Source organism: Micrococcus sp. EWR3.9.1 (genome assembly GCF_052615555.1).
The window spans coordinates 56,204-112,627 of sequence record NZ_JBQXFD010000005.1; the positions used below are offsets into that span (position 1 = coordinate 56,204).

General features: G+C 74.4%; 49 protein-coding genes (2 of these 49 only partly in view). 21 read left to right on the plus strand and 28 right to left on the minus strand.

The features are described 5' to 3' along the window. The 3 genes in view from ACUJ8O_RS04810 to ACUJ8O_RS04820 are tightly spaced (each overlapping or abutting the next) and all read right to left on the minus strand, a layout consistent with a single transcriptional unit that may run on beyond the window. Window positions 1-2,603, minus strand: the 5' portion of a protein-coding gene (locus tag ACUJ8O_RS04810) for an ATP-dependent helicase (RefSeq protein WP_371506655.1). It extends 928 nt beyond the left edge of the window; the window shows 2,603 of its 3,531 coding nt (coding positions 1-2,603); its start codon is at window positions 2,601-2,603; its stop codon lies beyond the left edge, outside the window. Beyond that, entirely contained in the window at window positions 2,591-6,031 is a 3,441-nt protein-coding gene (locus ACUJ8O_RS04815) for an ATP-dependent helicase (protein WP_445373195.1), read from the minus strand. The genes ACUJ8O_RS04810 and ACUJ8O_RS04815 overlap by 13 nt, the downstream gene beginning before the upstream one ends. Beyond that, a complete protein-coding gene (locus ACUJ8O_RS04820; protein WP_036314337.1) occupies window positions 6,028-6,438 on the minus strand; it encodes an MGMT family protein in 411 nt (136 codons plus the stop codon). Before ACUJ8O_RS04820 ends, ACUJ8O_RS04815 begins: the two co-directional genes overlap by 4 nt. Window positions 6,439-6,482: 44 nt before the next feature. Here ACUJ8O_RS04820 and ACUJ8O_RS04825 point away from each other — a divergent pair, with 44 nt between their 5' ends. Then, window positions 6,483-7,169, plus strand: coding sequence for an exonuclease domain-containing protein (locus tag ACUJ8O_RS04825; RefSeq protein WP_206451135.1), 687 nt, complete (start codon window positions 6,483-6,485; stop codon window positions 7,167-7,169). 28 nt (window positions 7,170-7,197) lie between these two features. Here ACUJ8O_RS04825 and hemL read toward each other — a convergent pair whose 3' ends face one another. Both hemL and hemB read right to left on the minus strand, forming a co-directional pair. Then, complete coding sequence (hemL, locus tag ACUJ8O_RS04830; RefSeq protein WP_115166077.1) at window positions 7,198-8,523, minus strand: glutamate-1-semialdehyde 2,1-aminomutase; 1,326 nt, start codon at window positions 8,521-8,523, stop codon at window positions 7,198-7,200. Next, window positions 8,520-9,506: a porphobilinogen synthase gene (gene hemB / locus ACUJ8O_RS04835; protein WP_036381100.1), complete on the minus strand. Its 987-nt coding sequence runs from the start codon at window positions 9,504-9,506 to the stop codon at window positions 8,520-8,522. The genes hemL and hemB overlap by 4 nt, the downstream gene beginning before the upstream one ends. Window positions 9,507-9,612: 106 nt before the next feature. On the opposite strand from hemB, the gene brnQ reads away from it, so the two are divergent. The 3 genes from brnQ (at window position 9,613) to ACUJ8O_RS04850 (ending at window position 12,463) form a co-directional block, all read left to right on the plus strand. After that, on the plus strand, window positions 9,613-11,007 hold the full coding sequence (gene brnQ, locus ACUJ8O_RS04840; protein WP_445373196.1) for a branched-chain amino acid transport system II carrier protein: 1,395 nt from the start codon (window positions 9,613-9,615) through the stop codon (window positions 11,005-11,007). A gap of 10 nt (window positions 11,008-11,017) precedes the next feature. Further along, window positions 11,018-12,082 carry an NYN domain-containing protein gene (locus ACUJ8O_RS04845; RefSeq protein WP_166437543.1) on the plus strand — a complete coding sequence of 355 codons (1,065 nt, stop codon included), beginning with the start codon at window positions 11,018-11,020 and terminating at the stop codon, window positions 12,080-12,082. Window positions 12,083-12,181: 99 nt separating this feature from the next. Then, complete coding sequence (locus ACUJ8O_RS04850; RefSeq protein WP_445373197.1) at window positions 12,182-12,463, plus strand: hypothetical protein; 282 nt, start codon at window positions 12,182-12,184, stop codon at window positions 12,461-12,463. Window positions 12,464-12,490: 27 nt separating this feature from the next. On the opposite strand, the gene ACUJ8O_RS04855 is transcribed toward ACUJ8O_RS04850, so the two are convergent. From ACUJ8O_RS04855 to hemE, 6 genes are read right to left on the minus strand one after another with little or no spacing between them, the layout of a single operon-like run. Next, window positions 12,491-13,330: a uroporphyrinogen-III synthase gene (locus tag ACUJ8O_RS04855; RefSeq protein ID WP_377680795.1), complete on the minus strand. Its 840-nt coding sequence runs from the start codon at window positions 13,328-13,330 to the stop codon at window positions 12,491-12,493. Between the two features lies 1 nt (window position 13,331). Beyond that, window positions 13,332-14,465, minus strand: a complete 1,134-nt coding sequence (hemC, locus tag ACUJ8O_RS04860; RefSeq protein ID WP_445373198.1) for a hydroxymethylbilane synthase — start codon at window positions 14,463-14,465, stop codon at window positions 13,332-13,334. A gap of 4 nt (window positions 14,466-14,469) precedes the next feature. Continuing rightward, window positions 14,470-15,819 (minus strand): ferrochelatase, encoded by a 1,350-nt coding sequence (locus tag ACUJ8O_RS04865; protein ID WP_445373199.1) that lies wholly within the window; start codon window positions 15,817-15,819, stop codon window positions 14,470-14,472. Then, window positions 15,819-16,535, minus strand: coding sequence for a hydrogen peroxide-dependent heme synthase (hemQ, locus tag ACUJ8O_RS04870; protein ID WP_036314319.1), 717 nt, complete (start codon window positions 16,533-16,535; stop codon window positions 15,819-15,821). The genes ACUJ8O_RS04865 and hemQ overlap by 1 nt, the downstream gene beginning before the upstream one ends. A gap of 50 nt (window positions 16,536-16,585) precedes the next feature. Then, on the minus strand, window positions 16,586-18,094 hold the full coding sequence (locus tag ACUJ8O_RS04875) for a protoporphyrinogen/coproporphyrinogen oxidase (protein WP_445373200.1): 1,509 nt from the start codon (window positions 18,092-18,094) through the stop codon (window positions 16,586-16,588). After that, a complete protein-coding gene (gene hemE / locus ACUJ8O_RS04880; RefSeq protein WP_036314314.1) occupies window positions 18,091-19,314 on the minus strand; it encodes a uroporphyrinogen decarboxylase in 1,224 nt (407 codons plus the stop codon). Before hemE ends, ACUJ8O_RS04875 begins: the two co-directional genes overlap by 4 nt. 136 nt (window positions 19,315-19,450) lie before the next feature. On the opposite strand from hemE, the gene ACUJ8O_RS04885 reads away from it, so the two are divergent. The 5 genes from ACUJ8O_RS04885 (at window position 19,451) to ACUJ8O_RS04905 (ending at window position 25,505) form a co-directional block, all read left to right on the plus strand. Further along, complete coding sequence (locus ACUJ8O_RS04885; protein ID WP_145950528.1) at window positions 19,451-20,803, plus strand: glutamyl-tRNA reductase; 1,353 nt, start codon at window positions 19,451-19,453, stop codon at window positions 20,801-20,803. Between the two features lie 25 nt (window positions 20,804-20,828). Continuing rightward, window positions 20,829-21,485: a TetR/AcrR family transcriptional regulator gene (locus tag ACUJ8O_RS04890; protein ID WP_036381116.1), complete on the plus strand. Its 657-nt coding sequence runs from the start codon at window positions 20,829-20,831 to the stop codon at window positions 21,483-21,485. A 120-nt stretch (window positions 21,486-21,605) separates the two neighbouring features. Further along, window positions 21,606-21,830 carry a DUF3107 domain-containing protein gene (locus tag ACUJ8O_RS04895; RefSeq protein WP_036339227.1) on the plus strand — a complete coding sequence of 75 codons (225 nt, stop codon included), beginning with the start codon at window positions 21,606-21,608 and terminating at the stop codon, window positions 21,828-21,830. A 70-nt stretch (window positions 21,831-21,900) separates the two neighbouring features. Then, window positions 21,901-23,466 carry an RNB domain-containing ribonuclease gene (locus tag ACUJ8O_RS04900; protein WP_036381119.1) on the plus strand — a complete coding sequence of 522 codons (1,566 nt, stop codon included), beginning with the start codon at window positions 21,901-21,903 and terminating at the stop codon, window positions 23,464-23,466. Window positions 23,467-23,717: 251 nt separating this feature from the next. After that, window positions 23,718-25,505, plus strand: coding sequence for a DEAD/DEAH box helicase (locus ACUJ8O_RS04905; RefSeq protein ID WP_371506660.1), 1,788 nt, complete (start codon window positions 23,718-23,720; stop codon window positions 25,503-25,505). 117 nt (window positions 25,506-25,622) lie between these two features. On the opposite strand, the gene ACUJ8O_RS04910 is transcribed toward ACUJ8O_RS04905, so the two are convergent. Further along, window positions 25,623-26,483, minus strand: a complete 861-nt coding sequence (locus ACUJ8O_RS04910; RefSeq protein WP_078025600.1) for a PHP domain-containing protein — start codon at window positions 26,481-26,483, stop codon at window positions 25,623-25,625. Window positions 26,484-26,547: 64 nt separating this feature from the next. Between ACUJ8O_RS04910 and ACUJ8O_RS04915 the strand changes: the two genes are divergently transcribed. Further along, the gene (locus ACUJ8O_RS04915) at window positions 26,548-28,146 is read left to right on the plus strand and encodes an aminopeptidase P family protein (protein WP_158184372.1); all 1,599 of its coding nucleotides are present in this window, start codon (window positions 26,548-26,550) and stop codon (window positions 28,144-28,146) included. A 33-nt stretch (window positions 28,147-28,179) separates the two neighbouring features. Further along, window positions 28,180-29,985 carry a pyruvate kinase gene (locus ACUJ8O_RS04920; protein WP_445373201.1) on the plus strand — a complete coding sequence of 602 codons (1,806 nt, stop codon included), beginning with the start codon at window positions 28,180-28,182 and terminating at the stop codon, window positions 29,983-29,985. A 6-nt stretch (window positions 29,986-29,991) separates the two neighbouring features. On the opposite strand, the gene ACUJ8O_RS04925 is transcribed toward ACUJ8O_RS04920, so the two are convergent. Continuing rightward, on the minus strand, window positions 29,992-30,768 hold the full coding sequence (locus ACUJ8O_RS04925; protein ID WP_036339215.1) for a general stress protein: 777 nt from the start codon (window positions 30,766-30,768) through the stop codon (window positions 29,992-29,994). A 92-nt stretch (window positions 30,769-30,860) separates the two neighbouring features. Here ACUJ8O_RS04925 and ACUJ8O_RS04930 point away from each other — a divergent pair, with 92 nt between their 5' ends. The 3 genes from ACUJ8O_RS04930 to ACUJ8O_RS04940 are packed head-to-tail and all read left to right on the plus strand — an operon-like array spanning window position 30,861 to window position 34,094. Continuing rightward, a complete protein-coding gene (locus tag ACUJ8O_RS04930; protein WP_036339212.1) occupies window positions 30,861-32,129 on the plus strand; it encodes a magnesium transporter MgtE N-terminal domain-containing protein in 1,269 nt (422 codons plus the stop codon). 40 nt (window positions 32,130-32,169) lie between these two features. Next, the gene (locus ACUJ8O_RS04935) at window positions 32,170-32,949 is read left to right on the plus strand and encodes a DUF1003 domain-containing protein (protein WP_063189568.1); all 780 of its coding nucleotides are present in this window, start codon (window positions 32,170-32,172) and stop codon (window positions 32,947-32,949) included. Further along, window positions 32,946-34,094: an Mrp/NBP35 family ATP-binding protein gene (locus ACUJ8O_RS04940; protein ID WP_060973497.1), complete on the plus strand. Its 1,149-nt coding sequence runs from the start codon at window positions 32,946-32,948 to the stop codon at window positions 34,092-34,094. Before ACUJ8O_RS04935 ends, ACUJ8O_RS04940 begins: the two co-directional genes overlap by 4 nt. 39 nt (window positions 34,095-34,133) lie before the next feature. Here ACUJ8O_RS04940 and ACUJ8O_RS04945 read toward each other — a convergent pair whose 3' ends face one another. Beyond that, entirely contained in the window at window positions 34,134-34,745 is a 612-nt protein-coding gene (locus ACUJ8O_RS04945; protein WP_069941887.1) for a preprotein translocase subunit TatA, read from the minus strand. Window positions 34,746-34,805: 60 nt separating this feature from the next. Next, window positions 34,806-35,678, minus strand: coding sequence for an anti-sigma factor family protein (locus ACUJ8O_RS04950; RefSeq protein ID WP_216886070.1), 873 nt, complete (start codon window positions 35,676-35,678; stop codon window positions 34,806-34,808). Window positions 35,679-35,874: 196 nt separating this feature from the next. On the opposite strand from ACUJ8O_RS04950, the gene ACUJ8O_RS04955 reads away from it, so the two are divergent. Then, window positions 35,875-36,525 carry an O-methyltransferase gene (locus ACUJ8O_RS04955; protein WP_036339203.1) on the plus strand — a complete coding sequence of 217 codons (651 nt, stop codon included), beginning with the start codon at window positions 35,875-35,877 and terminating at the stop codon, window positions 36,523-36,525. Window positions 36,526-36,603: 78 nt separating this feature from the next. On the opposite strand, the gene ACUJ8O_RS04960 is transcribed toward ACUJ8O_RS04955, so the two are convergent. From ACUJ8O_RS04960 to ACUJ8O_RS04970, 3 genes are all read right to left on the minus strand, one after another. Further along, window positions 36,604-36,774 (minus strand): DUF3117 domain-containing protein, encoded by a 171-nt coding sequence (locus ACUJ8O_RS04960; protein ID WP_002855133.1) that lies wholly within the window; start codon window positions 36,772-36,774, stop codon window positions 36,604-36,606. A gap of 180 nt (window positions 36,775-36,954) precedes the next feature. Continuing rightward, a complete protein-coding gene (locus ACUJ8O_RS04965; protein WP_069941895.1) occupies window positions 36,955-37,299 on the minus strand; it encodes a cell division protein DivIVA in 345 nt (114 codons plus the stop codon). Continuing rightward, window positions 37,296-38,099 carry an LOG family protein gene (locus tag ACUJ8O_RS04970; protein ID WP_069941890.1) on the minus strand — a complete coding sequence of 268 codons (804 nt, stop codon included), beginning with the start codon at window positions 38,097-38,099 and terminating at the stop codon, window positions 37,296-37,298. Before ACUJ8O_RS04970 ends, ACUJ8O_RS04965 begins: the two co-directional genes overlap by 4 nt. A 178-nt stretch (window positions 38,100-38,277) precedes the next feature. Between ACUJ8O_RS04970 and ACUJ8O_RS04975 the strand changes: the two genes are divergently transcribed. From ACUJ8O_RS04975 to ACUJ8O_RS04990, 4 genes are all read left to right on the plus strand, one after another. Then, complete coding sequence (locus ACUJ8O_RS04975) at window positions 38,278-39,012, plus strand: amino acid ABC transporter ATP-binding protein (RefSeq protein ID WP_129866787.1); 735 nt, start codon at window positions 38,278-38,280, stop codon at window positions 39,010-39,012. A 48-nt stretch (window positions 39,013-39,060) separates the two neighbouring features. Further along, a complete protein-coding gene (locus ACUJ8O_RS04980; protein ID WP_060973724.1) occupies window positions 39,061-39,954 on the plus strand; it encodes a glutamate ABC transporter substrate-binding protein in 894 nt (297 codons plus the stop codon). A gap of 105 nt (window positions 39,955-40,059) precedes the next feature. After that, entirely contained in the window at window positions 40,060-40,740 is a 681-nt protein-coding gene (locus tag ACUJ8O_RS04985; protein ID WP_207476229.1) for an amino acid ABC transporter permease, read from the plus strand. Beyond that, window positions 40,737-41,624: an amino acid ABC transporter permease gene (locus ACUJ8O_RS04990; protein ID WP_069941891.1), complete on the plus strand. Its 888-nt coding sequence runs from the start codon at window positions 40,737-40,739 to the stop codon at window positions 41,622-41,624. Before ACUJ8O_RS04985 ends, ACUJ8O_RS04990 begins: the two co-directional genes overlap by 4 nt. 61 nt (window positions 41,625-41,685) lie before the next feature. Here the strand turns inward: ACUJ8O_RS04990 and dapE are convergent, their stop codons facing one another. After that, a complete protein-coding gene (gene dapE / locus ACUJ8O_RS04995; protein WP_371506662.1) occupies window positions 41,686-42,822 on the minus strand; it encodes a succinyl-diaminopimelate desuccinylase in 1,137 nt (378 codons plus the stop codon). A gap of 69 nt (window positions 42,823-42,891) precedes the next feature. Between dapE and dapD the strand changes: the two genes are divergently transcribed. Both dapD and ACUJ8O_RS05005 read left to right on the plus strand, forming a co-directional pair. After that, window positions 42,892-43,857: a 2,3,4,5-tetrahydropyridine-2,6-dicarboxylate N-succinyltransferase gene (gene dapD, locus ACUJ8O_RS05000; protein ID WP_371506663.1), complete on the plus strand. Its 966-nt coding sequence runs from the start codon at window positions 42,892-42,894 to the stop codon at window positions 43,855-43,857. 255 nt (window positions 43,858-44,112) lie between these two features. After that, a complete protein-coding gene (locus tag ACUJ8O_RS05005; protein ID WP_095347503.1) occupies window positions 44,113-45,120 on the plus strand; it encodes a DUF559 domain-containing protein in 1,008 nt (335 codons plus the stop codon). 110 nt (window positions 45,121-45,230) lie between these two features. On the opposite strand, the gene ACUJ8O_RS05010 is transcribed toward ACUJ8O_RS05005, so the two are convergent. The 9 genes from ACUJ8O_RS05010 to ACUJ8O_RS05050 all read right to left on the minus strand — a co-directional run. Continuing rightward, window positions 45,231-46,517, minus strand: coding sequence for a citrate synthase (locus tag ACUJ8O_RS05010; protein WP_095347502.1), 1,287 nt, complete (start codon window positions 46,515-46,517; stop codon window positions 45,231-45,233). 148 nt (window positions 46,518-46,665) lie between these two features. After that, window positions 46,666-47,817, minus strand: a complete 1,152-nt coding sequence (gene dapC / locus ACUJ8O_RS05015) for a succinyldiaminopimelate transaminase (RefSeq protein WP_127435468.1) — start codon at window positions 47,815-47,817, stop codon at window positions 46,666-46,668. A gap of 5 nt (window positions 47,818-47,822) precedes the next feature. After that, a complete protein-coding gene (gene fdxA / locus ACUJ8O_RS05020) occupies window positions 47,823-48,149 on the minus strand; it encodes a ferredoxin (RefSeq protein WP_036316465.1) in 327 nt (108 codons plus the stop codon). After that, the gene (locus ACUJ8O_RS05025; protein WP_036316464.1) at window positions 48,146-48,712 is read right to left on the minus strand and encodes a hypothetical protein; all 567 of its coding nucleotides are present in this window, start codon (window positions 48,710-48,712) and stop codon (window positions 48,146-48,148) included. Before ACUJ8O_RS05025 ends, fdxA begins: the two co-directional genes overlap by 4 nt. Beyond that, window positions 48,705-50,615: a translational GTPase TypA gene (gene typA / locus ACUJ8O_RS05030; protein ID WP_036339171.1), complete on the minus strand. Its 1,911-nt coding sequence runs from the start codon at window positions 50,613-50,615 to the stop codon at window positions 48,705-48,707. The genes ACUJ8O_RS05025 and typA overlap by 8 nt, the downstream gene beginning before the upstream one ends. Window positions 50,616-50,729: 114 nt before the next feature. Beyond that, a complete protein-coding gene (locus ACUJ8O_RS05035; RefSeq protein WP_445373202.1) occupies window positions 50,730-52,610 on the minus strand; it encodes an ABC transporter ATP-binding protein in 1,881 nt (626 codons plus the stop codon). Continuing rightward, window positions 52,607-53,797, minus strand: a complete 1,191-nt coding sequence (locus tag ACUJ8O_RS05040; protein ID WP_445373212.1) for an ABC transporter permease — start codon at window positions 53,795-53,797, stop codon at window positions 52,607-52,609. Before ACUJ8O_RS05040 ends, ACUJ8O_RS05035 begins: the two co-directional genes overlap by 4 nt. Before the next feature lie 5 nt (window positions 53,798-53,802). Next, complete coding sequence (locus ACUJ8O_RS05045; RefSeq protein WP_036339165.1) at window positions 53,803-55,323, minus strand: ABC transporter permease; 1,521 nt, start codon at window positions 55,321-55,323, stop codon at window positions 53,803-53,805. A 151-nt stretch (window positions 55,324-55,474) separates the two neighbouring features. Then, on the minus strand, window positions 55,475-56,424 hold the 3' portion of the coding sequence (locus tag ACUJ8O_RS05050; protein ID WP_036339161.1) for an ABC transporter family substrate-binding protein. Its footprint extends 913 nt past the window's final position; 950 of the gene's 1,863 nt are visible here — the last part of the coding sequence; the start codon falls outside the window, past its right edge; its stop codon occupies window positions 55,475-55,477.

Genomic DNA, 56,424 nt, shown 5'->3' on the forward strand with positions numbered 1-56,424 from the left:
GCGGGGGCGGGGCCGAGCGCGACGCCGGGCACCTCCCCCGCCAGACCGGCCACCTCCTCGAGGAAGGCCGAGGCCGGCAGGGGCTCCTTGTTGACTCCCTTGAACAGGGAGGTGCTCAGCCACAGGGCGGATCGCGCGCGCGTGTACGCGACGTAGGCCAGGCGCCGCTCCTCGCGCTCGGCGTGGGCGGCCACGGCCACGGCATAGGGGTCCGGGTTGCCCTCCTGGGCCGCCTTGGAGCTGTACTTGGTGCCGGCCGACTGGACCCAGTCCCGCTGGTCCTGGGCCCACGAGCCGTCCCACTGCGGCAGCGACGCGCGGTCCCCGCGCAGGGGCCACGGCAGCGCGCCGGCCCCGGGGCTGGTCCAGCGGTCCGCCCGCGTGGACGGGAACGTGCCCTCCTGCAGGCCGGGGACCGCGACGACGTCCCACTCGAGCCCCTTCGAGGCGTGCGCGGTGAGCACCTGGACCAGGCCGGGGGTGGGTTCGGCGTTCTCGACGCCGAGGCCGTCCTCGTGCTCGAGGACGGACTCCGTCCAGGCCAGGAACGCCGTCAGGTCCGTCGCCGTGGTGCCGGCGCCGAAGTCGCGGGCCGCGTCCTGGAACGCGTTCAAGTGCCGCCGGGCCGCGGCCGCGGAGACGCCGGGCCGCAGGGCCACCTCGACGTCCAACCCCGTCTCACGGATCACCTCCGCGATGAGGTCGGCCGGGTCCTCCCCGGTGCGCGTGGAGAGCCGGCGCAGCTCGGCGTTGACGGCCCTCAGCCGGGCCAGGCCCTCGGGTGAGAAGCCGCGGCCGCGGGAGCCGACCCAGTCCGTCCCCTCCCCGGGCAGGGAGTCGAGGGCCTCCAGCAGGGCGGCGGCGTCGGCGTCCTCCTCGGGGCTCACGTCCCGGTCCGGGGCCGCGTCCGGGGCAGCCCCGGCGGGGTCCTCCCGCCCACCGGCGGCCCGCTGGGCCCGCAGCCGCGAGACGAACCGGGCGCGCTCCTGGAGCACCTCGAGGTCGGCCACACCGATGCGCCAGCGCGGGCCGGTGAGCAGGCGGACGAGCTGGTCGCTGCGCGTGGGGTCGGCCAGCACGTGGAGGACGGCGAGCACCTCGGCGACCTCCGGCAGCGCCAGCAGCCCGGAGAGCCCGAGCACCTCGTAGGGCAGGCCGGCGGCGTCGAGCGCGTCCAGCACGGGGCCGAACTGGGCGCGGGTGCGGCACAGGACGGCGCGGCTCGGGGTGGTCCCCCCAGGCCCGGACCCGGTGAGGGCGCCGAGGCGGGCGACGACGTCGGCGGCCTCCTCCTCCGCGGTGACGAACCGGTCCACCCGGACGACGCCCTCCCCCGCGCCCGGTCGGGGTCGCAGGGTGCGCACCTCCACCGGCGCGCCGCCCGCCGCGGCGGCGTGGGCGTTCAGCGGCGCGGCGACGGCGTTGGCGACCGCCAGGATCGACTCCTCGTTGCGCCACGCGATCGTCAGGTGCGAGACGTCCGCGTTCACACGCCGCGGGGCGCCGCCGGGACCGGTCTCCAGCCGGGGGAAGGCGTGCGGGAAGGCGAAGAGCTGTCCGGCGGAGGCGCCGCGGAAGCCGTAGATCGACTGGTGGGGGTCGCCCACCGCGGTGACGCAGTGCCCCAGCCCGGGCGCGTCGTCCTCGGGGCCGCGCGGGCCGAACAGCCCGGCGAAGATCCGCATCTGGGCGTGGGAGGTGTCCTGGAACTCGTCCAGCAGCACCACGGGGAACCGCGCGCGCTCCTGCTCGCCGGCCGCCGGCACCTCGACGGCGATGCGCGCCGCGTGGCGCAGCAGGTCGCCGAAGTCCATGACGTCCTGCTCGCGCTTGACCTCGTCGTAGCGGGCCACGAGGTCCGCCATGAGGGCGCGGTCCGCCAGGCCGGTCAGGAACTCCTGGATCTCCTTCGAGGGGGTCTTGGCGCGCGGGGGCAGCGGCAGGGCGCTCCCCTGCTCGGCCAGCCGGGCCAGGAACCCGCGCACCTCGTCCGCGGTCACCAGGTGCTCGGCCATGTCCCCGGCCAGCCGCAGGGCCTGTGTGATGAGCCGGGACGGGGCCACGCCGAGGGCGTCCGCGACCACCGGATGCGAACGCACCACGGCGCCCATGAGCCGGTGGGCGTCCGCGCCCCCCAGCAGCCGCGCCTCCGGTTCCACGCCGATCCGCAGGCCGTGGTCCCTGACGAGCGCGCCCGCGTAGGAGTGGTACGTGGACACCGAGGCGCGGCCCAGGTCCTCGGGCTCCCCGTCGAAGCCGGGGATCTCGAGGCCGGAGCGCAGCAGGGCGTCCACGCGCCCGTTGATCCGCTCGGCGAGCTCACCGGCCGCCTTCCGGGTGAACGTGACGCCGAGGACCTCGTCCGGGCGCACGAGCCCGTTGGCCACGAGCCACACCACGCGGTCGGCCATGGTGGCGGTCTTGCCGGATCCGGCGCCGGCCAGCACCAGGCGCGGAGTGAGCGGGGCGGTGACCACCTCGGCCTGCTCCTGCGTGGGCGGGGGCAGCCGCAGCCGCGCCGCGATGTCCTCCGGGGAGTGGACCGCGTCCTCGACGCGCGGACGATCGGTCGGGGCGGCGGGATCGCCGGTCAGCGGGGCCATTCGGTGACCTGCCTTCCTTCGGAGCAGAGCGGACAGACGGAGGGCAGCGCGCACCGACGGGCGCCGGCCTCGTGGAGGGCGAGGAAGCGCGGCCCCGTGGTGCGGCGGGCCGCCGTGAACACCTGCTCGAGCGCCCAGGTGTCCTCGTCCTCGAGGGCCGGCTGGTCCTGCACCTTGGTCTTCTGGGTGCCGGCGCCGAGCTGGACGAGGGCCGCGCCGGCCGGCGTCGTGGGCCGCTCCAGCCCGGCGAGCGCGGCGCGCAGGGCGGGGTCGGTGGCGGGGTCGTCCCGGACCTGCTCCAGACCACCGGCGCGGACGGCCACCTGGTAGGCGGCCAGCTGGGGCTGGCGCGCCATCTCCGCACCGGTGGGCGCGCTGCGGCCGGTCTTGAGGTCGGCGATGAAGGGTCGGCCCTGCGCGTCCGCCTCGAGCCGGTCCACGACGCCGGTGATCCGGACGGTGGTCCCGCCCCAGGTCAGGTCCGCGAGGAGCCGCACCTCCTGGGCCACGGGCCGACGCCCGGCCGCCCGGGCGATGCTCCAGTAGCCGATGTAGGCGTCCACCAGGCCGCGGGCCCGGTCGTGCTCGATCTCCGTGATCCAGCCCTCCGGCAGGCCGAGTTCGGGCAGGCGGCGCTCCAGTTCGGCACGCACGTCCTCGGGCATGCCCTCGGGATGGTGCTCGGCCACCGAGTGCACGAGCGTGCCCACGGACTGGGCGAGGGTTCCGCCCGCGTTCGCGCCGACGTGGTACAGCACCCAGTCCAGCGGATTGCGCAGGGCCGTCTCCACGCGGGAGGGCGAGAGCGCGACGACCTCGTGCTTCGGGTCGACGAGCGCAGCCTCGGTGGACAGCGGCAGCAGGCCCCACCAGCGTCGGGGGTCCGCGACGGTCACGCCGTCCTCGGCGAGGGCCGCCAGGCCGGCGGCCGCCGCCGCCCGGGGTGTCGCCCCGTCGGCCGCGTCCGCCTCGTCCCCGGCCTCCAGGACGCGGCGCAGCCGGCCGACGAGCGCGGGCGCCGTGATCGGGTCGGGGACCGCGGTGAGCCGCCGGACGCCGGCGGCGTCACGCGCCTCGGCGGGCAGCCGTTCGGGCGGGTCCACCAGGTCGAGGAAGTCGGAGGGTCCCTCATCCGGCGCGCGTACGGCCGTGGCGACCACCTGACGCCGTGCCCGGGAGACCGCGGCCGCGAGCATGCGCAGCTCGTCCTGACGCACCTCGCGCAGCCGGGTGCGGTGGTCCGTGGGCCACGGGGCGTCCGCGGGCAGGGTCACGAGGTCCACGAGGTCGGTGGCGCCGAGCAGCTGGCCGCGCAGCCGGGTGTTCGGCCACACGCCCTCCTGCAGGCCCACGACGATCACCGTGTCCCACTCCTGGCCGGCCGCCGCGGCGGGGGTGCGCACATGCACGGCGTCGCCGGACTCGGCCCGGCGGGCCAGGGTGTCCACGGGCAGGTCCTGGGACTCCATGTAGACGGCGAACGACTCGGGCGAGGCGCCCGGGAACTGGTCCACGAAGCGCTCGGCCACCTTGAACAGGGCGACGACGGCGTCGAGGTCCGCGTCCGCACGGCGGGACTCGCGGCGCTCGTTCGCGTGCTCGGCGGGCCGCAGCGCGAGCGAACGCCACCGCTCGGCCCGACCGGAGGCGGACCACAGCGCCCACAGCACGGTCTCGGGCGAGGCCGAGGGGGCGCGGGCGGCCTCCAGGCCGTCCCGGAGCATCCAGTGGACGCGGCGCAGGGCGCGGTGCCGCTCGTGCTCGGGGCCGGCCAGGCTCGGGTCCAGGAGGGCCGCGGCGAGCAGCGCGTCCGAGGTGCGCCGGCCGCCCCGGCCCCGCTCGGCGGCCAGCAGGTCCTGGCGCAGCCGCCGCACGTGCAGCGCGCTGGCCATCCCGTACCGGCCGGTGAGCAGTCCCACGACCTCGTCCGGGTCGAGCACGTCCTCGACCCGGGCCTCCGGATCCTCCGCGAGCGCCCCCGCCGCGTCCAGGAGGGTGAGCAGGGGCGCGACGGCGGGCTCCTCCTTCAGCACGAGCCCGGCGGCGTCCCGCAGCACGGGGACGCCCTCGGCCTCCAGGTGACGGGCGAGCGCGGCCACACGGGAGCCCGAGCGGGCGACCACAAGGATCCGGTCCAGGGGCACCCCGTCCTCGTGGTGGACCCGCAGCACCCGTTCGAGGACGAGCTGGTCCTCGTGGGCGCGGGTGGGCACGACGTGCGCCCGGACGGCGCCGTCGCCGTCCGCCGGGACGGTCTCGGTGCGGGTCCGTTCGACGCCGGCGGTGCGCTGGCGGACCCGGCGGGCCACGCGGAGGTAGGCGTCCTGGACCTCGGCGCGCATGCGGTGCCCGCGCATCAGCACCCGGACGCGTCCGTCCGGGGACGCGGGCGGGGCGGCCCCCGGCACGGGATCGGGGTCGAGGACCTCGGGGTACCGGGCGAGGAGGTCGGGCCGGGCGCCGCGGAAGCCCTCCACGGTGGTGTCCGGTGACGCGGTGAGCAGCACGTCCCGCCCGCGGCCGAGCACGCTGAGCAGGTCGTGCACGGCGGGGGTGGCCTCGTGGAGGTCCTCGACCACGAGCACGGCCAGGCGGTCCCGCTCCTCCGCCACGAACGCCTGCGCCGCGGCGTCGCGCTCCGGGTCCTCCGGATGCCGCTCGGTGAGCACGCGGACGGCGGCGGACAGCAGCCCGGCGGCGTCGAACGCCTCGGCCATGCCCAGGTCGATCCGGTCCCGGTAGTCCTGCAGCAGCACGGCCGCGGCCTCCCACTCGGGGCGCCCGTGGGCGGTGCCGAGCTCCTGCAGGCGGCCCGGCTCGAGGCCGAGCTCGCTCATGCGGTCCACGAGCTCGCGGACCTCACGGCGGAATCCCCTCGCCTCCACGGCGGGGGCGACGTCGTCCGGCCAGTCCGGCGCGGCGGCGAGGCCGGCGGCGTAGCCCTCGAGCAGCTCGGCGATCACCGTGTCCTGCTCGGCACCGGTGAGCAGCCGGGGGGCGACCTCCAGATGCCTCAGCGGTCCCGTGACGCGGGCACGGCGCAGCAGGTCGAACGCGTAGGAGGACCAGGTCCGCACGGGGGTGACGGCGCGGGTGCCCCGACCGGCGGCGGCGAGCCGGCGGGTCAGCGCGTCACGCAGCCGCGCCGCCACATCCCGGCTCGGGGCCAGCAGCAGGAGGGACTCGGGGTCCAGCCCCGCCTCGATCCGGCGGGCCGCGTACTCGACCGCCACGGTGGTGCGCCCCGTGCCGGGGGCGCCCAGCACGAGCACGGCGCCGTGCCCGGGGGCGAGCGAGGCGATCGCCTCCTGCTCGTCCGTGAGCGTGATCCGGTCCTCGGGCGCGGCGGCCGTGCGCACCAGCCGAGCGGCCCGTTCCGGCGCCGCCGCGTCGTCGTCGAAGGGGTCCACCCCGTGTTCCCTGGTCATGGCCTCATCCTCGCACCGGGCCCGGACACGATACGGTCGGCGATCGCACGGATCGCCCGCGCGGCGCCGTCGTCGGGCTCCCAGCGGGCCCGGGGCAGGTCCACGCGCCCGGCCGGGGTGCGGGGCATGGCCTCGCGTTCGTGCTCGACGGCGGCCCGCGCGGCCAGCTCCGGAGGCAGCGAGCCGTCGGCCCGGACCACGCGCCACCAGGGCGTGCCGGGGCTCGATTCGGCCATCGCCCGGCCGGCCTGCCGCGGACCGCCGACCCCCAGCAGGCCGGCCAGCCCCCCGTAGCTGACGGCGCGTCCGGGCGGGACCAGACGGGCGAGCGCCTCGAGCCCCTCGCCGAGGGTGAGCGGTCCGTCGTCGCGGTGGCGGGCGCCGGGGAGCACAGGGTGATCGGTCACGACCCCATCCTGTCGTGTCCGCCGGTCCGGGTAGCGTGAGGCGCGTGACTTGGCATGAGAGCATCCGCGCCGGCTTCGACCTCGAGACCACCGGACGTGATCCGCGCACCGCGCTGATCGTGACCGCCACCCTGGTGATGGTGGACGAGCACGGCCGCGCCGCGTCGTCGGCCGAGTGGCTCGTGGACCCGGGCGTGCCCATCCCGGCCGAGGCGGCCGAGGTCCACGGCGTCACCACGGAGCGGGCCCAGGCGGAGGGCATGCCCGCCGCGCAGGGCGTCACGGAGATCACCGAGACCCTGCGGGACCTGTTCGCCGCGGGCATCCCCGTGGTGGCCTTCAACGGCGTGTACGACTTCACGGTGATGGACCGGGAGGCGCGCCGCCACGGGCTGACGCCGCTCGAGGCCCGCCCCGTGATCGACCCGTTCGTGCTGGACAAGCAGGTGGACCGGTTCCGCAAGGGCAAGCGCACGCTCTCCGCGGTGTCCGAGCACTACGGGGTGACCCTGGAGAACGCGCACACCTCCGCGGCGGACGCCCTCGCCGCCGTCCAGGTGGCCGACGCCCTGGCCGCCCGGTACGAGCAGCTGCGCGTCGCGCCGGCGGACCTGCACGAGCGGCAGGTCCGCTGGAAGGCCGAGCAGGCGCAGAGCTTCGAGCAGTACCTGCGACGCAAGGACCCGCAGGCCACCGTCTCGCGCCACTGGCCGGTCGAGGCCGAGCGCTGAGCGCCCGGCCCCGACCCGCACCCGGGTCTCAGCCCTGGGGCGTCGCCGCCGCGGCCGCCTTCGCCGCGGCCGGCAGCGCGTCGAGCACCCGGGTGACCGCCGCGTCGTCGTGGGCGGCGGAGACGAACCAGGCCTCGAACACGGACGGCGGCAGGTACACGCCGGAGGCCAGCATCGACTGGAAGAACGGGGCGTAGCGGAAGACCTCCTGGCCCTGGGCGTCCCGGTAGTCCCGCACGCCGGTGCCGGAGGTGCCGAACGCCAGCGAGAACAGGGTGCCGGCCCGCTGGATCGAGTGGTCCACGCCCTCGGCGTCGAGCGCGGCCACGAGGCCCTCACGCACGGCGTCCGAGGCGCGCGCCACGGCCGCGTACACGGCCTCGTCGGCGCGGGAGAGCGTGGCGTGGCCGGCGGCCATGGCCACCGGGTTCCCGGAGAGGGTGCCGGCCTGGTACACGGGGCCGAGCGGGGCCAGGTGGTCCATGATCTCGGCGGAGCCGCCGAGGGCGGCCGCGGGCATGCCGCCGCCGATCACCTTGCCGAAGCACCAGATGTCCGGGGTCCAGCCCTCGGGCTGTCCGGACAGGCCCCAGCCGCCCGTGGCGGTGGCGCGGAAGCCGGTGAGCACCTCGTCCCAGATCAGCAGCGCGCCGTGGCGGCGGGTGATCTCGCGCAGGAACGCGTTGAAGCCCTCGGCGGGCTCCACGACGCCCATGTTGCAGGGCACGGCCTCCGTGATGAGCGCGGCGATGCGCTCACCGTGCTCGGCGAACACGGCCTCGACGGCGGCGCGGTCGTTGTAGTCCACCACGAGGGTCTCGGAGGCGGCGGCCTCGGTGACGCCCGCGGAGCCGGGCAGGGCGGCGGTCGCCACGCCCGAGCCGGCCGCGGCCAGCAGGCCGTCCGAGTGGCCGTGGTAGCAGCCGGCGAACTTCACGATCAGGTTGCGGCCGGTCACGCCGCGGGCCAGGCGCAGGGCCGTCATGGTGGCCTCGGTGCCGGTGGACACGAAGCGCACGCGCTCGACCGGGACCTTGGAGGCGATCAGCTCGGCCAGCGCGGTCTCCTCCAGCGTGGAGGTGCCGAAGCCGAGGCCGCGGTCCACGGCGGCGTGCACGGCCTCGACGACCTCGGGGTGCTGGTGGCCCAGCAGCATGGGGCCCCACGAGCAGACCAGGTCCACGTACTCGTTGCCCTCGACGTCGGTCAGGTACGGGCCGCGTGCGCCGGCCATGAACCGGGGCGTGCCGCCCACCGAGCCGAAGGCGCGCACGGGTGAGTCGACGCCGCCGGGGATGACGGCCTGGGCCGCGGCGAAGGCGGCGGCGTTGGTGGTCGGCTGGGACGCGGTCACAGGGACCCCTCCTTCATCCAGCGGCCGAGCTCGGCCGCCCAGTAGGTGAGCACGGAGTCGGCGCCGGCGCGCCGGATGGAGAGCACGGACTCGACGATCGAGGCCTTCCGGTCGATCCAGCCGTGCGCGGCGGCGGCCTCGATCATCGCGTACTCCCCCGAGATCTGGTACGCGGAGACGGGCACGTCCGCCATGTCCGCCACGTCGCGCACGATGTCCAGGTAGCTCATCGCGGGCTTGACCATCACCATGTCCGCGCCCTCCTCGAGGTCGAGGGCGACCTCGAGCAGGGCCTCGCTCCGGTTGGCGGCGTCCATCTGGTAGGTCTTGCGGTCGCCCGTGAGCTGGGAGTCGACGGCGTCGCGGAACGGCCCGTAGAACGCCGAGGAGTACTTCGCGGCGTAGGCGAGGATCGCGGTCTCGTGGTGGCCGGCGCCCTCGAGGGCCTCCCGGATCACGCGGACCTGGCCGTCCATCATCCCGGAGGGGCCGAGCACGTCCGCACCGGCCTCGGCCTGCGCGACGCCCATCCGGGCGTAGATCTCCAGCGTCGCGTCGTTGTCCACGGTGCCCTCGGCGGTGAGCACGCCGCAGTGGCCGTGGTCGGTGAACTCGTCCAGGCACAGGTCGGACATCACGACGAGCCCGTCCCCCACCTCCGCCTTCACGTCCCGGATGGCCCGGTTCAGGACGCCGTCCGGGTCCAGGGCGGCGCTGCCGACGGCGTCGCGCGTGGTCGGCACGCCGAACAGCATGATGCCGCCCAGGCCCAGCTCGGCGGCCTCGGCCGCGGCGGCCTTGAGCGAGTCCGCGGTGTGCTGCACGACGCCCGGCATCGAGGCGATCGGCACGGGCTCGGCGGCGCCCTCCTTGATGAAGGCCGGCAGGATCAGCTCGGCGGGGTGCAGGCGCGTCTCAGCGACGAGGCGGCGCATCGCGGCGGACCGGCGCAGACGCCGGGGACGGTGCAGCGGGAAGGACATACGGGGTCACACGCTCCTGGTTCGGGGACCCGTCCAGTCTAGGCGCGGAGGCTGACCGCGCGCCGGGTACAGTCATGGCGCCCCGTCCGCCGTCGAGAGGCCCGTGATGCCCCCGCGCCTGCGCCCCGGTCAGACCCTGCTGCTGGCCTCGCTCGTCTTCGGCCTGTTCTTCGGCGCGGGCAACCTGATCTTCCCCGCCGGCCTGGGCCGGGATGCGGGCGCCGCGGTCACGCCGGCCACGCTCGGCTTCCTCGTCACGGCGGTGGGGCTGCCGGTCCTGGGCATCGTCGCCTCGGCGGTGACGGGGGCGCGCTCGGTCCGTGAGATGACGGCGCCCGTCTCCCGGCGCTTCGCCGTGGCGTTCACGTGCCTGCTGTACCTGACGATCGGCCCCCTCTTCGCCATCCCCCGCACCGCCACGGTGTCCTATGAGATCGGTGTCGCGCCCCTGGCGGGCGACGGCGGCCTGCGGCTGCTCGGCTTCACGGCGGCGTTCTTCGCGGTCGCCGCGGTCGCGGCGTTCCGTCCGGGCCGGCTCATGGAGTGGGTGGGGCGGTACCTGACCCCGGCGTTCCTGGTCCTGCTCGGCGCTCTGGTGGCGGCCGCCGTCGTGGCCCCGATGAGCACGGGCGCCCTGCCCTCGCCGACCCCCGCCTACGCCGACGGGGCGCTCGTGCGGGGCCTGCTGGACGGCTACGCCACGATGGACGCGCTCGCCTCGCTCGCCTTCGCGGTCGTGATCGTCGACGCCGCCCGGCGCCTGGGCGTGACGGGCCCGCGCCGCATGGCGGTGGAGCTGGGCAAGGCGGGGCTGGTCGGCGGCGCGGCGATGGCGGTGGTCTACGCCTCGCTGGCGTACGTCGGCGCCACGAGCCACGGCGCGTTCGCGCAGGCCACGAACGGCGGCGACGTCCTCGCCCGCAGCGCGAGCCACTTCTTCGGCACGGCGGGCGCGTACCTCATCGCGGCCATCGTCTTCGTCGCGTGCCTGAAGACCTGCATCGGACTGATCGTGGCGTGCGCCGAGATGTTCGCGGAGATGTTCCCCGGGTCCTACCGGCTGTGGGCGGGCCTCTTCCTCGTGGCGTCCTTCGCACTCGCCAACCTGGGCCTGGAGGCGATCATCGCCTGGTCCGTCCCGGTGCTGATGTTCCTCTACCCGATCGCCGTCGTCGTCATCCTGCTCGGCCTCGCCTGGGCCTGGGTGCGGGACCGCCCGGCGGTGGCCCGCTGGGTGGTCGCCTGCACGGGGCTCGCCGCCTTCTTCGACCTGCTGGGCGCCCTGCCGGAGGCGCTCGCGACGACGCCGCCCGTCACCGCCCTGACGGGCCTGGCCGGCCGGGTGCTGCCCGGCTACGCGGTCGGCTTCGGCTGGGTGGTCCCGGCGCTCGTCGGGCTGGTCGTCGGCACGGTGGCCGCCGCCTCGCGGACCCGCCCGCGCCGGGGCGAGCGGGAGGCGACCCCGGTCACCGCCGGCCACGGGCGCACCGCCGCCGACTAGGGTGGGACACATGCCCGAACCCACCCCCGCATCCCTGCGCATCGCCGTCCTGATGGACAGCGACAACGTCTCCCCCAAGTTCGCCCCCCTGATCCTCGAGGAGCTCGCCACCTACGGCACCCCCACGATCAAGCGCGCGTACGGCGACTGGACCACGACCAACCTCAACGGCTGGAAGAAGGCGCTGAACCACCACGCGATCCAGCCGGTCCAGCAGTTCGCCTACACCGTGGGCAAGAACTCCTCGGACTCCGCGCTCATCATCGACGCGATGGACCTGCTCTGGATGGGCAACGTGGACGCGTTCGCCCTCGTCTCCTCCGACTCCGACTTCACGCGCCTGGCCACCCGCCTGCGCGAGGGCGGCAAGCGCGTGATCGGCCTGGGCGCCCGCAAGACCCCCGCCTCCCTGCGCAACGCCGTGGACCAGTTCATCTACCTCGAGCTGCTCGGCACCGCCACGGACCACGACGTCGACGACGACGAGACCGGCGAGGACACCCCCGCCAAGGAGGAGAACGCCAAGGCGTCCGAGGGCTCCGGCCGCTCGGGGTCCCGCCGCGGCGGTCGAGGCCGCGGCCGCGGGTCCAAGACCACCGACGCCGCCGACACCCCCGAGGCCACGGACGCGGACGCCGAGGCCCCCGCTGCCGACGAGGCGCCCGCCGGGGACGCCGCCGCCGGCAAGGACGGGAAGGCCGCGGAGGCGAAGTCCGGGGCCGGTCGGCGGGGCCGCCGTGCGTCGTCGTCGGACGTCACCGAGGACCCGACCCCGCCCGAGGTGCCGGTCGAGGCCGAGCCCGAGCACGACGAGGCCGACGCCGCCCCGCGCATCGACCTGCAGGCCGCGCTCACCAAGGCCGTCAACGCCACGAGCACCGACGACGGCTGGGCCACGCTGTCCCTGATCGGCCAGCACCTGAGCCGCACCCACGTGGACTTCGACCCGCGCGACTTCGGGCACTCCAAGCTCTCCACCCTCGTGGAGGACCAGCCGTACCTGCGCACCCGCACCGAGGGCCGCACCATGGAGGTCTCGCTGGTCCGCCGCCGCAGCCGCCGCGCCGAGGGCTGAGCGGCACGGCCCGTCGTCCCCCGCGGCCGGCGGGCCGGTCAACCGGCCGTTCACCCGCCGGCCACCCGCCCACCACGCCCGCCCGGTAGGCTCCCCGCCATGGGGAACACTCTGGGCTTCCTGCGCGGCGTCGACCGCCTGCACGCCTTCTACACGGAGAACGTGCGCATGCTCGCGCACGCGTACGACCTGACGGACGAGGAGGCCTCGGAGCTGCTCGCCAACACGGGCTTCACCAACGTCTCGGTCGCCATCCTGCGCGGCCCGCGGGTGGACATCATGGCCGCCGCCACCGGCGTGCCGCAGGACGAGGAGCACGACGCCGGCCCGGCGCCGTCGGAGGACGACGCGCCCGACCCGGACGGCGACCGCCCCGACTGAGCCTCGCCTCGCGTGCGGCCGGGCGGCTCAGGCCGCAGCGCGCAGCACGGCCAGCACTCCGGCCGCGTCCGGCGTGGGGGCCGTCCCGAGCAGGGGCAGACCCCGCCGCGCGCACGTGTCACGGGTCGGCGCGCCGATCGCCACGAGCCGCACCCGCTTGCCCACCAGTGGCGTCAGACCCGCGGCCACGAACTCCTCCGCCGCGGAGGAGCTGGTGAGCACCACGGCGGTCCCCGCCGCGACCGCGGCCAGCCGCGCGGGCGTCACGACGTCCCCCCGGCCCTCGTCCGCCGCCCCGTCGAGCAGTCGCCTGCCGGCCTGCGCCGGATACGGCACCGTCCGGTAGGCGAGCCCGGTCCGCACGTCCCAGCCCGCCGCGCGCAGGCCGTCGGCGAGGCGGGGCCGGGCCCGATCGGACTGGGGCAGCCACGCGCGGGCGCCGCGGGGATGCAGGGCGGAGAGCCCGGCGATCAGGCCCTCGGCGGAGCGGTCCTCGGGCGGCAGCCACGGCGCCTCGTCGCAGCCCGCCTCGGTCAGCACCCGTGCCGTGCCCGGTCCGGTGACCGCGATCCGCGCGCCCGCCGGGACATGACCGTCCCAGCCGACGGCCCTGAGCGCGCGCACGGTGTTGGGGCTCGTCACCACGAGCCAGCGGGGCCCGTCCGAGCGCACCGGCCCGACCGCATCGCCGTCGGCACCCGCCCAGTCCGCGAGCAGCGCGCGCAGCGGGCCGTCGTCGTCGGGCAGCGCGAAGTCGGTCAGCGGCAGGAAGCCGACCCGCAGCCGCCGCCCCGCCACCTCGGTGCCGGCGAGACCGGCCTCGAGGTCGCCGGCCTGGGCCGGCTGGCGGGTGAGCAGGACGCGCATCTCAGGCCGGGTCGTCGGGGCGCGGGGCGCCGTCGCCCCGGTCCACCCCGCGCACCGTGCCGGGCAGCAGGTCGGCGCCCTCGGCCACGAACTGCTCGGCCACGTGCACGCCGAGTGCCTCCGCGGCCACGAACAGGGTGTCCTCGAGCCACTCGTCGGCGGCCGCCGGGTCGCCGGCCACGTCGGCCGGCACCGGGTCGAGCTGCACGGACGAGGTCCGGCGCAGCACGCGCGAGCCGTCGAGGGCGGCCACCATCGCGGTCATCTCGATGCGCGGCGCGCCGGCCTCGCCGTCGCTCACGCGGGCCACGGCCCCGATCGGCGCGGCACAGCCGGCCTCGAGGCGACGCAGCAGGGCCCGCTCGGCGGTGACCGCCACGTGGGTGTCCCGATCGTCGACCAGCTCGAGGGCGGCGTGCAGCCTCCCGACCGGCGCCTCGGGGTCCAGGAGCGCCCGGCCGAGGAAGGACTCGTCCTCGGCCCGGATCTCCACGGCCAGGGCACCCTGCCCGGGGGCGGGCACCATGACCTCCGGGTCGATCCGCTCGGTGATCACGTGGTCCAGCCCGAGCCGGTCGAGCCCGGCGCAGGCCAGGATCACGGCGTCGAGGTCACCGCGGGGCGAACCCGCGGCGGCCGGGGCGTGGTCGTCGTGCTGCTCCAGCCCGGGCACGCGGGCCAGGCGGGTCTGCACGTTGCCGCGGATGTCCACGAGCTCCAGATCCGGGCGCAGGGCCTTGAGCTGGGCCACGCGGCGCGGAGAGCCCGTGCCCACCCGGGCGCCCTCGGGCAGGGTCGCTAGGGTGAGGCCGTCGCGGGCGCACAGGGCGTCCCGCAGGTCGGCCCGGGCCGGCACCGCGGCGATCTCGAGGGTCTCCGGCTGGGCGGCCGGCAGGTCCTTGAGCGAGTGCACGGCCGCGTCCACGGCGCCGTCGAGCACGGCGGCCCGCAGCGCCGAGGCGAACACGCCGGTGCCGCCCAGCGAGGCCAGCGAGCCGGTGGTGACGTCGCCCTCGGTGCGGATCACCACCAGCTCGTGGGCCAGGCCGGAGCGCTCCGTGAGCGCCTCGGCCACGTGGCTGGTCTGCGTGGTCGCCAGGGCGGAGCCCCGGGTGCCGATGCGCAGGGGGGTCACGGTCTCAGGCCTCCTCGGCGGGGGCCGCGGCGCCCGCCTCGTGCTCGGCCAGCCCGCGCACGGCGGCGTCGACCGCGGACGTCGTCGGCCGCACCGAGCCGTCCCGCATCACCTTGACGCAGCAGTCCGGCCGACACACGTCGTACCAGGCCGGGAAGCAGCCGGCCGCGGCGCGGCCCTCGCGCCGGCCCAGCCGCTCCTCCACGATGTCCACGAGCCCGGCCACGAACCGCGGGTCGGTGCCCGGCGTGGGGCTGCGACGGAACCCCACACCCAGCCCCTCGGCGGTCTCCTTGGCCTCGGTGTCGAGGTCCCAGACCACCTCCATGTGGTCCGAGACGAAGCCCAGCGGCACGACGACGAAGCCCGCCACGGCACGCCCCTGCGCGTCCGTCTCGGCACCCTCGCCCGCGAGGTGCTCCATCGCGTCGTTGATGTCCGGCTCGAGCCACGGCACCGAGGGCGGGCCGGAACGCGACTGGTACACGAGCGACCACGGCACGTCCGCGGCCTCGGGCACGCCGGCGAGGATCTCGCGGGCCACGTCGAGGTGCTGCGCCGAGTACACGTCCGCACCCTCATCGCCCGGCTCCGCCCCCGCCTGCGCGCGCAGGTCGGCGGCGAGGCCGCGCGGGCCGGCGGCGGCGGCGTCGGAGGTGGGGATCGAGTGGGTCGCGAAGAGCACGTGGATCCGCGCGTCGTCCCCCAGCTCCGCGCGCAGCGAGGCCAGGTCCGCGCGCAGGCCGTCCCGGAACGGCTCGATGAAGCCGGGGTGGTTGAAGTACTGGCGCGTCTTGTCCAGGTCCACCTTCCCGGTCAGGCCGGTCTGCTCCAGGGCCATGCCCATGTCCTCGCGGTACTGGCGGCACGAGGAGTAGCAGGAGTACGCGGATGTGGTGACCGTCAGGATGCGGCGGTGCCCGTCGGCGTGCATCCGCGCGAGGGTGTCCGGGAAGTAGGGCTCCCAGTTGCGGTTGCCCCAGTACACGGGCAGGTCCAGGCCGCGGGCGGCCAGCTCGGCCTCGATGGCCGCCTTCAGCGCGCGGTTCTGCGCGTTGATGGGGCTGACGCCGCCGTTGGCGCGGTAGTGGGTGGCGACCTCCTCGAGGCGCTCGTCCGGGATGCCGCGCCCGCGCGTGACGTTGCGCAGGAACGGGATCACGTCGTCCTGGCCCTCGGGCCCGCCGAAGGAGGCGAGCAGCAGGGCGTCGTAGTCCTTGGGGGCCATCACGCCGCACACGTCGTAGTCGACGCCGGCGGCGGCCTTCTCGGGCGTCCGGAGGGCCGGGGCGACGCCGGCGTCCGGGCCGGTGTGGACGGGCGCGTCGGCGCGGGGCTCGGGGGCGGCGGTCATCAGGCCAGCACCTCCGCGATCTCGGCGGTCTCCAGACGGCGTCCGGTGTAGAACGGCACCTCGCTGCGCACGTGCAGGCGGGTCTCGTTGTTGCGCAGGTGGCGCATCATGTCCACCAGGTCCGTCAGCTCGTCCGCCTCGAGGCCCAGCAGCCACTCCCAGTCGTTCAGGCCGAACGCGCTGGTGGTGTTCGCCCACACCTGCGGGAAGTCCTGGCCGAGCTGGCCGTGCTCGCGGAGCATGCGGGCCCGCTCCTTCGGGTCCAGCAGGTACCAGTCGTACGAGCGCACGAACGGGTAGAAGCACAGCCACTTCAGGGCCTTGCGGCCCATGGCGAAGGCGGGGACGTGGTCCTTGTTGAACTCGGCCATGCGATCTGCGCCCATGGCCGAGAGCACCATCGTGGTGCCCTCGAGCAGACGGGTGCGGCGCAGCTCGCGGATGGCGGCCTGCAGGTCCTCGGGCACCTGGCCGTACATCCACACCATGACGTCGCCGGCCTCGCGCATGCCCGAGACGTCGTAGACGCCGCGCACGGTCACGCCGGTCTGGGCCACCCGCGCGACGGCCTCGTCGAACTCCTTGGCGGCCTTCTTCGCGTCGCGGCCCTCCAGTCCCAGCCAGCCTGGCTCGCCCTGCGGGCGGGCGAACACGGTGTAGGTGGTGAACCAGTCCTTGCCGGCCTCGGCAGGGGTGGTGGTGCTGTCCTTGGTCATGGTCCTCTTCCTTGGGATCCGATTGCGTCAGGGGTGGTCTGGGGGCGAGGTCAGCCGGCGGGCGGTGCGTCGGCGCCGAGGGTGCGGTCCACGCCGGCGACGACGGCGGCCAGCCCGGTGCCGTGCACCCAGCTGCCCACGAGGTCGAGGCCGGGCACGTCCCGTGCCCAGTCGATCAGCGTGTCCGCCTTCGCGCGGTCGGGGCCGGCCTGCGGCGGGATGGAGCGGCGCCAGCGGGTGACGGTGCGGGCGACGACGTCCTCCTCCGCCAGCGGCACCCCGGTGAGAGTCGCCGTGTCCACGAGCGCCTGCGCGAGCAGCTCCTCGTCCGCGCTGCGGTGGCCCAGGGCCTCGGGCCCACCGCCCTGGCGGCCGTAGGACAGGCGCAGCACATGGCGGTGGGGGTGACGGGCGACGCCGTCCTCCTGCGGCCGCGCGACGACCTCGCGCAGCCACGCCCACTTGGCGGTGGCGTGGGTCAGGGCCTTGGCGGCCACGTCCGTCCCGGCGCCGACCAGCACTCCGGTGCCGCGTGGCGCGTCGTCCAGGCCCGCGGCCTCGACGACGAGCGTGGCCAGCGCGATGCCCTCGCCGAGGGCGGGGCCGGCGTCGGGGTCCAGGGCCTCGGCCGAGAGCGGGGCCAGCAGGTCCCAGGCGGTGACGCCGTCCACGGCCAGCACGACGCGGTCCACGTCGAGCCCGCGGACGACCTCGTCGTCCCGGTCCGAGATCTGGGCCCACCAGCCGCCGGTGGCGGGCACGCGGGACAGGGCGGCCACCCGGACACCGCGCAGGACGGTGGCCCCGTCCTCGCGCAGCGCCTCGACGAGCCGGCCGGTGAGGCGGACCATGCCGCCGTCCAGACCGGCCACGAGCGAGCCGGGGGTCCCGGTGGACCGCAGCGCAGCGACGCCCGCGGCCAGCCCGCCGTGCTCCACGGCGGCGGCGAGCAGGCCGGGGGCCACGCGCTCCAGCTCGACGACCGCGGGGTCGGCCGAGTGGACTCCGGCGACGACGGGGGCCACGAGGCGGTCGAGCACCTCGTCGCCGAGGCGGTCGGCCACGACCTGCGCGACGGTCACCGGTTCACCGGCCGCGAGCGCGGCGGCCCAGCGATCCATGGGGGCCTCGGCGTCTTGCCGGGCGCGCTCCAGGCCGGCCGGCGTGAGGGCGGCGGCGAGGTCCTCGGCGTCGAGGTCGCCGGGGATGCCGACGATGCCGAGACGCGGGGCACGCACGGGGCCGGCGGGACCGTGCAGCCACGAGCCGAGGGGCTCGGGCGCGACGATCGTCTCGCCCAGCCCGAGCTCCTCCACGAGCGCGCGCACGGCGGCGCCGCGGACGGCGAACGACTCGGCGCCGCCGTCGAGTTCGAGGGTCTGGGTCTCGGGGGCCCCGGTCTCGCCGTGCGAGGGGACGTCGAGGAAGCGCGGGGAGACCGCGCCCCCGAGCACGGAGGTGGCCTCGGCGAGGGTCACGTCCCAGCCCGCCGCGGACAGTCGGTGGGCCGCGACGAGGCCGGCGATGCCGCCGCCGACCACGAGCGCCGTGCCGCTCATGCGCGCTCCTCCCGCTCGGCGGTCTCGGCCCCCGGTGCCGGGTCCTGGCCCTCCCGCTCCGGCACGGGCAGGGAGTGGATCAGCTCGACCACGCGGGTCAGCACGGCCGCGTCCGTCTCCGGCGGCACGCCGTGGGCGAGGTTGACGACGTGACCGGGCGCGACGGCGCCGGAGGCGACGACGTCGCGCACGTGGGCCTCGAGGACCTCCCACGGGGCGGCGAGCAGGGCCGGGTCGATGTTGCCCTGCAGGGGCACGGCGCCGCGTCCGTCGGGGCCGGGGTTCGCGCTGAGCCGGCGGTGCGCCTCGGCGAGCGTGAGGCGGTGGTCCACGCCGACGGCGGTCGCGCCCGCGTCACGCATGTGGTGCAGGAACTCTCCGGTGCCCGTGCCGAAGTGCAGGAGCGGGGCGCCGTCGGGGACGCCGGGCCCGGCGAGGTCGGCGACATGGGCGAGGGCCGCCGTCGAGTGCGGCTGCACGTGCTCGAGGTAGTCGTCCGCCGAGAGCGAACCGGCCCACGAGTCGAACAGCTGCGCGGCGGAGGCGCCGGACTCGAGCTGGGCGCGCAGGAACTGGCCGGACACGGTGGCCGCCCAGCCGGCCAGGGCGGCCCAGGTCTCGGGGTCGGCGTGCATCATGCGCCGCGGGCCGAAGTGGTCGCGGGAGGGACGGCCCTCCACCATGTACGCCGCCAGCGTGAAGGGGGCGCCGGCGAAGCCGATCAGGGGGCGCGGGCCCAGCTCGGCGACGGTGGCCGCGACGGCCTCGCGGATGACGTCCAGGGCGGCGTCCTCGAGGACGGGCAGCGCGGCGACGTCGTCGGCGGTGCGGACGGCCTGGCCGAGCACGGGGCCCACGCCGGGCTGGATCTCCACGTCCACGCCCGCCAGGCGCAGGGGGACTACGATGTCCGAGAAGAAGATCGCCGCGTCGACGTCGTGGCGGCGCACCGGCTGCATCGTGATCTCCCGGACCAGGTCCGGCATGAGGCAGGAGTCGAGCATCCCGATCCCCTCGCGCACCCGGCGGTACTCGGGCAGCGAACGGCCGGCCTGCCGCATGAACCACACGGGGTGGCGGTCGGGGCGCTGGCCGCGCAGCGCGCGAAGGAGCGGGCTGGCCACGGTCGAGCGTGACGGATCCTCGGTGCGCAGCGGGTGCTCGGCGGGCAGTGCCGGGACGGCCGCGGGGGTCTCGGGGGTCTGGGACAGGGCGGACATGCCCCCAGTGTCCCACCGGTCGTGTCGCGGTGGCACATCTGCGTCCTCCGTGAGCGTCGTCACACTGGCCGACGGCACCCGGGTCAGGTCCGCCTTCCCGGACGGGCGGGGCGGTCGGGGCTAGACTTGGCCCGCTGTGACTGTCTTCTCTCTCGTCGCCTCCCACCATGACCTGGACCTGGACACGGTCGCCCGCCTCAGCGCCGGCGCGACCGGGGTCGGGCCCGCCCTGCCCGGCAGCGGTGCGGCGGGCGCCGTCGTGCTGGCCACGTGCAACCGCGTGGAGATCTACGCCGAGGCCGACGGGGCCGGCGTCGAGGCCGCTCGCGCGGGGCTGCTGTCCGCCGTCGCCGCCTCCACCTCCCTGCCCGACGAGGACGTGCACGCCGCGTTCCGCACACTCGACGCCGACGCCACGGCCCGTCACCTCTTCGAGGTCGGCGCCGGACTGGACTCCGCCGTGGTGGGCGAGCGCGAGATCGCCGGTCAGGTCCGGCGCGCCCTGACGGCGGCCCAGGAGGCCGGCACCGCCTCGGGTCCGCTCGTCCGCCTCTTCGAGTCCGCCACGCGCACGGCCAAGGACGTCGGCTCCCGCACGGCGCTCGGCGCGGCCGGCCGCTCGGTCGTCTCCGTCGCCCTGGACCTCGCGGAGGAGCTGCGCGGTCTCACCGACGCCGCGGCCCAGCGCGACTTCTGGGCCGGGGCCACCATCCTGCTGATCGGCACGGGCGCCTACGCCGGCACCACGCTCGCGCAGCTGGCGGACCGGGGCGCGACCACCGTCGGCGTGCACTCGGCCTCGGGCCGCGCGGAGCAGTTCGTCGCGGACCGCGGCGGCTGGGCCCTCGCGCTCGGCGGCGAGGCCGTGGCCGGCGCCGTCGCCGAGGCGGACGTGATCATCGGCTCCTCCGGCGGCGAACGCCAGATCAGCCCCGAGCGCCTCCAGGAGCTGCGCAAGGGCGGACGGCGTCCGCTCACGGTGGTCGACCTGGCCCTCTCGCGCGACTTCGACCCGGCGGTCGCGGACCTGCCGGACGTCGATCTCATCACCCTCGAGTCGGTGCGGCTGGCCGCACCCGAGCAGGCCGAGGTCGCCGTCGCGGAGGCCCGCGCGCTCGTGGACGACGCCGTCGAGGAGTACCGCGCCGCGCAGCGTGGCCGCAGTGCCGACGCGGCGATCAAGGCCCTGCGCCGCCACACCCTCGGTGTGCTCGACCGGGAGCTCGAGCGCGTGCGCGCCCGCCACGGCTGCACGGCGGCCGCCGAGGAGGTGGAGTTCGCCCTGCGCCGCATGGTGAACCAGCTCCTGCACGAGCCCAGCGTGCGCGCCAAGCGGCTCGCCGCCGAGGGCCGGCTCGACCGCTATGAGGACGCCCTCGAGGCGGTCTTCGGGATCGAGGCCCCCGGCCGCCCCGCCCCCGCCGTGGGCACGGTCGAGGCGGTCTGTCCCGCGCACGAGGACGAGGGCGGCGCCGCGCGCATCGCGTGAGCCCGCCCCGCGCCAGGAGGACCCCGTGACCGACCACCCCGCCGCCACCGCGCCCGACGAGCCCGGGCGAGGCCGCCGTCTGCCCCGGCAGGAGCGTCGTCGCCAGCTGCTGGACTGCGCCCGCGCGGTCTTCGCCGCCGAGCGGTACGCGGGGGCTTCCATGGAGCAGATCGCCGAGCGGGCCGAGGTCTCCAAGCCGGTCCTCTACCAGCACTTCCCCAGCAAGCACGAGCTCTTCCTCGAGCTGTTGGACGCCGAGGTCGCGAGCCTGCGCGCGCTCCTCGAGGCGGCGATGGACACCCGTCGGGGCAACCGTGCACGGGTGCGGGCCACCGTGGCCGCCGTGTTCGAGTACATGGCCTCCCCCGAGCGGACCCACCGCCTCATCTTCGACTCCGGCATCGACGGGGACCCGGAGGTGCGCACGCGCAGCGAGGCCGTCCACCGGCTGCTCTCCTCCGAGGTCGCGCGCACCATCCGCGCGGACACCACCGTGGCCGAGGCCGAGGCCGAGGTGCTCTCCCGCGGACTCGTCGGCTACCTCCTGGGCGCCGCCCGTCACTGGGCGGACCGGCTCGACGCCGACGCCCGCCCCGCCGCGGCTGAGATGGCCCGCACGGTGGACGACCTCATCTGGCGCGGCCTCACCTCGTTGCCCTCCGCGGACGACGCCCCGCGCTGACCCGGCCGTCCGGCCCGTTTCGCCCGCGGGTGAACCTCGTGGGCGCCCGCCCACCTCACCGAGCGGTCCCGTAGGCTGACGGCGGACCGCACAGGACGCGACGAAGAGAAGAGGTTCCCCATGGAGATCCGCATCGGTGTGCAGCACGTCGGCCGCGAGGTCGTCATCGACAGCGAGCAGTCGGCGGACGAGGTCCGCTCCCTCGTGGACGCCGCCGTCGCCGACGGCACCCCGCTGGTCCTGACGGACGCCAAGGGCCGCCAGGTGGTCGTCCCCGGTGACCGCATCGGCTTCGTGGAGATCGGCGCGAAGAAGTCGGGCCCGCTCGGGTTCGCCGCCTCCTGACCCGCCCCGCACGCCCCGGTGATCCGCCGGGGCGTACGTCGTCTCGGCCCCCTTGCCCAGGAGCATCGCCATGTCCTCCCACGCCCTCGGCCTCCGCGGCCCTGCCGACCCGACCCTGCTCGAGCGCCTCGCCGCCCTGCGGACGGAGCTCGAGCTACCGCCGGCCTTCCCCGCCCCCGTCCTGGCCGAGGCGGAGGCGGCCGCGCGTGAGGTGCACGCGGGCCTGACCGGGAGCCCGGACCACGCGGACCGCACGGCCCTGCCGTTCGTCACCGTGGACCCCGCCGGCGCCACGGACCTGGACCAGGCCCTGCTCCTGACCCCCTCCGACGACGACGGCATCCTGGTCCGCTACGCGATCGCGGACGTGCCCGCCTTCGTGGCACCGGGCGGCGCCGTGGACGCCGAGGCCCACCGCCGCGGCCAGACCGTCTACCTGCCCGACGGCCGGGTCCCCCTGCACCCGGAGGTGTTGAGCGAGGACGCCGCCTCCCTGCTGCCGGACCGGGACCGACCGGCGTTCGTGTGGACGTTCCTGCTGGACGCCGCGGGCGCCGTCGTCGAGACCGGCCTCGAACGCGCCCGCGTCCGCTCCCGGGCGCAGCTGACGTACGGGCAGGTGCAGGCCTTCCTCGACGCACAGCCGGGGGCGCAGGCGCCGACGACGCCGCGTCCCGGGGTCACCGACGCGGACCGGGCCGCCGCCGAGGGGTGGCCGGCCGAGGTGCGCGACTCGCTGGCGCTGCTGCCGGAGGTGGGCCGACGGCGGGCCGCGCAGGAGGCCGCCCGCGGCGGCGCCTCCCTGAACCTGCCGGACCAGGAGGTCCGTGTCACCGAGGACGGGGCGCACGAGCTCGTGCACCGGGCGCCGCTGCCGGCGGAGGAGCACAACGCCCAGCTCTCCCTGCTGACCGGCATGGCCGCGGCCGAGCTGATGCTGGCCGCCGGGGTCGGGATCCTGCGCACGATGCCGGCGCCGGACGCCGAGGCCGTCGCCGCCTTCCGAGAGCGCACACGCGCCCTGGGCGCCCCGTGGGACGAGGGCCAGGACTACGGCGCCTACCTGCGTTCCCTCGACCCCGCCGACGCGCGGCACCTGGCGGTGCTGCACGCGGCGACCGGGCTGTTCCGCGGCGCCGGGTACACGGCCTTCGACGCGCAGGCCGAGGACCCGGCCCTGCGCACACCGCCGGATGAACCGGCCCAGGCCGCGCTCGCCGCCCCCTACGCCCACGCCACCGCTCCTCTGCGCCGGCTCGTGGACCGCTTCGTCCTGGCCCTGTGCCACGCCCACGCCTCCGGCGCCCCCGCCCCCGCGTGGGTCCGCAGCGCCCTGCCCGAGCTGCCCGCCCTCATGGCGGACTCGTCGCGCCGGGCCTCGGCCGCGAGCCGGACAGCGGCGGACCTCGTGGAGGCGGCGGCGCTCGAGTCTCGCGTCGGCGCGGAGCTCGAGGGGATCGCGGTGCGCGAGGCGAAGGACGGCACGGAGGTGTGGCTGCTCGACCCGGCCGTGAGCCTGCGGGTGCCGGGCAGCGTCCCGGCGGGCACCCGGGTGCGCGTGCGGATCGAGGGCGTGGACCGCGCCTCGGGTGCGATCACGGCCGCGGGGGTAGACTGGTCGCACAGCTCACGCTGACCCAGGATGACCGGTCGCTCTCTGATCACCCTGACCCGCCGCCCGCGCCCCTGACGCCCGGGACGGCACCATGACCTGCCGGATCCGGCACGGCCCGCCTCGCACGGCGCGCCCAGCCCGGTTCCACGGGGCGCCGCCCGTCGGCCGCTCCGCGTGCTTGCCTCGCGATCGGCTTCCGCTTGAACCGCGCGCACGGCGGAGCCGGGCCTTCCGCCCGCCGTGACGACGCCCGACCAGGAACGCGAGTCGCCATGACCCAGAACTCCGAGCACACCCCCGCCCCCGCCGACGTCGACCCGACGGTCGCGGAGATCGCGGAGGACATCGTCACCGAGGACGCCGCCCCCGTGGCCCCCGAGCAGACCTTCGCCGACTTCGGGGTGCACCCCAAGATCGTCGAGGCCCTGGAGGCCAAGGGCATCGTCCACCCCTTCCCCATCCAGGCCATGACCCTGCCGGTCGCCCTCGGCGGCCACGACATCATCGGCCAGGCCAAGACCGGCACCGGCAAGACCCTCGGCTTCGGCATCCCCGCGCTGCAGCGCGCCATCGGCCCGGGTGAGCCCGGTTGGGACGGCCTCGAGGCCAAGGGCACCGCGGGCGCCCCGCAGGCCCTGATCGTCGCCCCGACGCGCGAGCTCGCCGTCCAGGTGGCCGGCGACCTCACGGCCGCCGCGGCCTGGCGCCCCCTGCGCATCGCCACCATCTACGGCGGCCGCGCCTACGAGCCGCAGATCGAGGAGCTGCAGCGCGGCGTCGAGATCGTCGTCGGCACCCCCGGCCGCCTCATCGACCTGATGCGCCAGCGCCACCTGCGCCTGGACCTGGTGAACACCGTGGTGCTGGACGAGGCCGACGAGATGCTGGACCTCGGCTTCCTCCCGGACGTCGAGACCCTGCTCGCCGCCGTCCCGGCCGTGCGCCAGACCATGCTGTTCTCGGCCACCATGCCGGGTCCCGTGGTCGCGATGGCGCGCCGTTACATGACGCAGCCCACCCACATCCGCGCGGCGGACCCGGAGGACGAGGGCCTGACGAAGAAGGACATCCGTCAGCTCGTCTACCGCGCCCACCACATGGACAAGGACGAGCTCGTGGCTCGCGCCCTGCAGGCGGAGGGCCGCGGCCGGACCATCATCTTCACGCGCACCAAGCGCACGGCAGCCCGCGTGGCGGACGAGTTGACGGCGCGCGGCTTCGCGGCCGGCGCGCTGCACGGCGACCTCGGCCAGGGCGCCCGTGAGCAGGCGCTGCGCGCGTTCCGCAACGGCAAGGTGGACATCCTCGTGGCCACCGACGTCGCGGCGCGCGGCATCGACGTCGACGACGTCACCCACGTGTTCAACTTCCAGGCGCCGGAGGACGAGAAGACCTACGTGCACCGTGTGGGCCGCACGGGCCGCGCCGGCAACAAGGGCGTGGCGGTGACCCTCGTGGACTGGGAGGACATGCCGCGCTGGTCCCTGATCGACAAGGCGCTCGGCCTCGGCCAGCCCGAGCCGGTGGAGACCTACTCCTCCTCCCCGCACCTGTTCTCCGACCTCGACATCCCGAAGGGCACGAAGGGCCGCCTGCCCCAGGCCAAGCGCGTGCTCGAGGGCCTCGAGGGCGAGACGCTCGAGGACCTGGGCGGACCCGAGGCGAAGCAGCGCGACGGCGGCCGCGGACGGGGTCGCGAGGGCGGCCGGTCCCGCGACGGCGAGCGCGGCGGCCGGGGCCAGGGCGGCCGCTCCGGCGAGGGCCGAGACGCGGCGCGGGGCGGGAGCCGCGGCGAGCGCTCCGAGCGCTCGGGCCGCAGGCGTGGTGAGGCACCCGCCGAGCAGCGCGCCGAGGGCCGGGGCCGTGGTCGCGGCGAGGGCCGCGAGCGCACCGCCTCACGCCCCGAGACCCCCGCGGCCCGGACGCCGGAGCCGGTGGCCGGCGTCGAGCTCACGGAGGCCCGCCGGGCCGAGCGCGCCGAGGCCCGGGCCGAGGCCCGTCGTCGCCGGGGCGGCCGCACCCGCACGCGCCGCCGCAACGGTGAGGTCGTGGACGGCTGACCGTCCCTCCCGGGCCCCGGGAATCTTCTGCGCGAATGACCCTTCTGACCGCCTGCGCGGCGGCTGGAAGGGTCATTCGCGCAACCGATCCTCCGCCGTCGCCCGGGCTGTCCGGGCTCAGCCGCGGATGATCGCCGTGCCGGTACCCTGCCGCTCGATCTCGGCGAGCACCTCCGCGCCCGTGGTGTGCTCGCCGATCGGATTCGGCTTGCCGGTGCCGTGGTAGTCGGACGAGCCGGTGACGAACAGCCCGTGCCGGTCCGCGAACGCGCGCAGCCAGGTGCGTTCCTCCGCCGGGTTGTCCCGGTGCTCGACCTCGACCCCCGCCAGTCCGGCCTCGGCCATCTGCTCGAACACCTCGTCGCCCACCACGCGGCCCCGCATGCGCGCCCGGGGATGCGCGAACACCGGCACCCCGCCGGCGGCCCGGATGAGCGCGACCGCCTCGGCCGGGTCCGGGGCGAAGTGCGGCACGTAGTACTTGGACCGGCCGGCGAGGATCTCCCGGAACGCCGCGGAGCGGTCCGGGACGGCCCCGATCGTCACGAGGGCGTCGGCCAGGTGGGGCCGGCCGATCGTCGCGTTCTCCGCCGCGTGCTCCTGGACCAGCTCCCACGTGATCGAGAAGTCCGCGCCCAGGCGCCGCACCATCTCCTGCGCCCGGGTCAGCCGCGCGTCGCGAGCCCGGCCGACTTCCCGCAGCAGGGCGGGGTCCTCGGGGTCGTGCAGGTAGCTGAGCACGTGCACGCTCACGCCGTCCGCGGAGGTGCAGGACATCTCCATGCCGGGCACGAGCGTCAGCCCGGTCTCCCGCGCGGCCTGGGCGGCCTCGGCCCAGCCGGCGGTCGTGTCGTGGTCGGTGAGCGCGAGGCCGTCCAGCCCGGCCCGCGCCGCCGCACGCACCACGTCGGCCGGCGGCTCGGTGCCGTCGGACTCGGTCGAGTGCGTGTGGAGGTCGTAGCGGGCCATGGCGGCCATGGTACCGAGACCCGCGCGCGGCGGCCCCGACCTGCCCGCGCCCACCGGTGCCATGATGGAGGGCATGACCGATGCCGCACAGCACCCCGCCCAGACCACCCCCGACCAGCCCGCCGCCACCCCCGAGGCGGGCGCCGACGGCACCGGCGCGGTGAACCCCCAGCCGCTGGCCGAGCGCGTCGACAACCGCTCGCAGCGCCCCGCCTCGAACGCCTTCCGCGACTTCATGGCCTCCGACTGGGCGCCCTCGTCGCAGGCCCTGCCCGACCCCGACGCCTCGGCCCCGTACGCCGCCCGGCGGCGGGCCGCCGTGTCCGCGCGCTTCCCGGGCGAGCGGATCGTGGTGCCGGCCGGCCGCCTCAAGGTCCGCTCGAACGACACCGACTACCGCTTCCGCCCGCACTCCGCGTTCGCCCACCTGACGGGCCTCGGCGTGGACCACGAGCCGGACGCCGTGCTCGTGCTCGAGCCCACGGACCCGGGCGCCGGCGACGACGGCACGGACCACACCGCCACCCTGTACTTCCGTCCCCTGGCCGGCCGGGACACCGAGCAGTTCTACGCGGACTCGCGCTCGGGCGAGTTCTGGATCGGCCCCCGTCCGACCCTGGCCGGCCTGGCCGCCCGCACGGGTCTGCGCACGGCGGGGCTCGAGGAGCTCGAGTCCGCCGTCACCAAGAACGTGGCCGCGGACGGCACCGCGGTGCGGCTGCTGGCCGAGACCGACCAGGACGTGGACGCCCTGCTGGCCGCCGTCCGGACCGAGGCCGGCCTGGACCTGGCCGCCGCGGCCGAGGCCGACGCCCAGACCGCCGAGTTCCTCTCCGAGCTGCGCCTGGTCAAGGACGCGTGGGAGATCGAGCGGATGCGCGCCTCGGTGGCCGCCACGATCGCGGGCTTCGAGGACGTCGTGCGGGCCCTGCCGCGCGCCGTGGGACACGACCGCGGCGAACGCGTGGTCGAGGGCGCCTTCTTCGCCCGCGCCCGCCTCGAGGGCAACGACCTGGGCTACGACACGATCGCGGCCTCCGGCAACAACGCCACGATCCTGCACTGGATCCGCAACACGGGCGCCGTGCGCCCGGGTGAGCTGCTGCTGCTCGACGCCGGCGTCGAGGACGACTCCCTCTACACTGCGGACATCACCCGCACCCTGCCCGTGTCCGGCACGTTCACGGACGTGCAGCGCCGCATCTACCAGGCGGTCCTCGACGCCGCGGACGCCGCCTTCGCGATCGTGCGCCCCGGCATCCGGTTCCGTGAGCTCCACGCCGAGGCCATGCGGGTGCTCGTCGACCGCCTCGACGGCTGGGGCCTGCTGCCGGTCTCGGCCGAGGTCGCGCTCTCGGACGAGGGCCAGCACCACCGGCGCTGGATGCCCCACGGCACCTCGCACCACCTCGGCCTCGACGTGCACGACTGCGCGCAGGCCAAGCGCGAGCTCTACCTGGACGGCGTGCTCGAGCCGGGCATGGTCTTCACGATCGAGCCGGGTCTGTACTTCAAGGAGGAGGACCTGGCCGTGCCGGAGGAGTACCGCGGCATCGGCGTGCGCATCGAGGACGACATCCTCGTGACCGAGGACGGGGCCGAGAACCTCTCCGCGGCCTTCCCCCGCACCCCGGACGAGATCGAGGCCTGGATGGCGCGGCTCCAGGCGTGATCCGGCGCGGAGGGCGCGCCTAGGGTTCGGACCATGGGTATCGACCTGACCACCGAGCTCACCGCCCTCCGCGACCGCCTCCTCTCCGCCGAGGCGGAGCACGCCGACCTCATCTCTCGCGTCCGGGACCGCCACCGGGCCTCGGCCCGGAACCTCGTGCACTACGTCGCCCTGCGCGGCACCGATCTGCGGCCCCTGCAGGAGGCGCTCAGCGACGCCGGCCTGTCCTCTCTGGGCCGCATGGAGGCCGGCGTGCTGGGCCACGTGGACGCGGTGCTGGCCGCCGCCCGCGCGCTCGAGGGCGACCCCGCCCCCGCGCCCGAGGACGACGCCCTGACCTCCGCCGAGGGCCGCGCCATCCTCGCCCGCAACGCGGCGAGCCTGCTCGGTCCGGCCCGCGCCGACCGGGACGCGCGCATCATGGTGACGATGCCCTCCGAGGCCGCCACGGACCCCGAGCTCGTGGCCCGGATCGCCGAGGCCGGCATGGACCTGGCGCGCGTGAACTGCGCCCACGACGACGAGCAGGCGTGGGCCGCCATGATCGCGGCGGTCCGCCGGTGTGCCGGTGCGGGCCGCCCCCCACCCCTGGTCGCGATGGACCTGGCCGGGCCGAAGGTGCGCACCGGCCCCATCGAGCCGGGACCGCGCGTCGTGAAGGTGAAGCCCGCCCGGGACCCCTCCGGGATCGTCACCGAGCCCTCCCGCGTGTGGCTCGCCGCCGGGCCCCACGACGCCGTGGCCGCGGCGGACCGGCCGGACGGCGCCGTCGTCGTGCCGCTGGCGGCCCCGGAGGGGACGACCCTGGCGGGCCTGCAGCGCGGCGACGAGATCGAGCTGACCGGCGCGCGGGGTGCACACCGCAGGCTGGAGGTCGAGCAGGTGGACGGCGAGGGCGTGCTCGTGCGGGCGGAGAAGACGGTCTACTGGGCGACGGGCACGGCGCTGACGACGCCGCACGGGCCGCTCGAGGTCGGGCCGCCGCCCCCGCTCGAGCAGTCCATGCGCGTGCACGAGGGCGAGGAGATCGTGCTGGCCCGCTCGCTCGAGCCGGTCCCCGCGGTCGACACGCCGCCCTACCGGATCGGCCTCACCCTGGCGCAGGCGTTCGCGGATGCGGCGGTCGGCGACCGGGTCTCCATCGACGACGGACGGATCGGCGCGCGGATCACAGCGGTGTCCGCCGACGAGATCACCCTCGAGGTGACCCAGGCCGGCCCTCGCGGGGCGAAGCTCAAGGCGGAGAAGGGCGTGAACTTCCCGGACACGCACCTGGCCATCCCGGCCCTCACGGACGAGGACCTCGCCCACATCCCGTTCGCGGCCCGCCACGCGGACATGGTGAACATGTCCTTCGTCCGCTCGGCCGAGGACGTGGCCCAGCTGATCGACGCGCTCGAGGCCGAGGACGCACCGGACGTGGACATCACGCTGAAGATCGAGACGGTGGAGGCCTTCCGGCAGCTGCCGCGGATGCTGCTCGAGGCGATGCGCTGGCGGGACGTCGGGGTGATGATCGCCCGTGGCGACCTGGCGGTGGAGGCCGGCTTCGCACGGATGGCCGAGCTGCAGGAGGAGATCCTGTGGCTGTGCGAGGCGGCGCACGTGCCCGCGATCTGGGCCACCCAGGTCCTCGAGTCCCTCGCCAAGACCGGCCTGCCCTCACGGGCGGAGATCACGGACGCCGCGATGGCGCAGCGGGCCGAGGCCGCGATGCTGAACAAGGGCCCGTACATCGACCGCGCCGTCACCGTCCTCGGCGACATCCTGGGCCGGATGCACGGTCATGCGAGCAAGAAGCGCGACATGCTCCGGCGGCTCGAGTCCTGGTCCCTCTGACGGGGCTCAGCCGCGCGGCTCGTCCTGGGGCCGGGGCGGGTGGCCGCCGCGCGCCTCGATGAGCTTGGCGACCTCCTCCGGGGGCAGGGTCACGCCGTAGGAGCGGTCCAGGCCGGTGGGCGCGGGGTCCGCCTCCGGGACGGGCCGGGCCGGCGCCTCGGGTCCGCCGGGAGCGGGCGCCGCGTGGGACCCGCCCGACGACGGCGCGGCGGCCGGGGTGGCCTGCACGGGCCCGTCCTCGGCCTCCTCCGCGGCGGGCGCGGGCGCCGGCTGCGGGGCCGCGGGCGGCGTCGGGGCCGCGGCACCGCCCAGGCCCAGCTCCTGGCGGGCGCGGGCGGCGTGGTCGAACGCGACCACGAGGTCGAAGGCCGTGGGCACGACGGCCTGCGAGGACGCGAAGCCGTGCTGGCCCCGACGCATCGCGAAGCCGATCACGCCGAAGATCAGCCACACCGCCAGGCCCAGCAGCATGGAGGTGAGGATCTGCCCCGGGCCGGCCTCGGGGGCCAGCAGGTAGAGGAACACGCCGATCAGTCCACCGAAGAACACGCCGCGTACTCCCGCGGACAACGCCACCTGGGCGTAGTTCAGCCGGCCGCGCACCCGCTCCACGACCCGCAGGTCCTTGCCCACGATCGACACGGCGCTCACGGGGAAGTCCGTGGCGGCGAGGCGGTCCACCTGCTCGCGCGCCTGCGCGTAGGTGGCGTAGGTGGCCAGCAGCTCTCCGCGGGGCAGGCCCTGCTCGGCGCCGGGCTGAGGGTTGGACATCATGAACGACATGGACCCATTGTGCCCGGCCCGGCGCCCGGGCGGGCGGCGGTCCGCCGTCCGCGGACACGGAGCCGCGGCCCGGCACGCCGTAGGCTGGGTCGGTGAGCTCCCCCAAGATCTTCGTGGCCCGCCTGCTGGGCCTGGACGTCTTCGACCCCCTCGGCGACCGCCTGGGACGGCTGCGCGACGTCGTCGTGCTGGACCGCGGCCCCGCCGCAGCCCCGTTCGCCACCGGCCTCGTGATCGAGGTCCCCGGCAAGAAGCGCGTCTTCGTCCCGATGACGCGGGTGACGTCCATGGACTCGGGCCGGATCATCACGACCGGGCTGATCAACCTGCGCCGGTTCTCCCGCCGTGGCGCCGAGCAGATGGTGGCCGCCGACCTCTTCGACCGGAAGGTGCGCCTCTCCGACGGGTCGGGCGAGGCCTTCCTGGAGGACATCGGGCTGGAGCAGCAGCGCAACGGCGACTGGCTGGTCTCGGACCTGTACGTGCGCCGCATCGTCGGCCGCGGCCCCTTCGGCCGCGCCCAGCGGGGCGAGCACCTCCTGCTGAACTGGGACGAGGCCCGCTGGACGGCGCAGGCCGACCCGCAGGGGGCCACGAGCTTCCTCGCCGCGCACGAGGACCTCAAGCCCGCCGACCTGGCGGACATGCTCCACGACATGTCGGAGAAGCGCCGCGTCGAGGTCGCCAGCGAGCTGCAGGACGAACGCCTCGCGGACGTGCTCCAGGAGCTGCCCGACGACGACCAGGTGCAGATCCTCTCCCAGCTGGACATCGACCGCGCCGCCGACGTCCTGGAGGAGATGGACCCGGACGACGCGGCGGACCTGCTCCACGAGCTGCCCGACTCCCAGCAGGAGCTGCTGCTCGAACGCATGGAGCCGGAGGACGCCGAGGACGTCCGGCGCCTGCTCGAGTACGAGGAGGGCACCGCGGGCTCGCTCATGACCCCCGTGCCGGTCATCCTCCCCCCGGAGGCCACCGTGGCCGAGGCCATGGCGACCATCCGACAGCAGGAGATCTCCCCCGCGCTGGCCTCGCTCGTGATCGTGGCCCGGCCGCCCCTGGAGACGCCGACGGGCCGGTTCCTCGGCGTCGTCCACTTCCAGCGCCTGCTGCGGTACCCGCCGCCGGAGGCGATCGGCAACATCATGGACAAGGACCTCGAGCCCGTCTCGGACCTCGCCCCCATCGCCCATGTGACCCGCGAGCTCGCGACCTACAACCTCACGTGCATCCCCGTGGTGAACGAGCAGGACCGCGTCGTCGGGGCCGTGAGCGTGGACGACCTGCTCGACCACATCCTGCCCGACGACTGGCGGGCCATGGACCTCGACGACGCCGAGACCCGCCCCGCAACCTGACCCCCGCGGCCCGCCGCCGCACGACACCGGAGGTGTGAGCATGACCCAGACCGCGCGAGACCTGCGCCCGGGCCGCGGCACCGGCCTGGACACCCCGCTGAGCGCCAGCGGGCGCCGCGTGCCCCGGCTGGCCCCGAACCCGGACGCCTTCGGCGAGGCCACCGAGGGCATCGCCCGCTTCATGGGCACCCCGCAGTTCCTCGTCTGGATGACGCTGTTCTGCGCCGCCTGGCTGGGCTGGAACACGTTCGGCCCGATGGAGTGGCGGTTCGACTCCGCCGAGCTCGGCTTCACCGCGCTCACGCTCATGCTCTCCCTCCAGGCGTCCTACGCCGCACCCCTGCTCCTGCTGGCGCAGAACCGCCAGGACGACCGGGACAGGGTCGCGCTGCGCGAGGACCGTGACCGCGCCGAGCGCAACCTCGCCGACACCGAGTTCCTCACCCGCGAGATCGCCGGTCTGCGGCTGGCCGTCCAGGAGGTCGCCACGCGCGACTTCGTGCGCGGCGAGCTGCGCGGCGTCCAGGACGACCTCAGGGACGACCTCCGCGAGGCGCTGCGCGCCGAGCTGCGGGAGGAGATCCGGGAGGAGATCCGGGAGGAGCTGCGCGCCGGCCTCCCGGGCGCCGAGGCCCAGCCCCGCAAGAACAAGAAGACCAAGGGCCGCGGCCGGGATGCGCGGCGCGGCGACGCCGGCGCCGAGCCCACGACCACCACGCTCGCCACCCTCGCGGCCCAGGAGGCCCGCGAGGCCGGGGGGTCCGGTCCGGCGGCCGGTCCCGCCGACGGTGCGGGCCCGGTGGACGGGGGCGGCCGATGAGCGCCCTGGGCCTGCCCGTGCCCGAGGTCCGCACCGACCTCGAGCGCCGGGTGCTGGAACGGCTCGCCACGGTCCAGGACCCCGAGATCCGCCGCCCGATCACCGACCTCGGCATGGTGGAGTCGGTCGTGGAGACCGCCCCGGGCGTCGTCGAGGTCGCGGTCCTGCTCACGATCGCCGCGTGCCCCCTGCGCGGGACGATCCAGACGGACGTGGCCGCCGCCGTCGCCGTCGTGCCCGGCTGTGAATCCGTGGACGTTCGCGTCGGGGTCATGGAGCCCGAGCGCCGCCTGGCGCTGCAGGACGCCCTGCGCGCGACTCGGCCGACGAACCCGTTCGGGGAGGGGACGCTCACGCGCGTCCTCGCGGTGGCCTCGGGCAAGGGCGGCGTGGGCAAGTCCTCGGTCACGGCCAACCTCGCGGTCGCGCTCGCCGCGCGCGGGCTCGCCGTCGGCCTGATCGACGCGGACGTGCACGGCTACTCCATCCCCGGGCTCCTGGGCGTGACCGGCACCCCGACGAAGCTGGACCGGATGATCCTGCCCCCCGTGGTGCGGGACGTGAAGGTCATCTCGATCGGCATGTTCCTCGACGCGGACCGGCCGGTGGCCTGGCGCGGGCCGATGCTGCACCGCGCGCTCGAGCAGTTCGTCACGGATGTGCACTGGGGCGACCTGGACGTCCTGCTCGTGGACCTGCCCCCGGGCACCGGGGACATCGCGATCTCGACGGCGCAGCTGCTGCCCGCCTCGGAGCTGCTCGTGGTGACCACGCCGCAGCACGCCGCCGCGCAGGTGGCCGCGCGCGCCGGTCAGCTGGCGGAGCAGACGGGCCAGACCGTGGCCGGCGTCGTGGAGAACATGGGGCCGATGACCCTGCCAGACGGCACCGTCCTGGATGTGTTCGGGACCGGCGGCGGCGCCGAGGTGGCGGAGCGGCTGTCCGGGGTGCTGGACACGCAGGTGCCGCTGCTGGGCACCGTTCCCCTGGACCCGGCGCTGCGCGCGGGCGGCGACGCCGGCGAACCCGTGGTGGTGTCCGCGCCGGAGAGCCCCGCGGGCCGGGCGCTGACGCAGATCGCGCAGCGGGTGGCCGTGCGACCGCGCGGGCTGGCCGGGCGGCGCCTTCCGGTCACCCCGCGCTGACCTCGGGTGCCGGCGCCCCGGCCGGCGCGCGCGACGGCGTCAGGTCGCGTCGACGTCGAAGGGGGCGGGTGCCAGCCCGAGCAGCTCGAGGGGGTCCGGTTCGGTCTCGACGGCGGCAGGGCGCTCCTCGGTGAGGGCCTCGGCGCGGCCGGAGGCCATCAGGGCTGCGGCGGCACCGCCCACGGCTGCCGCCCCCGCGGCGGGCTCGGTCGACCGGGTCTGTGCGGCGGCGGCGCCGGACTCCGCGGCGGCGGTGCTGCCGGCCCCGGCGGGGCGGCGGAAGAGCGTGCGCGGATCCATGTCCGTCAGGTCTTGGCGGGTGAGGCCGCCGTGCACGTCCTCGGCGCTGATGCCCGTCGCCTGCGCCGCGCGGGACGCGGGCGTGGACGAGCCGCCGGCGGGCTCGCGGAGCGCGTCGCGGATGATGCGGCGCGGGTCGTACTGGCGGGGGTCGTACTTGCGCCAGTCCACCTCGTCGAAGTCCGTGCCGGTCTCCTCCTTGAACTGCGCCTTGGCACCCTCGGCCTTGTCGCGCATGACGCGCAGCCAGTCGGTGAAGGCGCGCGTGTACTCGGGGAGCTTCTCCGGCCCGAGGATGACGATCGCGAGCACCGCCAAGATGATGAACTCGCTGCCGTTGATACCAAACACCCTCCGAACTCTACTAGAGCGGCACCGCCCCACAGCCCGGAGCCGCGGGGGCGGGGCGGCTCAGCCGCGGGGGCGCGGCACGGCGTCCGCGATGCGTTCGAGGCCTCGCTCCAGGCGCTCCTCGACGGCGTCTCCGCCGCCCAGCTCGAGCACCCGTGCCCGCTCGGAGACCAGCAGGTGGGTGAGGACCGCGTCGGCGCGCTCGTCCGGCAGGCTGGCCTCCACGCGGTAGGAGGCCTGCGGCGTGGTCAGCTCGGCCGTCCAGCCGTCCTCGCCCCCCGCCGGGACGATCCGGTAGACGCCGCCGCCGGCCAGCCGACGCTCCTGCACCCCCGTGCTCAAGGGCGCGGTCGAGGCACAGCCCTTCGGGGTGGCTCCCACGATCCGGGGTCGGCACTCACGGACGGTCACGGTCGGCTCGTCCCGGCCCCAGCCGACGACGACCTCCACGTCCTCGGCCGTCTGGGCGGTGTCGACGGTGAGCGGCTCCAGGCCGGCCCCCACGAGGGAGGGCACCGTCCAGCCCTGACCCCGCAGCTCCGCGACGGTGCCGCGCCGGTCCGTCGACGCGGTCCCGGCTGCCGGCAGGGCGACGGTGTCCGTCGGGGTCGGGGCCGTGCGCACGGCCGCGGTGCGGGGCGCGCCGGCCACCCAGACCGCGGTGAACAGCCCGCCGAGCAGGACGACGAAGGTGAGCAGCCCCACCACAAGGCGGCCGGAGACGCCGCGGGCGCGCAGCACCGGGGCGACGACGGCGCCGGCCGGACGCTGGTGCACCGTGCGGGCGGCGTCGAGCACGCGGGCCCGGGCCTGGACGGTGGCGCGGCACTCGGGGCAGCGGTCCAGGTGGCGGGCGATGCGCGCCCGGGACGCGGCGGGGAGGGAGCCCTCGAGGTAGGCGTCCATGTGGCGCTGGGTGTGTCGACGTCCCATGCGGCCACCTCCTCGGTCCTCGCGTCCTCGGTCCGGCGAACGGCCTCCCGCACGGCGGGAGCCGGTTCGTGCCGTGTCCCATCATCGGCCCGCCTCCTGGGAGAACACTGGGTCGCGGCCGCGTGCCGGCCCGTACACTGGCCCGCGTCGCCCGTGCCGCGGGCGAGGTCCCGCCGTCGTCGTCCCGGAGTCACCCATGAGCGCCCTGCAGCCCCAGCCCACCGACAAGCACGCGTCCTGGGCCTGGTCGGAGAGCCGGGCCACCGAAGACGACGTCGTCCTGCGCGCCCGCGAGCGCGCCGCCGAGCTGGAGGTGCCGCCGGTGAGTGAGGGGACGGCGGCCCTGTTGACGGTGCTGGCGGCCACGCGTGCCCCCGCGGCGGTCGTGGAGGTGGGCACGGGCGCCGGCGTCTCGGGTCTCGCCCTGATGCGCGGTCTGCCCGAGCGCACGGTCCTCACCACCGTGGACCCGGACGCGGAGGCACAGCGCGCGGCCCGCGAGGCGTTCTCGGAGGCCCGCCTGCCCACGAGCCGCACCCGCATGATCACGGGGCGCTCCCGGCTCGTCCTCCCCCGGCTCACGAGCGGCGCCTATGAGATGGTCCTGGTGGACGGGGACCCGGCCGCACGTCAGTTCGACGTCGAGCAGGCCGCGCGCATGCTCGCCCCCGGCGGCGTGCTCGTGGTGGTGGACGCCCTCGACGGCGACCGCGTTCCCCGGCCCGCCGTGCGCGACGAGTCCACCGTGTCCGCCCGGGCGGTGGACCGCCTCATCCGGGAGGACGAGCACTGGCTGTCCGCCGTCGTCCCCTCCGGCACGGGCGTGCTGATCGCGGTGCGCCGCTGATCCGCGGCGTCGCCGGGGACGCGGACGCCCCGCGCACCGTGACGGTGCGCGGGGCGTCCGCGTCGAAGGGGTCCGGGCTCAGGCCTGGATGACGCCCTCGAGGCACTCCTTGAGCTCGCGGGCCTCGTCCGCGTTGATCTCCAGCACGAGACGGCCGCCGCCGTCGATCGGCACGCGCATGATCAGGCTGCGCCCCTCCTTGGTCACTTCCATGGGACCGTCCCCGGTGCGGGGCTTCATGGCGGCCATTGCGACTTCCCTTCTGGATGATGTTCCCGTCACGGCGTCCGGCGACCGCGGGAGCGGGCACTGTCCGGACGCCTCCGGCGCCCCCGCACGCGAGCGTGCGCGAGGCCGGTCACATCACCATTATCGCGGATTCCGCGTGCTCGCGCCAAACGATGGCCTGCACCGAGCCCGGCCCGCGACTCAGGCACGCCCCGCCGGATCGCTCCGGGACGGGTCGGCGGCCTCGAGCTCGGCCACCCGGGCCCGCAGGGCGGTCACCTCGTCCTCGCGCTGCGCCAGGGCGTCCCGCAGCCGCAGCAGGACGGCGTCCACCTGGTCCCGCTGGTAGCCGGGCACCGCGACGGCCAACCGCAGCAGGTCGACATCCGCCGCGCGTGGCCGCTCCGGCAGCAGGACGGGGTGCCCGGGCGTCTGTCCGGCCGGGTCGTCGGCCCGGAGCGTGAGCCGGCCCGTGAGGGCGGTGGCCAGGGCCGCCAGCACGACGACGAGCACGGCCACCAGGACGGTCCCCTGCGGTCCGCTCACGCGTCGGCCCTCCCCGCCGAGCGGAGCACGCACGCGACGGCCTCCTCGGCCGTGTCCACGAGGTGGAACAGGTCCGGGTCCTCGGGCGAGATCATGCCGCGCTCCACGAGCGTGCCGCGGATCCAGTCCACGAGCGGGCCCCAGAAGCCGCGGTCCACGAGGACCACGGGGAAGCGGGTGACGGTGCCGGTCTGCACGAGGGTGAGGGCCTCGAAGAGCTCGTCCAGGGTGCCGAGGCCGCCGGGCAGCACGATGAACCCCTGCGCGTACTTGAGGAACATGACCTTGCGGACGAAGAAGTAGCGGAAGTCCACGCCCACGTGCACCCAGGGGTTCAGGCCGGTCTCGAACGGCAGCTCGATGCCCAGGCCCACGGACTCTCCACCGGCCTCGTGGGCGCCCCGGTTGGCGGCCTCCATGGTGCCGGGCCCCCCGCCGGTGATGACCGTGTACCCGGCCTGGGCCAAGCGGCTCCCGACCTCGTGCGCCAGGGCGTACTCGACGCTGCCCTCGGGCGTGCGCGCCGAGCCGAACACGGAGACCGCGGGTCCCAGACCCGCGAGGGTGCCGAAGCCCTCGACGAACTCCGCCTGGATGCGCAGGACACGCCAGGCCTCGGACGTCGTCGAGGCGACGTCGGCGGTGGGGCGCGCGGCGTCGCCGGGCCGTCGGCCGTCGAGGAGGAGCTGGTCGAACGTGGGGGTGTGCGCCGCCTCCCCGCGCAGGACCTGCCCGCCGCGGCGGACGCGCTGGGGCGCGGCGGCGACGTCGCCGCCCGAGGGGTGCTCATGTGGGGCCATGGCGCCAGCCTAACGAGCCGGCGGGCCGCCAGGGCCGGCGTCGCACGGCGCACCGCGCCGGGTGTGGCGTGCGCTATATTCCACTGGCATGACGCAGATCACGCCTGAGCAGCCCCACGGCGCCCACCTCCTCGACGAGGCCGGCACGCGGCGCCGTCGCGGTGCCGCAGGCGACGACCTGATCGTCCTCGAGGGCGTGAACAAGCACTTCGGCGACTTCCACGCCCTCCGACAGATCGACCTGCGGATCCCGCGCGGCCAGGTGGCGATCGTCCTCGGCCCGTCGGGCTCCGGCAAGTCGACCCTGTGCCGCACGATCAACCGGCTCGAGACCATCGACGACGACGGCGGCCGCATCCTGATCGACGGGCGGCCGCTCCCCAGCGAGGGCCGGCAGCTCGCCCAACTGCGCGCCGAGATCGGCATGGTCTTCCAGTCGTTCAACCTCTTCGCACACAAGTCGATCCTGGAGAACGTCACCCTCGGGCCCATCAAGGTGAAGGGCAAGCGCCGGGCAGACGCCGAGCGGCACGCGATGGAGCTGCTCGAGCGCGTGGGCGTGGCCGCCCAGGCCAGGAAGATGCCGGCCCAGCTCTCCGGCGGGCAGCAGCAGCGCGTGGCCATCGCCCGTGCCCTGGCGATGGAGCCGAAGGCCCTGCTCTTCGACGAGCCGACCTCCGCCCTCGATCCCGAGATGGTGCAGGAGGTCCTCGACGTCATGGTCCAGCTCGCCGAGGGGGGCATGACCATGGTCGTGGTCACCCATGAGATGGGCTTCGCCCGCAAGGCCGGGGACCGCGTGGTCTTCATGGCCGACGGCGCCATCCTCGAGGACACCGACCCCGACACCTTCTTCACGAACCCCCGACACGAGCGCGCCCAGGACTTCCTGGGCAAGATCCTCGCGCACTGACCCCGTCCCCCGTCGCACCCCATCCGCACCGAACCAGAGGAGAGCACCATGCTCCGCACGAAGCTCCTGACCCTGTCCGCCGTCACCGCCGCGGCCGCGCTGTCCCTCACCGCCTGCGCGCCCTCCTCGTCGCAGGGCGGCGGTGGCGACGCCGCCGGCTCGTCTTCGGCCGGCGAGTCGACGTCGTCCGGCTCCGGCGAGCGCCTGCGCATCGGCATCAAGTTCGACCAGCCGGGCCTGGGCTACCGCGAGGGCTCGGCCCAGCCCACCGGCTTCGACACGGACGTGGCCCGCTACGTGGCGGACAAGCTCGGCGTGGCCGAGAAGGACATCGAGTGGGTCCAGACCCCGTCCGCGAACCGGGAGAACGCCCTGGAGAACGGCGAGGTCGACATGATCTTCGCGACGTACTCCATCACGGACGCCCGCAAGGAGCGCGTCGACTTCGCGGGCCCGTACTTCGTGGCCGGCCAGGACCTGCTGGTCCGCGCGGACGACACCGCGATCACCGGCCCCGAGTCCCTCGAGGGGAAGAACCTCTGCTCCGTCACCGGCTCCACCTCGGCCCAGAAGATCAAGGACCAGTTCGCCTCCGGCGTGAACCTGGTGGAGCAGGGCGGCTACGCCGAATGCGTGACCTACCTCGAGTCCGGCCAGGTGGACGCCGTGACCACGGACGACATCATCCTCGCGGGCTTGGCCGCCGCCGACGCCAACAAGGGCAAGTTCAAGGTCGTCGGCAACACCTTCACCACGGAGCGCTACGGCGTCGGTCTGCCGAAGGACTCGGAGCGGTGCGAGGACATCAACGAAGCCATCAAGGAGATGAAGGACTCCGGCGAGTGGGAGAAGGCCCTCGAGTCCAACACCGAGGGCACGGGCTACACCTACGACGAGACGCTGAACTCCGGCGAGGACGCCGAGTTCGAGCCCTGCGCCTGACGACCTGCGCCGCCGGGTGGGCCTGGGACGTGACCTGAACCGTCACCCTCGGCCCGCCCGGCGGCTCCCCTGCCCGTCAGCCTTGTCCCGACCCTCGGAGAAGTCATGGAATCGATCTCCTCGCTCCTCGCGGACTACGGCGCGGACATCCCGCTCGCGTTCTGGACGAACATCAGGCTCGCGTTCCTCGCGACCCTCGGCTCGTTCGTCCTCGGCGTGGTGCTCGCCCTGTTCCGCATCTCGCCCGTCCCCTCGCTGCGCGCCCTCGGCGCCGGCTACGTCAACGTGGTCCGCAACACCCCGCTCACGATCATCATGCTGCTCGGCGTGCTCGCCGTCTGGGGACAGCTGAAGATCAGCTTCTCGTCCGACTTCACGCTGAACTTCTTCATCTACGCCGTGATCGCCCTCTCGCTCTACCACGCGGGGTTCATGTGCGAGGCGATCCGCTCCGGCGTCAACACCGTCCCGCTCGGGCAGGCCGAGGCCGCCCGCTCCATCGGCCTGGGCTTCCTGCCCGCGGCCCGCCACGTGATCCTGCCCCAGGCGCTGCGCGGGGCCATCACCCCGCTGGGCAACACCGTGATCGCGCTGACCAAGAACACCACCGTCGCCGCCGCGGCGTCGGTGGCGGAGGCCTCGGGCCTGATGAAGCGCATGATCGAGTTCAGCCCGGACTTGATGGTGGCGATCTTCCTGACCTTCGCGATCGGCTTCTGCCTGATCGTCATCCCCATCGGCCTGCTGACCACGTGGGCCTCGGAGAAGTGGGCGGTGGCCCGATGAGTGCCCAGGCCTCCGTCCTCTTCGACGCCCCGGGTCCGATCGCCCGCCGGCGGATCCTCCTCGCCAACCTCGTCTCCCTCGCCGCGGTGTTGGTCGTGGCGGTGCTCGTGCTGATCCAGATGAACGCCACCGGCCAGCTCTCCGGCCGCCGCTGGCTGGCCGCCGTCGACGGCAACGCGTGGCGGAACTATTACCTGCCGGGCCTGCAGTTCACCCTGCAGTCCGCGGGCATCGCCGTGGTCTCCTCCGTGGTGTTCGGCCTGGTGTTCGGCTTCCTGCGGCTGGCCCCGGTCGGCCCGGTGCGCTGGCTGGCCGCCGTCGTCGTGGAGTTCTTCCGGGCCGTGCCGGTGCTCGTGATGATGGTGTTCTTCTACCAGCTGTTCGCACAGGTCGCGCGCTCCGGGGCGATCCAGCCCCAGGACGGCCCGTACTACGCGGTGATCGCGGCGCTGACCCTGTACAACGGGTCTGTGATCGCGGAGCTGGTGCGCTCCGGGGTGCGCTCGCTGCCGCGCGGCCAGCGCGAGGCGGCCGCGGCGGTGGGCATGACGAGCACCCAGTCCCTGCGGCTCGTGGAGGTGCCTCAGGCCCTCATCGCCATGCTGCCGTCGCTGCTGAGCCAGTTCGTGGTGATCCTCAAGGACTCGGCGCTGGGCTACCTCATCGGCTTCTTCGAACTCCTGCATTACGCCCGCCAGCTCGGCTCCGGCAACGGCAACATCCTGCAGTCCCTCGTGGTGGCCGCGATGATCTTCATCGTGATCAACTTCCTCCTCACCTGGGCGGCCACCCGGCTCTCGCGGCGGCTGTCGTCGCGGACGGCCGGCGACGCCAGCGCCCCCACGACCCCGCGCGTCGGGGCGCCCACGGACACGGCGGGCTGACCGGGCGGCGGGCGAGGCGGGCCCGCGGGTCGGGCGGCTGGCACCGGCCGACGTCGTCGGGTCAGCCGGCCAGCCAGGCCGCGAGCGCCGCGAGGCACGCGTGGACCGCCTCGCGGGACACGTGCTCGTCGTCCGTGTGGGCCAGCAGGGCGTCTCCGGGGCCGAAGTTGACCGCGGGCACGCCCAGCTGGGAGAACCGGGCCACGTCCGTCCACCCGTACTTGGGCTGGGGCTCTCCCCCGACGGCGGCGACGAACGCGGCGGCGGCCGGTCGGTCCAGACCGGGGCGGGCGGCGGGCGAGGCGTCGTCGATCCGCACCTGGGCGTCCCAGTCCACGCCGGCCCCCTCCAGCACCGCGCGCACGTGCGCGTGAGCCTGCTCGAGGGTCTTGTCCGGCGCGAACCGGTAGTTCAGGTCCACGGACGCCTCGTCCGGGATGACGTTGCCCGCGACGCCGCCGGCCACGCGGATCGCGTGCAGCCCCTCGCGGTACTCCAGGCCCTCCACCGTGACCGTGGCCGGCTCGTACGCCGCCAGGGCGGTGAGCACGGGGGCCAGCTTGTGGATCGCGTTGTCGCCGCGCCACGCACGGCCCGAGTGCGCCGCGACACCGGAGAAGGTGACGCGGTACCGGCACGTGCCGTTGCAGCCGCCCTCCACGACGCCGTCGGTCGGCTCGAGCAGCACCGCGAAGTCGCCCTCCAGCAGCTCGGGGGCCTGGCGGGCCACGCGGGCGAGGCCCGACAGGTCCGAGGAGACCTCCTCGTGGTCGTAGAACACCCACGTGACGTCGTGCACGGGGGTGGGGCCGTCCGCGCGGCCGAAGCGGCCGGCCAGGGCCAGCTGCACGGCGACGCCGGACTTCATGTCCACGGCCCCGCGGCCGTACAGCACGTCCCCGTCCCACGCCGAGGGCACGGTCCCGCGCGAGCCCGGCACGGTGGGCAGGGGCACCGTGTCCAGATGCCCGGCCAGGATCACGCGGGTCGGCCGCCCCAGAGCGGTGCGGGCGACGACGGCGTCCCCGAACCTCCGCACCTCGAGGCCGCCGAGGGCGCGCAGGGCCTGCTCGACGGCGTCGGCCAGCGGCCCCTCCTCCCCCGAGACGGAGCGCACGTCCAGCAGGGTGGCGGTGAGCGCCGCGACGTCGAGGTCCGGATCGGCGAGGTCGGGCAGGGTGTTGGGGGTGAGACTCATGTGTCCAGTCTACGGACGCGCCTCCCGTCGCCCCGCAGCGTGCCACCGCCACTCAGTAGGCTGAGGCGCATGACCCAGACCGCCGCACAGCAGCCCTCCTCCCGTCTCGTCTCCGGCCACGGCCTGGCCACCACGGCCGCCGACGGCGCCGTCCTGGACGTGTGGTTCCCCGCCCCCGTGGCCGGCCCGCTCTCCGCTGCGGACGCCTCGCTGCGCGACACCCTGCGCGCCCTCGCCGCGGACGACGCGGACCGCGGGACCACGCAGGCCGTCGTCGAGCTGGAAGTCGACCTGGACGCCGCCCCGGCCTCCACCGCGGACGCGTGGCTGCGCCTGCACGCCCTCTCGCACCGCCTGGCGCGGCCGAACGAGCTCAACCTCGACGGCGTCTTCGGGCTGCTCACCAACGTGGTGTGGACGAACCACGGACCCTGCGCGGTCGCCGACTTCGAGCTGACGCGGGCGAGGCTGCGTGCCCGCGGCGCCGTGCAGGTGTACGGCGTGGACAAGTTCCCGCGCATGACGGACTACGTCGTGCCCTCCGGGGTGCGCATCGGCGACGCGGACCGGGTGCGCCTGGGCGCCCACCTGGCCGAGGGGACGACCGTGATGCACGAGGGCTTCGTCAACTTCAACGCGGGCACCCTGGGGCACTCGATGGTGGAGGGCCGGATCTCGGCCGGCGTCGTGGTGGGCGACGGGTCCGACGTCGGAGGCGGCGCGTCCATCATGGGCACGCTCTCCGGCGGCGGCACCCAGCGGATCGTGATCGGCGAGCACGTGCTGCTCGGCGCGAACTCCGGCGTGGGCATCTCCGTCGGCGACGACTGCGTGGTCGAGGCCGGTCTGTACGTCACCGCGGGCACGCGCGTGAGCGTGCTCCAGGACGGCGAGGCGGCGCGGACCGTGAAGGCCGTGGACCTCTCCGGCGTGCCGAACCTGCTGTTCCGCCGCAACTCCACCACGGGCCGGGTCGAGGCCCTCCCCCGCGCCGGCCGGACCGTCGAACTGAACGCTGCGCTGCACGCGAACTGACCCGTCGCGCCAGGCCCGCGGCTCTTCCCTCCCCTCCCCGTTCCCCGCCGCGTTGGGGGGCGATTTCCGGTGGTATCCCGCCGGGATAACGCCCACTATCGCCCCCGGAGCTCCACGGCGGTCCGGGGGCGGGGCGACGACGGCGGCACGCGGCGCGGGCCGCCGGCTCCTGCACAGCGGCGCTCGCCCCGCGCGTCGTCCCCGTGCCACGTCCACCTCGCCCCGGGCGCCCCGCCGGTGTCGTCCGATGGGTGCATGCCGCGCGTCGTGACTCCTCTGCCGCCCGACCAGCCCGCCGTCCTGTTGGCCACGGACCTGGCCCGACTGGGACTGCCGCCCGACCGCGCCCGCCGGTCGGACCTGGAGCGGGTGGGGCAGGGCATCCACCGGCAGCGGGCGCACCCTGGCACGGGATGGGCCGACCTGGGCCTGCCCGAGCCCGGGCACGGCTTCTCCCCCGATCACCTCGCCGCGCTTCTGCGCCGACGCCCGGATGCCGTCCTCTCCCACGAGACCGCGGCCCACCTGCACGGTCTGCCGATGCCCGCGCGTGCCTGGCGGCGGCGCGACCCGGCGACCGGCGAGCTCGACGTCGACCCGCCGGTTCACCTCACCGTGGCCCGGGGGACACGACGCGTCCGGCGGGCTGGTCTGATGGACCACCGGCGGCCGCTGGCGCCCGAGTTCGTCACGCACGTGCACGGCCTGCGCGTCACCACGGTCGATCGCACCTGGCTGGACCTGTGCTCCCTGACTCCCCCGTGGACGTTCGAGGACCTCGTGGCCGCCGGGGACCACGCCGTCCGGCACCCGTGGACGCCCGCGGGCCGGACGGATCCGGCCACCACGATCGCCGCGCTGCGGTCGGCGCTGCACGCGTCCGGACGCTTCCACGGCCGCCCGGCCGCCCGGGAGGCGCTGGATTCCGTTCGCGTCGGGGCGGACTCGCCGCCCGAGACCCGCCTGCGCCTCGCCCTCGTGGCCGGCGGGCTGCCGGAGCCGGGGCTGCAGGCCGCGCTCGAACCCGAGGACCCCTTCTCCCCCGTGGCCGACCTCGCCTACCGCCACGTGCGCCTGGCCCTGCAGTACGACGGTGCCGGGCACCGCACGCGGGAGCAGCAGGCGCGCGACGCCCGCCGGGACCGCTACGGCCAGGCGCGCGGCTGGACGACGCTCCGCGTCACCTGGGCCGATGGGCGCGAGGACTTCCGTGGCGTCGTCGCGGTGGTCCGACGCCGCCTCGGCCACTCCGCCTCGACATGAAGACGCTCCGGCGAACGCATTGGGGGCGGTTTCGGGTGGTATTCCGTCGGAATACCACCCGAAACCGCCCCCAAACGCAGGGTCAGCGCCCCAGGGTCAGCGCCCCCGGGTCAGCGCTGCGGGTACTGGCGCAGCTGCTCGCCCACGTAGATCTGGCGCGGGCGGCCGATCTTGGTGGCCGGGTCCTCCATGAGCTCGCGCCACTGGGCGATCCAGCCGGGCAGGCGGCCCAGGGCGAAGAGGACGGTGAACATCTTCTCCGGGAAGCCCATGGCCTTGTAGATCACGCCGGTGTAGAAGTCGACGTTCGGGTAGAGCTTGCGCTCCACGAAGTAGTCGTCGGCGAGGGCCTTCTCCTCGAGACGCTGGGCGATCTCCAGCAGCTCGTCGTTGCCGCCCATCTTGCCCAGGATGTCCTCGGCGGTCTTCTTGATGATCTTGGCCCGCGGGTCGTAGTTCTTGTACACGCGGTGCCCGAAGCCCATCAGACGGACGCCGTCCTCCTTGTTCTTCACCTTCTCCATGAAGTCCTCGGGCGTGATGCCCTCCGACTTGATCTTCCGGAGCATGTTCAGCACGGCCTCGTTGGCGCCACCGTGCAGCGGGCCGTAGAGGGCGTTGATGCCGGCGGACACCGAGGCGAACAGGTTGGCCTGGGTGGAGCCGACCAGGCGCACCGTCGAGGTGGAGGCGTTCTGCTCGTGGTCCGCGTGCAGCATGAGCAGCAGGTCGAGGGCCTTGACCACGTCCGGGTCGATGTCGTATTCCTCGGCCGGCACGCCGAAGCACAGGCGGAGGAAGTTCTCCACGTAGTTCAGCGAGTTGTGCGGGTACATGAACGGCTGGCCCAGCGACTTCTTGAACGCGTAGGAGGCCAGCACCGGCAGCTTGCCCAGCAGACGCACGGTGGAGATGTGGACCTGCTCCGGATCGTGCGGGTCCAGGGAGTCCGGGTAGAACGTGGACAGCCCGGACACGGAGGAGGACAGCACCGGCATGGGGTGCGCGTCCCGCGGGAAGCCGTTGAAGAACAGCTTGAGGTCCTCGTGCACCATGTTGTGGCGCAGGATGTTGGTCTCCCAGGCCTCCAGGGTCTCCTGGGACTCGGGCAGCTCACCGTAGATCAGCAGGTAGGCCACCTCCATGAACGAGGAGTGCTCGGCGAGGTCCTCGATGGCGTAGCCGCGGTAGCGCAGGATGCCCTGGTCGCCGTCGATGAACGTGACGGCCGACTTGGCGTTCGCCGTGTTCATGAAGCCCGGGTCGTAGGTGACGTCGCCGGTCTCCTTCAGGAGCGGGGCGATGTTGATGCCGTTGTTGCCCTCTGTGGCGTACTCGACGCCCAGGTCCAGGCTCTGCTCGCCGACGGTCAGCCGGACGGACTCGTGATGGGTCACGGGTGTGCTCCCTCGTCTTGTCTTCTCGATGGCCCGGGTTCGCACGCCCATGTGGGCGCGCCCACGCGGGGACGACTCTGCTCCAAACTATCAAGGACCGGCCCGGGACGCGCGGTCGCTTCCCCCGACGACGGCCCCCGACCCCGGCTCAGCCGGTCCGCGGCCCGCGGGCCGTGAGTCTCGCCGCGGCCCGGGCGACCGCCTCGTCCGTGGCGGTGATCGCCACGCGGACGTAGCCGTCGCCGCCGGCACCGTAGAACACGCCGGGCCCGGCGATGATGCCCAGGTCCGCCAGGTCGCCCAGCAGGTCCCACGAGTCCTGCGCCGTGGCGTCGGCCGGGTCCAGGTCCGCCCGCCGGGTCCACAGGTACAGCCCCGCCTCGGAGTGGTCCACCGTGTGGCCGGAGGCCTCCAGCGCGGTGCGCAGCGCGTCCCGACGGCGGCGGTAGCGGTCCTTCTGCTCCGCGACGTGTGCGTCGTCGGCCAGGGCCACGGCCATCGCGTGCTGCACCGGGGCGGGCACGATCATGCCCGCGTGCTTGCGGGTGTTGATCAGGGTCGCCACGAGCTGCGGATCCCCCGCGGCGAACGCGGCGCGGTAGCCGGCGAGGTTGGACTGCTTGGACAGCGAGTAGACGCTCAGCAGGCCCGTCAGGTCGCCACCGGAGACCTCGTCGGACAGGATGCAGGGCACGACGGCCCCGTCCCACGCGTCCCAGCCGAGCTCGGCGTAGCACTCGTCCCCGCACACCACGGCGCCCACGTCACGGGCGGCGTCCACCGTGCGGCGCAGCGCCGCCGCGTCCAGCACGGCGCCGGTGGGGTTGGCCGGCGAGTTGGTCCACACGAGGCGCACCCGCTCCCGCACCTCGGGCGCCAGCGCGTCGAGGTCGTCCGCGGCCACGGCCTCCGCCCCGGCCAGCAGCGCGCCCACCGCATAGGTGGGGTAGGCGGCCTCGGGGTGGACGACGACGTCGCCTGCGCCCAGCCCGAGCAGCGTGGGCAGCCACGCGATGAACTCCTTGGACCCGACCGTGGGCACCACGGCCGCCGGGTCCAGCCCGGACACCCCGCGACGCCGGGCGTACCAGTCGACGACCGCGCGGCGCAGGTCGTCCGTGCCGTGCGTCGTCGGGTAGCCGTGCGCGTCGGCGGCCTCGGTCAGGGCCCGGCGGATCAGCGCCGGCGTCGGATCCACGGGCGTGCCGATGGACAGGTCCGCGACGCCGTCCGGGTGGGCGGCGGCACGCTCACGGTAGGGGGTGAGCGTGTCCCACGGGTAGTCCGGCAGCGTCAGCATGGGGCTCAGGCGTCCGCGTTCTGCAGGGGCAGAGCGGAGATGATCGGGTGGTCCTTGGCGATCATGCCCAGCTTGGCGGCGCCGCCCGGGGAGCCCAGGTCGTCGAAGAACTCGACGTTGGCCTTGTAGTACTCGGCCCACTCCTCGGGGGTGTCGTCCTCGTAGTAGATGGCCTCGACGGGGCACACCGGCTCGCACGCACCGCAGTCGACGCATTCGTCCGGGTGGATGTAGAGCATGCGCTCACCCTCGTAGATGCAGTCCACGGGGCATTCGTCGATGCACGCCTTGTCCTTGACGTCCACACACGGCAACGCGATCACGTAGGTCATGGCTGACCGTCCACCTCTCTCTGGGCACGGGGTTGCGGGGCTGCGGTCCAGGGTACTCGCTCCCCCGGACGCGTTTCGCGGGCGGTCACAGTGGCCCGGCGGGGGCGCGTGGCGGCCTCGGCGGCCTCCGCGGGTCGGCGGTCCAGCCGCCGGCCCGCGGCCAACAGGACCATACCGAGCACCGGCTGGCCGACGTTCCAGGCCACGGAGGCGACGACGGCGCCCGGCGCCGCCGCCCACAGGCCGGCCGTCCAGGACAACCCCAGGGCGTCGTCCACCGGCAGGCGCTGCAGGGCCAGGACGGCGGTGAACGCGCCGGCGACGACCGCGGCCCCCGCCGGCAGGGCGCGCCCGCCGCGGCCCGCGCGTCGGACCATCCACCAGCGCTGTGTCGAGCCCACGAGCACAAGCGCCAGCACCGCACCCCAGGGCAGGGTCCAGCCGCCCGGCAGGGAGGCCAGGTTCAGATGGACGGCGGTGCCGAGCGCGCCGGCGACGACGCCGAGCAACGCCCCGCCCACCACGTCGGCGGGCCGGGCGCGGCGGCGGGGACGCTCAGGCACGGGCGCGGGCGCGCGCGGCCTTCAGGCGCTCATTGGCGTCCAGGACGACCTTGCGGATGCGGATGTCCTCGGGGGTGATCTCCACGCACTCGTCCTCGCGGGCGAACTCGAGGGACTCCTCGAGGGTGAGCCGGCGCGGGGGCGTCAGGCCCTCGAACGACTCGGAGGAGGCCGCACGCATGTTGGTGAGCTTCTTCTCCTTGGTGATGTTCACGTCCATGTCGTCGGCGCGCGAGTTCTCGCCCACGATCATGCCCTCGTACACCTCAGCGCCCGGCTGCACGAAGAAGGTGCCGCGCTCCTGCAGGTTGATCATGGCGAACGGCGTGGCGGTGCCCGCCCGGTCGGCCACGAGGGAGCCGTTGGTGCGGTACTCGATCTCACCGGTCCACGGCTCGTAGCCGGCCGCGTAGGAGGAGGCGATGCCTGCGCCGCGGGTCTCGGTGAGGAAGCGGGTGCGGAACCCGATCAGGCCGCGGGCCGGGACCAGGAACTCCATGCGGATCCAGCCCGTGCCGTGGTTGGACATCTCCTGCATGCGGCCCTTGCGCGCGGCCATGAGCTGCGTGACCGCGCCCATGAACTCCTCGGGGATGTCGATGGTCATGCGCTCCATCGGCTCGTGGACCTTGCCGTCCACGGTCCGGGTGACCACCTGCGGCTTGCCCACGGTGAGCTCGAAGCCCTCGCGACGCATCTGCTCCACGAGGATGGCCAGGGCGAGCTCGCCGCGGCCCTGCACCTCCCACGCATCCGGGCGCTCGGTGGGGAGCACCTTGAGCGAGACGTTGCCGATCAGCTCCTTGTCCAGGCGGTCCTTCACCTGGCGGGCCGTGACCTTGGCGCCCTTGACGCGGCCGGCCAGCGGGGAGGTGTTGATGCCCACGGTCATGGAGATGGCCGGGTCGTCCACCGTGATCAGCGGCAGCGGCTTCGGGTTCTCCGCGTCGGTGAGGGTCTCACCGATCATGATGTCCTCGATGCCGGCGACGGCGACGATCTCGCCCGGGCCGGCCTCCTCCGCGGGCACGCGCCCGAGGCCCTTGGTGGCCAGCAGCTCGGTGATCTTCACGGTCTTCAGGGCGCCGTCCTGGCGGGCCCACGCGACCTGCTGGCCCTTGCGAAGGGTGCCGTTGAAGATGCGCAGCAGCGCGAGGCGGCCGAGGAACGGGGAGGCGTCCAGGTTGGTGACGTGCGCCTGGAGGACCTCGCCCTCGGTGTAGGACGGGGCCGGGATGTGCTCCATGATCACGTTGAAGAGGGCCTCGAGGTCCTCGGCCTCCGGCAGGGCGCCGTCGGCGGGCTGGGTCAGGGAGGCGCGGCCGGCCTTGCCCGAGGCGTAGACGACGGGGACGTCCAGCACCGAGTCGAGGTCCAGGTCCGGGTCCTCCTCGGCCAGGTCCGAGGCCAGGCCGAGCAGCAGGTCCATGGAGTCGGAGACGACCCCGTCGATGCGCGCGTCGGGGCGGTCCGTCTTGTTGACCACAAGGATCACGGGCAGCTTGGCCGCGAGGGCCTTGCGGAGCACGAAGCGGGTCTGGGGCAGCGGGCCCTCGGAGGAGTCCACGAGGAGCACGACGCCGTCCACCATGGACAGGCCGCGCTCCACCTCGCCGCCGAAGTCGGCGTGGCCGGGGGTGTCGATCACGTTGATGGTGACGGTCTCGCCCTCGGGGGCGGACGGGCCGGAGTAGAACACCGTGGTGTTCTTGGCGAGGATCGTGATCCCCTTCTCCTTCTCCAGGTCCCCGGAGTCCATGACCCGCTCGGCGACGTCGCCGTGCGTGTTGAAGGCACCGGTCTGGCGCAGCATGGCGTCCACCAACGTGGTCTTGCCATGGTCCACGTGGGCCACGATGGCCACGTTGCGCAGATCGGAGCGGCGGGTTTCGGTCGAGGTCATGGGCGTCCTGTCCGGTTCGACATCAAAGGGGTGGAGGCACACGCCGACGGCGGCCCCCGTGCGATTGTACGCGCAGGGGCCGCCGTGGACAGGCGGGCCGGTGGGCCCGAGCGGTCAGTAGACGCCCTCGCCGAGGGAGGCGAGGAATTCCCGGCGCTCCTGGCGACGCTCCGCCTGCTGGTCCGGGTCCGGCACGGGCGCCGCCGCCAGGAGGCGACGGGTGTACTCCTCCTTCGGACGGTGGAGCACCTCCTCCGTGGGGCCCTGCTCCACCTGGCGGCCGTCCTTGAGGACGAGCACCTTGTGGGCCAGCATGTCCACCACCGCGAGGTCGTGAGACACGAACAGGCACGCGAACTCGTAGCGCTGCTGCAGCTCCGCGAACATGTCCAGCACGGCGGCCTGGACGGACACGTCCAGGGCCGAGGTCGGCTCGTCCGCGATGAGCACCTGGGGGTCCAGGGTCAGGGCGCGCGCGATCGAGATGCGCTGGCGCTGACCGCCGGAGAGCTCGTGCGGGTACCGGTTCACCACGGAGCGCGGCAGACGCACCGCATCCAGCAGCTCCTCGGCGCGGGCCAGGCGCGAGCGCCGGTCCCCCACCTTGTGCACGACCATCGGCTCGGTGATGATGTCGCCGATCGGGAACCGCGGGTCCAGTGAGGCCGCCGGGTCCTGGAAGACCACGCCGATGTTCTTGCGTAGGGCGCGCTGCTCGGCCTTGCGCATCGTCGCCAGATCGTGGCCCTGGATGCGCAGAGAGCCCTCCGCGATGGTGAGCAGACCGAGCACCGACTTGGCGATGGTGGACTTGCCCGAGCCGGACTCGCCCACCAGGCCCAGGATCTCGCCCGGGGCCACCTGGAAGCTGACGTCGTGGACCACGCGGTTCTTCTTGCCGCGGTGGTCGTACTCGAGGTGGAGGTTCTCCGCCTCGATCGCGTACCGGGCCTGCGTCTGCGTGGCCGTGACCGGCTCCGGCTCCGCCACCTCGAGGGGCTCGCCGAGGCGCGGCACCGCCGAGAGCAGCTTCTGGGTGTAGGGGTGCCGGGCGTGCTGGAGCACCTGGTGCACCGAGCCCTGCTCCACGAGCTCGCCGTGGAGCATCACGCACACGCGGTCCGCCATGTCCGCCACCACGCCCATGTTGTGCGTGATGAGCAGGATGCCGGTGTTCATCTTGTTCTTCAGGGAACGCAGCAACTCCAGGATCTCGGCCTGGACCGTCACGTCGAGCGCCGTGGTGGGCTCGTCCGCGATGATCACCTTCGGCGAGCAGCTGATCGCCATCGCGATGACGATGCGCTGGCGCTGGCCGCCCGAGAACTGGTGGGGGTACTGCTTGAGGCGGGTGGCGGCGTCGGGGATGCCCACCATGGTGAGCAGCTCGACGGCGCGCTTGTCCGCCTCGGTGCCGTAGGCGATGCCGTGCAGCTCGAGGGCCTCCGTGAGCTGGTCTCCCACGGTGAGGACGGGGTTCAGGGCCGTCATGGGCTCCTGGAACACCATCGCCACCTCGTCGCCGCGGATGCCGCGCAGCTGCCCCGGGGTCATGGTGAGCACCTCGCGGCCGGCCAGCTTCACGGAGCCGGTGACGTCCGCATTGCCCGGGAGCAGGCCCATGGCGGTGGCGCTCGTGACGGACTTGCCGGAGCCGGACTCGCCCACGAGGGCGACGACCTCGCCGGGCTTGACGTCGAACGTCACACCCTTGACCGCGTGCACCTCGCCGAACTCGGTCGCGAACTTCACGTCCACGTCGCGGAAGGCGAGCACCGGCTCGCCGCCCAGGTCGTCGTGGCGGGCCACGACGCCCATCGCGCTCGTCGCGGGGCCCGGAGGCACGCCGCCGGCGCCGGAGGAGCCGGGCACGGCGGCGCCGCGCGCCTCGAGGTCGGCCGACGACGCCGCGTGCGAGCCCTGCCCGCCGGCGGTCACGTCGTTCTCGTTCTTCTTGCCGAACATGGATCGGCCTTTCTTGTCGTTCGCGCTCATCGCTGACCGTCCTCGTCCGCGTCGGAGATCCGTGCGGATCCGCCGGCCTCCTCCGCGGGGGCCTCGATCCGGCCGGCCGTCGGGGCCGCGGCCAGACCGCCCGCCGTCGTCGCACCGGCCTCGGTGGCGGCCGCGCGGCGACCGAAGAAGCGGGGCCTGCGGTGGGCGCCCGCACCCTGGCGTGGGTCGAAGGCGTCGCGCAGGCCGTCGCCGAGGAAGTTCACGGACAGGGCGATCGCGAGGATGATCATGCCGGGCCACCAGAACAGCCACGGACGGGTGGTGAACGCGTTCTGGTAGTCGGAGATGAGCAGGCCCAGGGACGAGTCCGGCGCCTTCACGCCGAAGCCGAGGAAGGACAGCGAGGTCTCCAGCAGCACCGCGCCCGCAATCGCGAACGTCGCGTTCACGACGATCACGCCGATCGTGTTGGGCAGCAGGTGCTTGAAGATCAGGCGGCCCGGCTTGGCGCCCATGGCGACGGCGGCCGCCACGAACTCCTTCTCGCGCAGGGACAGGACCTCGCCGCGCACGAGGCGGGCCAGGGACGTCCAGGACACGAGGCCGAGCACCACCGCGAGCGGGAGGATGCCCATCTTCATGCCGCTGGCCATCTGGCCGAGCACCGCGGCGAGCACGAGCAGCGGGATGACGATGATCAGGTCGGTCAGGCGCATCAGGACGGAGTCGACCCAGCCGCCGAAGTACCCGGACACGGCGCCGACGATCGCGCCGATCACGGTGGAGAGCAGGCCCACGATGGCCGCGATGATCATGGACTGCTGGGTCCCGCGCATCACGAGGGCGAAGTAGTCCTTGCCCGTGGTGTCCTGGCCGAAGGGGTGCTCGCCCCAGCGGAGGCCCTCGCCCCCGAAGGCCTGCGGCACGACCGACAGCGTCGGGCGACCGCCGTTCACCACGGAGGCCGCGGCCGTGTAGGACTTGTCCCACCAGCCGGGGATGCCGGCGAAGCCGATGGAGGAGAACGCCATCAGCGTGATGAAGACCAGCACGATCAGGGAGATCATCGCCGCCTTGTGGCGGAAGAACCGCTTGCGGACCAGGGCGCCCTGGGAGTAGGACTTCCCGGCCTTGGCGCGGAGCTTGGCGTCCTCCGCCTCCGCAAGGTCGAAGATCTGCTTCTCGTCGAGCTGCGCGCCCGTCATCGAGGAGTTGTTGGTGGTCATCTGGCTCACACTCGAATCCGGGGGTCGAGGACGGCGTAGAGCACGTCCGCCACGAGGTTCATCAGCACGGCGGCGGTGCCCGTCACGAGGAAGAACGCCATCACGGGCATGGGGTCCACGTCGCGCAGGCCGGTGGCGAACAGCTCGCCCATCCCCTTCCAGCCGAACACCTGCTCCGTGATCACGGCGCCGCCGATCAGGCCGGCGAAGTCGAAGGCCATGATCGTGGTGATGGGGATCAGGGAGTTGCGGAACGCATGCTTCAGGATCACCTGGCGCTCCGGCAGGCCCTTGGCGCGCGCGGTGCGGATGTAGTCCTGGCGCGAGACCTCGAGCATGGAAGAGCGCGTGTACCGCGAGTACGTGGCCACCGAGATGATGGTCAGCAGGATGGTGGGCAGCAGAAGCTGCGCACCGCGGTCCAGGAACACCACCCAGAAGTGGGCGTCCAGGTTCGGGGTGCCCGAGCCGATCGTGGAGATCGGGCGCGGCTTGACCTTCAGGAAGGTCGGCCAGTAGTTCATCAGGTGTTCCGCCACGATCGCCACGCCCATGATCAGGGCGGTCACCAGCGAGGCAGACACGGCCGAGCCCTTGGAGAAGCCGCCGAGCAGCCGGCCCACCAGGATGGCCACCAGCACGAGGATGACGCCGAGGCCGGCCAGCAGCAGTGCGGACGGCGTCCGCCACAGCAGGCCGTAGGTGGCGTAGTAGGCGACGAGGCCGATCGCGACCGTGACCAGAGCGGCCTTGAGGACCGACCGGTTGCGCAGACCGGAGATCACCGCGGTGGCGCCGACGGCGGCGGCCAGGCCGATGACCAGCTGCACGACCGGGCCCATCTGCGGATGCCGCCAGAAGTCGACGGCGAACAGCACCCAGCCGGCGAGGAGGATGAACGCGGCGGTGGCGCCGAACGTGAAGGCGCGCCGCCTGAGGTCGCCCGCCATGACGGCCTGCAGGACCAGGCCCGCGAGGACGGCGACCCCGATGAGGAGGGGCCAGTTCAGCTCGGGGCTGCGGATCCAGTCGTTGAACCGGATCCCCATGTACTCCTTCAGGAGCACGGCCGCCCAGAACACGGGCAGCGAGAAGAAGAGGAAGATCAGGAACGTGACCACGTAGTCGAGGCCGGAGTACTGGCGGATCGCGGTGACGATGCCGATCGCGATGCCGATGATGATCGCCAGGACGGTCGCGAGCACCACGAGGCGCAGCGTGGAGGCCGCGGCGTTGCTCAGCAGGTCGGCGACGGACTGGCCGTTTCGGCTGAGGCCGAGGTCGCACTGACCGGTGACGCAGCCGCCGATGCCCTGGAGCCAGTCCCAGTACCGGGCGTACCAGGGCTGGTCCAGCCCCATGAACGCGGTGCGGGCGGCGATGAGGGTCTCGCGGTTGGGGTTCTGTGACTCTCGCAGGTCCTGGAGGGGGTCACCCGAGTGGGCCACGAGGAAGAAGAGCAGGATCGACGCGCCGAACAGCACCAGGAGGGAGCTGCCGAGGCGCTTGAGGATGAATTTCAGCACAACAGGGGGTGACCTTCCGTGCGCGTGCAAGGGAAAGGGAGGGGTGCGGGTTCGCCGCGGTTCACGGCCGGTGCCCGGCCGGGCTCTGTCCTCGATCCCGACGCCGGCGGTCCGCGGGAGGCGGACCGCCGGGTCAGAGGTCAGCGGGGTGTCACTCCTGGACGCGGACCCACTGCTCCACGTTCCACAGCGCACCCGACTGGGCGGCGGTGTCGCGCACGTTGGCGACGTCGGCCTTGTGGCCGACCAGACCCGGGTGAGCGTACAGCGGGATGGCCTGGAAGTCCTCCCACAGCAGCTTCTCGATGGTCTTGACCTGCTCCAGCTGCTCGTTCTCGTCCAGCGAGGTGGCGAGCTTGTCCCAGGCCGCGTCCACCTCGGGGTTGTTGTAGCTCTGCTGGTTCTGGGCGCCGTCCGACTGGTAGATGTTCGCGCCGGAGGCCTTCTGGCCCGAGCCGGCCCAGGCGAAGAGGGCGGCGTCGTAGTCACCGGCCGGCATGACCTCCTTGAAGAACACCGGCGAGTTGGCGTCCTGCACGTCGAAGCCGGCCTGGTCGCAGGAGCTCTTGATGAGCGCGACGGTCTCGGTGCGACGCTGGTTGCCGGCCTGGTAGCCGAGGCGGACCGTGGGCTTGGAGACGCCCGACTTCTCGACGAGCTCCTTGGCCTTCTCGATGTTCGGCTGGTCCATCTCCTTCGGGTAGGCCGCGTCCACGACCTCCTGGTACTTGTCCTGGAAGGGGAAGACCTCGCGCAGGTTCATGACCTGGGCGTCCGCGTAGATCGGCTTGATCAGGTTGTCCACGATCTGCTGGCGGGGCAGGCAGAGGGCGAAGGCCTCGCGCAGCTCCGGGGAGTCCGCGAAGACCGAGCCCTCGCCGCGGTTGTAGTCCACGTGCTCCCAGGTCAGCTGGTCACCGGTCTGGACGTTGACGTCCTCGCCGAGGCCCTCGAGCTGCTGGAGGGTGTCCACGGTGGCCTGCGGCTCGATGACGTCGAGGTCGCCGTTCTGCAGGGCCTGCACGTGGGTCTTCGGGTCGGCGAAGCGGAGGACGAGCTCCTTGGTGGCCGCCGGGGTGCCCCAGTACTCGGGGTTGGCCT

Excerpts from the sequence above, each read along its gene's own strand:
- ACUJ8O_RS04815 (WP_445373195.1), bottom strand. The coding sequence starts at position 6,031 with ATGACCAGGGAACACGGGGTGGACCCCTTCGACGACGACGCGGCGGCG.
- hemB (WP_036381100.1), bottom strand. The coding sequence starts at position 9,506 with ATGTCCTTCCCGCTGCACCGTCCCCGGCGTCTGCGCCGGTCCGCCGCG.
- brnQ (WP_445373196.1), top strand. The coding sequence starts at position 9,613 with ATGCCCCCGCGCCTGCGCCCCGGTCAGACCCTGCTGCTGGCCTCGCTC.
- ACUJ8O_RS04845 (WP_166437543.1), top strand. The coding sequence starts at position 11,018 with ATGCCCGAACCCACCCCCGCATCCCTGCGCATCGCCGTCCTGATGGAC.
- ACUJ8O_RS04850 (WP_445373197.1), top strand. The coding sequence starts at position 12,182 with ATGGGGAACACTCTGGGCTTCCTGCGCGGCGTCGACCGCCTGCACGCC.
- ACUJ8O_RS04855 (WP_377680795.1), bottom strand. The coding sequence starts at position 13,330 with ATGCGCGTCCTGCTCACCCGCCAGCCGGCCCAGGCCGGCGACCTCGAG.
- ACUJ8O_RS04865 (WP_445373199.1), bottom strand. The coding sequence starts at position 15,819 with ATGACCGCCGCCCCCGAGCCCCGCGCCGACGCGCCCGTCCACACCGGC.
- hemQ (WP_036314319.1), bottom strand. The coding sequence starts at position 16,535 with ATGACCAAGGACAGCACCACCACCCCTGCCGAGGCCGGCAAGGACTGG.
- ACUJ8O_RS04875 (WP_445373200.1), bottom strand. The coding sequence starts at position 18,094 with ATGAGCGGCACGGCGCTCGTGGTCGGCGGCGGCATCGCCGGCCTCGTC.
- hemE (WP_036314314.1), bottom strand. The coding sequence starts at position 19,314 with ATGTCCGCCCTGTCCCAGACCCCCGAGACCCCCGCGGCCGTCCCGGCA.
- ACUJ8O_RS04895 (WP_036339227.1), top strand. The coding sequence starts at position 21,606 with ATGGAGATCCGCATCGGTGTGCAGCACGTCGGCCGCGAGGTCGTCATC.
- ACUJ8O_RS04900 (WP_036381119.1), top strand. The coding sequence starts at position 21,901 with ATGTCCTCCCACGCCCTCGGCCTCCGCGGCCCTGCCGACCCGACCCTG.
- ACUJ8O_RS04905 (WP_371506660.1), top strand. The coding sequence starts at position 23,718 with ATGACCCAGAACTCCGAGCACACCCCCGCCCCCGCCGACGTCGACCCG.
- ACUJ8O_RS04910 (WP_078025600.1), bottom strand. The coding sequence starts at position 26,483 with ATGGCCGCCATGGCCCGCTACGACCTCCACACGCACTCGACCGAGTCC.
- ACUJ8O_RS04915 (WP_158184372.1), top strand. The coding sequence starts at position 26,548 with ATGACCGATGCCGCACAGCACCCCGCCCAGACCACCCCCGACCAGCCC.
- ACUJ8O_RS04920 (WP_445373201.1), top strand. The coding sequence starts at position 28,180 with ATGGGTATCGACCTGACCACCGAGCTCACCGCCCTCCGCGACCGCCTC.
- ACUJ8O_RS04925 (WP_036339215.1), bottom strand. The coding sequence starts at position 30,768 with ATGTCGTTCATGATGTCCAACCCTCAGCCCGGCGCCGAGCAGGGCCTG.
- ACUJ8O_RS04935 (WP_063189568.1), top strand. The coding sequence starts at position 32,170 with ATGACCCAGACCGCGCGAGACCTGCGCCCGGGCCGCGGCACCGGCCTG.
- ACUJ8O_RS04940 (WP_060973497.1), top strand. The coding sequence starts at position 32,946 with ATGAGCGCCCTGGGCCTGCCCGTGCCCGAGGTCCGCACCGACCTCGAG.
- ACUJ8O_RS04950 (WP_216886070.1), bottom strand. The coding sequence starts at position 35,678 with ATGGGACGTCGACACACCCAGCGCCACATGGACGCCTACCTCGAGGGC.
- ACUJ8O_RS04955 (WP_036339203.1), top strand. The coding sequence starts at position 35,875 with ATGAGCGCCCTGCAGCCCCAGCCCACCGACAAGCACGCGTCCTGGGCC.
- ACUJ8O_RS04960 (WP_002855133.1), bottom strand. The coding sequence starts at position 36,774 with ATGGCCGCCATGAAGCCCCGCACCGGGGACGGTCCCATGGAAGTGACC.
- ACUJ8O_RS04970 (WP_069941890.1), bottom strand. The coding sequence starts at position 38,099 with ATGGCCCCACATGAGCACCCCTCGGGCGGCGACGTCGCCGCCGCGCCC.
- ACUJ8O_RS04980 (WP_060973724.1), top strand. The coding sequence starts at position 39,061 with ATGCTCCGCACGAAGCTCCTGACCCTGTCCGCCGTCACCGCCGCGGCC.
- ACUJ8O_RS04985 (WP_207476229.1), top strand. The coding sequence starts at position 40,060 with ATGGAATCGATCTCCTCGCTCCTCGCGGACTACGGCGCGGACATCCCG.
- ACUJ8O_RS04990 (WP_069941891.1), top strand. The coding sequence starts at position 40,737 with ATGAGTGCCCAGGCCTCCGTCCTCTTCGACGCCCCGGGTCCGATCGCC.
- dapE (WP_371506662.1), bottom strand. The coding sequence starts at position 42,822 with ATGAGTCTCACCCCCAACACCCTGCCCGACCTCGCCGATCCGGACCTC.
- dapD (WP_371506663.1), top strand. The coding sequence starts at position 42,892 with ATGACCCAGACCGCCGCACAGCAGCCCTCCTCCCGTCTCGTCTCCGGC.
- ACUJ8O_RS05005 (WP_095347503.1), top strand. The coding sequence starts at position 44,113 with ATGCCGCGCGTCGTGACTCCTCTGCCGCCCGACCAGCCCGCCGTCCTG.
- dapC (WP_127435468.1), bottom strand. The coding sequence starts at position 47,817 with ATGCTGACGCTGCCGGACTACCCGTGGGACACGCTCACCCCCTACCGT.
- fdxA (WP_036316465.1), bottom strand. The coding sequence starts at position 48,149 with ATGACCTACGTGATCGCGTTGCCGTGTGTGGACGTCAAGGACAAGGCG.
- typA (WP_036339171.1), bottom strand. The coding sequence starts at position 50,615 with ATGACCTCGACCGAAACCCGCCGCTCCGATCTGCGCAACGTGGCCATC.
- ACUJ8O_RS05035 (WP_445373202.1), bottom strand. The coding sequence starts at position 52,610 with ATGAGCGCGAACGACAAGAAAGGCCGATCCATGTTCGGCAAGAAGAAC.
- ACUJ8O_RS05040 (WP_445373212.1), bottom strand. The coding sequence starts at position 53,797 with ATGACCACCAACAACTCCTCGATGACGGGCGCGCAGCTCGACGAGAAG.